The sequence below is a fragment of the Catelliglobosispora koreensis DSM 44566 genome (assembly GCF_000379685.1).
GTDB lineage: Bacteria > Actinomycetota > Actinomycetes > Mycobacteriales > Micromonosporaceae > Catelliglobosispora > Catelliglobosispora koreensis.
This window is the reverse complement of record NZ_KB903249.1, coordinates 1,198,875-1,255,182: the sequence shown is the minus strand read 5'-3', so window position 1 is coordinate 1,255,182 and position 56,308 is coordinate 1,198,875. Positions and strand designations below refer to the sequence as shown.

The 56,308-nt window shown below is 63.9% G+C and carries 57 protein-coding genes (2 of these 57 only partly in view); 29 read left to right on the top strand and 28 right to left on the bottom strand.

Annotation, left to right across the window (positions count from 1 at the left end):
* From A3E1_RS0105745 to A3E1_RS0105695, 11 genes are all read left to right on the top strand, one after another.
* Positions 1-1,185: the 3' portion of an amidohydrolase gene (locus A3E1_RS0105745; RefSeq protein ID WP_020519792.1), read on the top strand. 3 nt of this gene lie to the left of the window's left edge; 1,185 of the gene's 1,188 nt are visible here — the last part of the coding sequence; the start codon falls outside the window, past its left edge; its stop codon occupies positions 1,183-1,185.
* Positions 1,186-1,247: 62 nt separating this feature from the next.
* Positions 1,248-1,994, top strand: coding sequence for a hypothetical protein (locus tag A3E1_RS0105740; RefSeq protein ID WP_020519791.1), 747 nt, complete (start codon positions 1,248-1,250; stop codon positions 1,992-1,994).
* Complete coding sequence (locus tag A3E1_RS0105735; RefSeq protein ID WP_020519790.1) at positions 1,981-2,547, top strand: hypothetical protein; 567 nt, start codon at positions 1,981-1,983, stop codon at positions 2,545-2,547. The genes A3E1_RS0105740 and A3E1_RS0105735 overlap by 14 nt, the downstream gene beginning before the upstream one ends.
* Positions 2,544-3,233: an SGNH/GDSL hydrolase family protein gene (locus A3E1_RS0105730; RefSeq protein WP_020519789.1), complete on the top strand. Its 690-nt coding sequence runs from the start codon at positions 2,544-2,546 to the stop codon at positions 3,231-3,233. Before A3E1_RS0105735 ends, A3E1_RS0105730 begins: the two co-directional genes overlap by 4 nt.
* 94 nt (positions 3,234-3,327) lie before the next feature.
* On the top strand, positions 3,328-4,686 hold the full coding sequence (locus tag A3E1_RS0105725) for a class I adenylate-forming enzyme family protein (protein WP_040390341.1): 1,359 nt from the start codon (positions 3,328-3,330) through the stop codon (positions 4,684-4,686).
* Positions 4,683-4,904: a hypothetical protein gene (locus A3E1_RS0105720; protein WP_020519787.1), complete on the top strand. Its 222-nt coding sequence runs from the start codon at positions 4,683-4,685 to the stop codon at positions 4,902-4,904. The genes A3E1_RS0105725 and A3E1_RS0105720 overlap by 4 nt, the downstream gene beginning before the upstream one ends.
* 23 nt (positions 4,905-4,927) lie before the next feature.
* On the top strand, positions 4,928-5,995 hold the full coding sequence (locus A3E1_RS0105715) for a beta-ketoacyl synthase N-terminal-like domain-containing protein (protein ID WP_040390575.1): 1,068 nt from the start codon (positions 4,928-4,930) through the stop codon (positions 5,993-5,995).
* Entirely contained in the window at positions 5,992-6,474 is a 483-nt protein-coding gene (locus tag A3E1_RS0105710) for a beta-ketoacyl synthase chain length factor (protein ID WP_020519785.1), read from the top strand. The genes A3E1_RS0105715 and A3E1_RS0105710 overlap by 4 nt, the downstream gene beginning before the upstream one ends.
* A gap of 222 nt (positions 6,475-6,696) precedes the next feature.
* Positions 6,697-7,740 (top strand): 4-hydroxyphenylpyruvate dioxygenase, encoded by a 1,044-nt coding sequence (hppD, locus tag A3E1_RS0105705; protein ID WP_020519784.1) that lies wholly within the window; start codon positions 6,697-6,699, stop codon positions 7,738-7,740.
* Positions 7,733-8,635, top strand: a complete 903-nt coding sequence (locus tag A3E1_RS0105700; protein ID WP_020519783.1) for a phytanoyl-CoA dioxygenase family protein — start codon at positions 7,733-7,735, stop codon at positions 8,633-8,635. Before hppD ends, A3E1_RS0105700 begins: the two co-directional genes overlap by 8 nt.
* Before the next feature lie 11 nt (positions 8,636-8,646).
* Positions 8,647-9,435 (top strand): DUF3050 domain-containing protein, encoded by a 789-nt coding sequence (locus tag A3E1_RS0105695; RefSeq protein WP_020519782.1) that lies wholly within the window; start codon positions 8,647-8,649, stop codon positions 9,433-9,435.
* A gap of 51 nt (positions 9,436-9,486) precedes the next feature.
* Here A3E1_RS0105695 and A3E1_RS0105690 read toward each other — a convergent pair whose 3' ends face one another.
* On the bottom strand, positions 9,487-10,740 hold the full coding sequence (locus A3E1_RS0105690) for a condensation domain-containing protein (RefSeq protein ID WP_020519781.1): 1,254 nt from the start codon (positions 10,738-10,740) through the stop codon (positions 9,487-9,489).
* 365 nt (positions 10,741-11,105) lie between these two features.
* Positions 11,106-12,443, bottom strand: coding sequence for a condensation domain-containing protein (locus tag A3E1_RS0105685; protein WP_020519780.1), 1,338 nt, complete (start codon positions 12,441-12,443; stop codon positions 11,106-11,108).
* A gap of 383 nt (positions 12,444-12,826) precedes the next feature.
* On the opposite strand from A3E1_RS0105685, the gene A3E1_RS39105 reads away from it, so the two are divergent.
* A complete protein-coding gene (locus tag A3E1_RS39105; protein WP_020519779.1) occupies positions 12,827-13,510 on the top strand; it encodes a 4'-phosphopantetheinyl transferase family protein in 684 nt (227 codons plus the stop codon).
* Here the strand turns inward: A3E1_RS39105 and A3E1_RS39100 are convergent.
* From A3E1_RS39100 to A3E1_RS0105625, 10 genes are read right to left on the bottom strand one after another with little or no spacing between them, the layout of a single operon-like run.
* Complete coding sequence (locus A3E1_RS39100) at positions 13,477-14,274, bottom strand: hypothetical protein (RefSeq protein ID WP_020519778.1); 798 nt, start codon at positions 14,272-14,274, stop codon at positions 13,477-13,479. The two genes, A3E1_RS39105 and A3E1_RS39100, sit on opposite strands and share 34 nt — an antisense overlap.
* 2 nt (positions 14,275-14,276) lie before the next feature.
* Positions 14,277-14,564, bottom strand: a complete 288-nt coding sequence (locus tag A3E1_RS0105665; protein ID WP_020519777.1) for a phosphopantetheine-binding protein — start codon at positions 14,562-14,564, stop codon at positions 14,277-14,279.
* Positions 14,565-14,578: 14 nt separating this feature from the next.
* The gene (locus A3E1_RS0105660) at positions 14,579-15,508 is read right to left on the bottom strand and encodes a 3-oxoacyl-[acyl-carrier-protein] synthase III C-terminal domain-containing protein (RefSeq protein ID WP_026208122.1); all 930 of its coding nucleotides are present in this window, start codon (positions 15,506-15,508) and stop codon (positions 14,579-14,581) included.
* Entirely contained in the window at positions 15,468-16,835 is a 1,368-nt protein-coding gene (locus A3E1_RS0105655) for a condensation domain-containing protein (protein WP_020519775.1), read from the bottom strand. The genes A3E1_RS0105660 and A3E1_RS0105655 overlap by 41 nt, the downstream gene beginning before the upstream one ends.
* Before the next feature lie 7 nt (positions 16,836-16,842).
* Positions 16,843-18,474, bottom strand: coding sequence for a class I adenylate-forming enzyme family protein (locus A3E1_RS0105650; RefSeq protein ID WP_020519774.1), 1,632 nt, complete (start codon positions 18,472-18,474; stop codon positions 16,843-16,845).
* Between the two features lie 2 nt (positions 18,475-18,476).
* Entirely contained in the window at positions 18,477-19,253 is a 777-nt protein-coding gene (locus A3E1_RS39095; RefSeq protein ID WP_051104788.1) for an SDR family NAD(P)-dependent oxidoreductase, read from the bottom strand.
* On the bottom strand, positions 19,250-20,215 hold the full coding sequence (locus tag A3E1_RS0105640) for an alpha-ketoacid dehydrogenase subunit beta (protein ID WP_020519772.1): 966 nt from the start codon (positions 20,213-20,215) through the stop codon (positions 19,250-19,252). The genes A3E1_RS39095 and A3E1_RS0105640 overlap by 4 nt, the downstream gene beginning before the upstream one ends.
* Entirely contained in the window at positions 20,215-21,180 is a 966-nt protein-coding gene (locus A3E1_RS0105635) for a thiamine pyrophosphate-dependent dehydrogenase E1 component subunit alpha (protein ID WP_020519771.1), read from the bottom strand. The genes A3E1_RS0105640 and A3E1_RS0105635 overlap by 1 nt, the downstream gene beginning before the upstream one ends.
* Positions 21,173-22,426, bottom strand: coding sequence for a beta-ketoacyl-[acyl-carrier-protein] synthase family protein (locus tag A3E1_RS0105630; protein ID WP_157631325.1), 1,254 nt, complete (start codon positions 22,424-22,426; stop codon positions 21,173-21,175). Before A3E1_RS0105630 ends, A3E1_RS0105635 begins: the two co-directional genes overlap by 8 nt.
* Positions 22,427-22,428: 2 nt before the next feature.
* Positions 22,429-22,692 carry an acyl carrier protein gene (locus A3E1_RS0105625; protein ID WP_020519769.1) on the bottom strand — a complete coding sequence of 88 codons (264 nt, stop codon included), beginning with the start codon at positions 22,690-22,692 and terminating at the stop codon, positions 22,429-22,431.
* Between the two features lie 432 nt (positions 22,693-23,124).
* Between A3E1_RS0105625 and A3E1_RS0105620 the strand changes: the two genes are divergently transcribed.
* From A3E1_RS0105620 to A3E1_RS0105585, 8 genes are read left to right on the top strand one after another with little or no spacing between them, the layout of a single operon-like run.
* Entirely contained in the window at positions 23,125-24,003 is an 879-nt protein-coding gene (locus tag A3E1_RS0105620; protein ID WP_020519768.1) for a methyltransferase domain-containing protein, read from the top strand.
* On the top strand, positions 24,000-24,257 hold the full coding sequence (locus A3E1_RS39090; protein ID WP_020519767.1) for a hypothetical protein: 258 nt from the start codon (positions 24,000-24,002) through the stop codon (positions 24,255-24,257). The genes A3E1_RS0105620 and A3E1_RS39090 overlap by 4 nt, the downstream gene beginning before the upstream one ends.
* Entirely contained in the window at positions 24,254-25,408 is a 1,155-nt protein-coding gene (locus A3E1_RS0105610) for a glycosyltransferase (protein WP_020519766.1), read from the top strand. Before A3E1_RS39090 ends, A3E1_RS0105610 begins: the two co-directional genes overlap by 4 nt.
* A gap of 17 nt (positions 25,409-25,425) precedes the next feature.
* Positions 25,426-26,190 carry an ABC transporter permease gene (locus A3E1_RS0105605; protein ID WP_020519765.1) on the top strand — a complete coding sequence of 255 codons (765 nt, stop codon included), beginning with the start codon at positions 25,426-25,428 and terminating at the stop codon, positions 26,188-26,190.
* An 18-nt stretch (positions 26,191-26,208) separates the two neighbouring features.
* Positions 26,209-27,165, top strand: coding sequence for a daunorubicin resistance protein DrrA family ABC transporter ATP-binding protein (locus A3E1_RS0105600; RefSeq protein ID WP_020519764.1), 957 nt, complete (start codon positions 26,209-26,211; stop codon positions 27,163-27,165).
* 6 nt (positions 27,166-27,171) lie between these two features.
* A complete protein-coding gene (locus A3E1_RS0105595) occupies positions 27,172-28,095 on the top strand; it encodes an alpha/beta hydrolase (RefSeq protein WP_026208121.1) in 924 nt (307 codons plus the stop codon).
* Positions 28,085-29,122: an alpha-hydroxy acid oxidase gene (locus A3E1_RS0105590; RefSeq protein ID WP_020519762.1), complete on the top strand. Its 1,038-nt coding sequence runs from the start codon at positions 28,085-28,087 to the stop codon at positions 29,120-29,122. Before A3E1_RS0105595 ends, A3E1_RS0105590 begins: the two co-directional genes overlap by 11 nt.
* A complete protein-coding gene (locus A3E1_RS0105585; RefSeq protein ID WP_040390340.1) occupies positions 29,109-30,404 on the top strand; it encodes an aminotransferase-like domain-containing protein in 1,296 nt (431 codons plus the stop codon). The genes A3E1_RS0105590 and A3E1_RS0105585 overlap by 14 nt, the downstream gene beginning before the upstream one ends.
* Here the strand turns inward: A3E1_RS0105585 and A3E1_RS48790 are convergent.
* From A3E1_RS48790 to A3E1_RS0105555, 6 genes are all read right to left on the bottom strand, one after another.
* Positions 30,333-31,568 carry an FAD/NAD(P)-dependent oxidoreductase gene (locus tag A3E1_RS48790; protein ID WP_020519760.1) on the bottom strand — a complete coding sequence of 412 codons (1,236 nt, stop codon included), beginning with the start codon at positions 31,566-31,568 and terminating at the stop codon, positions 30,333-30,335. The two genes, A3E1_RS0105585 and A3E1_RS48790, sit on opposite strands and share 72 nt — an antisense overlap.
* Complete coding sequence (locus A3E1_RS0105575) at positions 31,558-31,764, bottom strand: 2Fe-2S iron-sulfur cluster-binding protein (protein WP_020519759.1); 207 nt, start codon at positions 31,762-31,764, stop codon at positions 31,558-31,560. The genes A3E1_RS48790 and A3E1_RS0105575 overlap by 11 nt, the downstream gene beginning before the upstream one ends.
* The gene (locus tag A3E1_RS0105570) at positions 31,765-32,835 is read right to left on the bottom strand and encodes an NAD(P)/FAD-dependent oxidoreductase (RefSeq protein ID WP_020519758.1); all 1,071 of its coding nucleotides are present in this window, start codon (positions 32,833-32,835) and stop codon (positions 31,765-31,767) included.
* Positions 32,817-34,067: an aminopeptidase P family protein gene (locus tag A3E1_RS0105565; protein WP_407637345.1), complete on the bottom strand. Its 1,251-nt coding sequence runs from the start codon at positions 34,065-34,067 to the stop codon at positions 32,817-32,819. Before A3E1_RS0105565 ends, A3E1_RS0105570 begins: the two co-directional genes overlap by 19 nt.
* A gap of 56 nt (positions 34,068-34,123) precedes the next feature.
* The gene (locus A3E1_RS0105560) at positions 34,124-35,107 is read right to left on the bottom strand and encodes a proline racemase family protein (RefSeq protein ID WP_026208120.1); all 984 of its coding nucleotides are present in this window, start codon (positions 35,105-35,107) and stop codon (positions 34,124-34,126) included.
* Positions 35,108-35,186: 79 nt separating this feature from the next.
* Entirely contained in the window at positions 35,187-36,041 is an 855-nt protein-coding gene (locus tag A3E1_RS0105555; RefSeq protein ID WP_020519755.1) for a dihydrodipicolinate synthase family protein, read from the bottom strand.
* A 26-nt stretch (positions 36,042-36,067) separates the two neighbouring features.
* On the opposite strand from A3E1_RS0105555, the gene A3E1_RS0105550 reads away from it, so the two are divergent.
* A complete protein-coding gene (locus A3E1_RS0105550) occupies positions 36,068-36,715 on the top strand; it encodes a GntR family transcriptional regulator (protein ID WP_245571082.1) in 648 nt (215 codons plus the stop codon).
* 48 nt (positions 36,716-36,763) lie between these two features.
* Here the strand turns inward: A3E1_RS0105550 and A3E1_RS0105545 are convergent, their stop codons facing one another.
* Positions 36,764-37,519: a S1 family peptidase gene (locus A3E1_RS0105545; protein WP_020519753.1), complete on the bottom strand. Its 756-nt coding sequence runs from the start codon at positions 37,517-37,519 to the stop codon at positions 36,764-36,766.
* A gap of 53 nt (positions 37,520-37,572) precedes the next feature.
* On the bottom strand, positions 37,573-37,812 hold the full coding sequence (locus A3E1_RS0105540; protein WP_020519752.1) for a hypothetical protein: 240 nt from the start codon (positions 37,810-37,812) through the stop codon (positions 37,573-37,575).
* A gap of 65 nt (positions 37,813-37,877) precedes the next feature.
* Here A3E1_RS0105540 and A3E1_RS0105535 point away from each other — a divergent pair, with 65 nt between their 5' ends.
* Both A3E1_RS0105535 and A3E1_RS39085 read left to right on the top strand, forming a co-directional pair.
* On the top strand, positions 37,878-38,345 hold the full coding sequence (locus A3E1_RS0105535; RefSeq protein ID WP_020519751.1) for a DUF6928 family protein: 468 nt from the start codon (positions 37,878-37,880) through the stop codon (positions 38,343-38,345).
* A complete protein-coding gene (locus tag A3E1_RS39085) occupies positions 38,342-39,052 on the top strand; it encodes a spermidine synthase (RefSeq protein WP_020519750.1) in 711 nt (236 codons plus the stop codon). The genes A3E1_RS0105535 and A3E1_RS39085 overlap by 4 nt, the downstream gene beginning before the upstream one ends.
* Here the strand turns inward: A3E1_RS39085 and A3E1_RS0105525 are convergent.
* Both A3E1_RS0105525 and A3E1_RS0105520 read right to left on the bottom strand, forming a co-directional pair.
* The gene (locus A3E1_RS0105525) at positions 39,049-39,537 is read right to left on the bottom strand and encodes a DUF1990 domain-containing protein (RefSeq protein WP_020519749.1); all 489 of its coding nucleotides are present in this window, start codon (positions 39,535-39,537) and stop codon (positions 39,049-39,051) included. The two genes, A3E1_RS39085 and A3E1_RS0105525, sit on opposite strands and share 4 nt — an antisense overlap.
* Positions 39,534-40,313, bottom strand: coding sequence for a YndJ family protein (locus tag A3E1_RS0105520; protein ID WP_020519748.1), 780 nt, complete (start codon positions 40,311-40,313; stop codon positions 39,534-39,536). Before A3E1_RS0105520 ends, A3E1_RS0105525 begins: the two co-directional genes overlap by 4 nt.
* Before the next feature lie 87 nt (positions 40,314-40,400).
* On the opposite strand from A3E1_RS0105520, the gene A3E1_RS0105515 reads away from it, so the two are divergent.
* Positions 40,401-41,054 carry a class I SAM-dependent methyltransferase gene (locus A3E1_RS0105515; protein ID WP_020519747.1) on the top strand — a complete coding sequence of 218 codons (654 nt, stop codon included), beginning with the start codon at positions 40,401-40,403 and terminating at the stop codon, positions 41,052-41,054.
* Here the strand turns inward: A3E1_RS0105515 and A3E1_RS0105510 are convergent.
* The 3 genes from A3E1_RS0105510 to A3E1_RS0105500 all read right to left on the bottom strand — a co-directional run bounded on the left by A3E1_RS0105510 (position 41,039) and on the right by A3E1_RS0105500 (position 44,924).
* Positions 41,039-41,896, bottom strand: a complete 858-nt coding sequence (locus A3E1_RS0105510; RefSeq protein WP_020519746.1) for a hypothetical protein — start codon at positions 41,894-41,896, stop codon at positions 41,039-41,041. The genes A3E1_RS0105515 and A3E1_RS0105510 overlap by 16 nt on opposite strands.
* A complete protein-coding gene (locus A3E1_RS0105505) occupies positions 41,893-42,633 on the bottom strand; it encodes a DinB family protein (RefSeq protein WP_157631324.1) in 741 nt (246 codons plus the stop codon). The genes A3E1_RS0105510 and A3E1_RS0105505 overlap by 4 nt, the downstream gene beginning before the upstream one ends.
* A 65-nt stretch (positions 42,634-42,698) precedes the next feature.
* A complete protein-coding gene (locus A3E1_RS0105500; RefSeq protein WP_020519744.1) occupies positions 42,699-44,924 on the bottom strand; it encodes a DUF6351 family protein in 2,226 nt (741 codons plus the stop codon).
* A gap of 129 nt (positions 44,925-45,053) precedes the next feature.
* Here A3E1_RS0105500 and A3E1_RS39080 point away from each other — a divergent pair, with 129 nt between their 5' ends.
* From A3E1_RS39080 to A3E1_RS39070, 5 genes are all read left to right on the top strand, one after another.
* On the top strand, positions 45,054-46,136 hold the full coding sequence (locus tag A3E1_RS39080; protein ID WP_157631323.1) for a sensor histidine kinase: 1,083 nt from the start codon (positions 45,054-45,056) through the stop codon (positions 46,134-46,136).
* Entirely contained in the window at positions 46,133-46,795 is a 663-nt protein-coding gene (locus A3E1_RS0105490; RefSeq protein WP_020519742.1) for a response regulator transcription factor, read from the top strand. Before A3E1_RS39080 ends, A3E1_RS0105490 begins: the two co-directional genes overlap by 4 nt.
* Positions 46,796-46,870: 75 nt before the next feature.
* Positions 46,871-47,128: an SHOCT domain-containing protein gene (locus tag A3E1_RS0105485; RefSeq protein WP_020519741.1), complete on the top strand. Its 258-nt coding sequence runs from the start codon at positions 46,871-46,873 to the stop codon at positions 47,126-47,128.
* Between the two features lie 88 nt (positions 47,129-47,216).
* Positions 47,217-47,855, top strand: coding sequence for an LPXTG cell wall anchor domain-containing protein (locus tag A3E1_RS44455; RefSeq protein ID WP_020519740.1), 639 nt, complete (start codon positions 47,217-47,219; stop codon positions 47,853-47,855).
* Complete coding sequence (locus A3E1_RS39070; RefSeq protein WP_020519739.1) at positions 47,848-48,498, top strand: class F sortase; 651 nt, start codon at positions 47,848-47,850, stop codon at positions 48,496-48,498. The genes A3E1_RS44455 and A3E1_RS39070 overlap by 8 nt, the downstream gene beginning before the upstream one ends.
* Before the next feature lie 6 nt (positions 48,499-48,504).
* Here A3E1_RS39070 and A3E1_RS0105470 read toward each other — a convergent pair whose 3' ends face one another.
* The 3 genes from A3E1_RS0105470 to A3E1_RS44450 form a co-directional block, all read right to left on the bottom strand.
* Positions 48,505-49,968, bottom strand: coding sequence for an amino acid permease (locus tag A3E1_RS0105470; protein WP_020519738.1), 1,464 nt, complete (start codon positions 49,966-49,968; stop codon positions 48,505-48,507).
* A 551-nt stretch (positions 49,969-50,519) separates the two neighbouring features.
* Positions 50,520-53,984: an RHS repeat domain-containing protein gene (locus A3E1_RS0105455; protein WP_020519736.1), complete on the bottom strand. Its 3,465-nt coding sequence runs from the start codon at positions 53,982-53,984 to the stop codon at positions 50,520-50,522.
* A protein-coding gene (locus A3E1_RS44450; protein ID WP_020519735.1) for a ricin-type beta-trefoil lectin domain protein crosses the window boundary here: on the bottom strand, positions 53,978-56,308 show its 3' portion. Its footprint extends 1,152 nt past the window's final position; the window shows 2,331 of its 3,483 coding nt (coding positions 1,153-3,483); its start codon lies off the right edge, out of view; the stop codon is at positions 53,978-53,980. Before A3E1_RS44450 ends, A3E1_RS0105455 begins: the two co-directional genes overlap by 7 nt.

Sequence of the window (56,308 nt, the reverse complement as noted above, 5' to 3'; positions counted from 1 at the left end):
CCCGACACCCTCGCGGATCTTTACCGTCATCTGCACGCCCACCCCGAGCTGGGATATGCCGAGCACGAGACCGCGGCGACCGCCGCGGAGCGCGCCCGTGCCGCCGGCTGCGAAGTCACCACTGGCATTGGCGGCACCGGTGTCGTCGCCATGCTGCGCAACGGGCCGGGGCCAACCGTCCTGTTGCGAGCCGACATGGACGCGCTGCCGCTCACCGAACGAACAGACCTGCCATATGCCAGCCTCAGCCCGGGGGTCATGCACGCCTGCGGCCACGACATGCACGTCACCTGGCTGCTCGGCACTCTGGAAGAGCTGAGCCGCACCGGTGCCGAGTGGTCTGGCACGGTCATGGCGGTATTTCAGCCCGCCGAAGAAGGCGGCAACGGAGCGCAAGCCATGGTCGACGACGGCCTCTTCGACCGCTTCGGCACCCCGAATGTCGCCTTAGGACAGCACCTGACCCCGATCGCCTCCGGCACGGCCGGCGTGCGCTCGGGCAACTTCATGGCCGCCACCGACGCCTACCACATCAAGCTGTTCGGGCGCGGTGGACATGGCTCGGCACCCGAATCCACGATCGACCCCGTGATCATGGCCGCGTCCACCGTCATGCGCTTGCAGACGATCGTGTCGCGTGAGATCGCCGCGATCGACCCGGCCGTGTTCACGGTGGGTTACCTGCACGCGGGCACGGCGTCCAACATCATCGCGGCGGAGGCCGAGCTTCGGGTGACCATGCGCAGCTACACCGCTGAGACGCGAGACAAACTGATCGCTGGCATGCACCGCATCGTGCGCGCCGAGGCGGCCGCGTCCGGCGCGACACGCGAACCCGAGATCGTGCACAAGGGCAGCTATCCCGTGCTCTTCAACGATCCAAAAGCGACGGAGCACACGAGCGCGGCGCTGCGGGCCGCACTCGGCGACGACGCCGTCCACGACCACCGGCCCATCATGGGTGCCGAAGACTTTGGCACCTTTGGGCGTGCCGCTGGCGTACCCTCCTTCTTCTGGTTTACCGGGGCGACGGATCCGCAGCTTTATGCCAAAGCTGAAGCGGAAGGCAGGCTGGAAGCCGACGTGGCCAACAACCATTCGCCCTACTTCGCACCCGTATTGGAGCCGACCCTCCAAACTGGAATCACGGCGATGACCGCTGCCGCCCGCTCGTGGCTCGGCTGAGCCGCGTCGGGTTTATGACCAAGCGTTAAGACGGCGGCAGACCTGGCCATATTCTCGCGGCCATGAGGGCTAGTGCTGTCGCCGTTGTACTTTTCGCGCTACTGGTGTCGGGCTGCGGCAAGAAGGCCGATCCGCAAGCGGTGCCGTCGGTCGCGACCAGCGCCGGCGGTTCGGCTACGCCTGCGGCGACCGAGACCGCTACGGCAAGCCCGTCAAAGACGCCCGGAGACGATACCGGGCCGACCTATCCCGGCAACGCCAAGGACTACACCAAAGCCTTGCTGCAAGCGTGGAGCGCTAAGAACACCAGCCGGATCAACCAGCTGGCCAACCAGGGCGCCGCTTTGCAGATCGGGGGCATGGGCACGCCCAACGGAGAGTGGAACACGTATGTGTCGTGCAATCCGGACGGTTCGGGATACACCAAGTGCATCTACCGCAACGTGCATGGCGATGAGGCCACGATTCGCTTGCAGAACAGCCAAATTGGACACCCAACGGCAGTAACCGAAGCATTGCTGGACAAAACTCAGTACCCCAACGACGCGGCCGGCTATGCCCAGGCGTTCTGGGGCGCCTGGAGTCACGGCAACACCGACCGGATGCGCCGCCTGTCCAACAGCGGCTCCGTTGTCTCCTTCTTCAACGGCAAGGAAAAACCAACCGGAGCGACCGCATATCCCACCGATGCCGGGCAATACGTCAACGTGCGGATGGAGGGCCTGCCCGCTGGGGCGTTCACGTACACCCTTAAAGTGCAGAAGTCATTGCTCGGCAAGCCTTCCGCCATAGTGGGTGCCTCCAATTAACGACGAAGATTTCCTTGCGTGGAACCGGTTTCAAGTTGGTCTAGCAGTAACGACAGGTGTTCTGGTCATTGTCATCACGACGACCGCCGTCATCCTGCTGGGGCGCCAGCAGGAACCGGGCACCACGCTGCCGACGCGAAGCCCACGGCCGGTTCCCGTAGTCAACACCGCTGCACCCTCCGTGGCCCCTTCGGCCGCGGAGTCCACTTCAGCTTCACCTTCGGTCAAGCCGTCCGCGTCGAAGAAGACACCCGGCGCGGTGGTCACGACGCAAGCAGTCAGCCTCAGCCTCAGCTTGAGCTGCCCGGACAGGGCCACGCTAGGAGCCAGTTTCGATTGCACCGTCACCGTTTCCGGCCCGGCGCCCACCGACCTCGGTGTCGCCGTTGGCAGTGACAACCCTTCGGTCATCTTGCCCGTGTCCGTCACCATCGGCACCGGCCAGGCCAGCACCAGCTTTGGCATCACCGTTCCCGCCTCGGCTGGTCCCGTTGTGATCAGCGCGACCATCAGTGGTGTCGGAACGGACTCGGAACCCATCATCGTCGAATGATCGAGGCTGAGGATCCCCATTGCCTGCGGGCCGGTGAGGCGGCGCGGCTCTTGCGTGGCCATCCGTGGAAACGGTTCGCCGTGCTGGGAGACAGTGTGGCGCAAGGGATCGGAGACCCGGTCCCCGGCTATAGCCCGCTGCCATGGTGCGACCGGATCGCCGCGGAACTGCGGGCGATACAGCCCCGCCTTAGCTATCTGAATCTCGGCGAACGCGAGCTGCGGGCGGCCGAAGTACTGGCAACGCAGCTCGACCGCGCGGTGGCATTCGCCCCCGATCTGGCTTTGGTCGTTTGTGGAGCGAATGACGCCATGGGTGTGGCTTACAAGCCAGCGGCCGTGGACACGGCGATAACCGAGATGGTGCTGGCTTTGCAAGCCGCGGGCGCCCTCGTTATGACCGTTGGAATCTTTGACATTTCGCAAGCACCCTGTTTCTCCGGGAAAATCAGAAAACTCATGGCGTCAAGGATGCAAATCCTTTCATCGCACACTTTGGACGTTTCGCGTCGGCTAGGGACCATTCACGTTGACTGCTTCCGCCATCCGGCCGAAGGCGATCCGGCGATGTATTCCGCCGACGGCTTGCATGGCAATATGCGCAGCCATCAGATCTTTGCCGCGGAAGCGATCCGCCTTCTCGGAATGCATTTGCAACTGTCGCCTTTTGGGCCGTCGGTACCATAGGTGCGAGATCAAGAGACTATTGCAAGTGTCTCTATGGCACAGTAAATTCCGGTACACCGCGGGGGATGCGTCCAATCGTAATGGCGGTAATTTTGTGAGCACTTGGGTAGACCGGACCCTTTTCGTGGGACCGGACGATGAAACCTGCCTGCATGTCGGAGCACCCATTTCGCGGGCTGAACTGCGGCGGGAAGTCGAGCAACGGCAAGCGGTCCTGGAAGGCCTGGGGGTGAGTTCCGGTGGCACCGTTGCGCTCCGGCTGCCTCCGTCACTGGCCTATGTGGCCAATTTGCTGGCCGCGTGGCGGCTCGGCGCCCAGGTGTCGCTTTTAGACCACCGCCTCACCCAATACGAAGTGGACCAGGCCCTCGCGCGCCTTGAGCCGCAAGTCGTCGTTTCCGCCGAGGGAACGCTCCCCGGCGGGCTGCGCGCGTTCTATGTGGTGACCGACGTCGCCGCGAGACGCGACAGTGGCCGCCCCTCCGAGACCGAGCACGCCGTGATCCAGCTCAGCTCGGGTTCGACCGGACCGTCCAAAGTGATCGGCCGCACCGCGTCCAACCTGATCGAAGAAATCGCGCGCTACACCAAGATTGATGGCGTGCCGCAGCCGGGCGAGCGCGTCGTGCTGATGGCTTCTGTCGTGCATGTGCTCGGGCTTGTCGGTGGCCTGCTCTACTGTCTGCACGCGGGCACGGAATTGGCTATCCCAGAGCGCCTGACGGTCGACTCGATCCTCAAACTCGTGGCCTCCAGCGACAAGCGCACCACCATGCTGGGCGTGCCGTTCCACATCGAACTGCTGGCGTCGGTGGAAAACCCGCCAGAACTGCCTCAGCTCGCCCGCATGACCACCGGTGGAGAACTCGTCCGCTCCGAGGTCTGGCAGCGCTTCACGAGCCGCTACGGCGTCCCGCTTGGCAACATGTATGGCATGACCGAGGTAGGTGTCATCGCGACCGATCTCTTCGGCGAGAACCGGCCGTCACTAATGCCCGCGCCCGGCCTCAACGTTGCCGAAGACGAAGGCGAAATTGTCATCGAGATGGCGCACTCGCCCTACCTTGGTTTGTCCGATCCCTCCCGCTGGGCTGACGGCTTCTTGCGTACCAAGGACGCCGGCACCGTGTCCGCGTCGACCGGTTTGCTCACCATTCACGGGCGGCTCGACTCACAGGTGTCGGTTGGCGGCCTGAAGGTGGACCTCACCGAGGTCGAGCACACGCTCGCGGCACTTCCGGGCGTGGAAAACGCTGTCGTGGTTTACGACAACGGAATCGAAGCCTATGCCGTCGTGCCGGACCCCACCGACGCGGCCGCCCTGGAGACGTTGCTCGCGCAGCGGCTGGCCGCCTACAAACGGCCACGGGCGATCCATGTGGTGGAGCAGTTGCCCCGTACCGCGACCGGCAAGCTGGTCCGCGCTCAGTCCGTGCTGAAGACGGCAAAATGAGCCCGGCGCGCGACGAAGTCATCACCATGCTCGCCAGCTATGGTGACCGCACACCCGAGCAGGTGCGCGAAAAGCTCGATTCCCTTGAGCTGGCTTGGCTGATCCATCAGGTGGAGCAGCGCTACAACGCGGTCCTCGACCTCGACGACGACCAGATCGTGGAAATGTCCACTGTGGACGGTGCTGTTTCTGTGCTCAGCAAGGTGCTGCCGCAGTGAGGTTACCTGTGGCGATCACCGGCATGGGGGTGGCCAGTGCTTATGGACTCGGCCCCGCGGCGCTCCTGTCCGGTGTCTTGTCTAGCAAGCCTTCGTTTGGCCCGGTCACCAGGTTTGACGTGTCAGGCCGTCGCGCGAATGCCGCGGCGGCCCTTCCCGGCTCGCCTGACCTTCGCTCCACCTTGCGCGACGTCATCGAGGCGGCCTGCGCTCAGGCGGGTCTCAGCAACCGGTCAGGAATCCCCCTGTTCCTAGCGCTGCACGGCGATCCCGAGGTCGCCCGCTCGCGCGACGCACAGCACCTGCCTGGTGCTTTCGCGGCTTCGGTCGCCAGCGCCTGCGGTTTCGCCCCAGGCCGGGTCTATACGAGTGCTTGTGTGGCGGCCTCGACCGCCGTCGCCGACGCGGCGGCCGCTATCTCCCTGGGCGATGTGTCCACTGTGGTCGTCGCGGCTGGCTACCTCGTGGAGCAGGATCAGTTCGCGCTCTTTGACGCTGGCCGGGCTCTTGCCGCTGACGGCGAGGTGCGGCCTTTCAGCCTAGGGCGCAAAGGAATCGTCATAGGAGACGGCGTGGCAGCCGTCGTGCTGTCCGCCGCGGCGGCCGAGCCACTCGCGTTCGTTCGCGGCTGGGGCCGCTCCGGGGACGCCTATCACGTTTGCCAGCCCATACCGGACGGATCCGGGATGGCACGGGCGATTTCGGCCGCACTCGGCCGGGCAGGCCTTGTGCCAGAACAGCTCGGCTATGTGAACGCGCACGGCTCTGGATCCGTGCTAAGTGATGTGGCGGAAGCACGCGGGCTCAACCTCGCCCTGGGGGCGGCTGCCGGGACAGTGCCAGTCAGCTCCACGAAGTCGTTGCACGGTCAGTCACTCGAAGCCTCCCCTCTCGTCGAGCTGGTCACGACCGTGCTCGCCCTGCGCGAGGGCATGCTTCCGGTCAACGCCGGATTCCTTGGCGCTGACCCGGATTGCGACCTGAACCTGATCGTTGACGAACCCTTAGCGGCCACCCCCGCCTACGCCTTGAGTCTCAATTCAGCTTTTGGTGGCGCCAACACCGCTCTGCTTGTCGGGACGCCGTCATGAGTCTTCTCACTCGGTCCGAGGCGACCTGGCCCCAGTCGCAAAGCGACAGCGTGCCGGCTCTCGCCGGATTCGTGGTGTCGGCCTTCAGTCCTTTGGCGGCCCACATCGCGGCCCGCTGTCTAGAACAAGTCACGGCCACCGAGCGAACCGCCGTGATAATTGTCAGTGCGACGGGCGACCTGGAAACCGCTGAAGCCACAGCGAAGGCGGTCGACGCCGGACAGCGGCCGGGGCCGCTGTTGTTCTATCAGGCCGTGCCCAACGCGGTGGCTGGATACATCGCCGCGAAGCACGGTCTGGCCGGGCCGGTGATTTGCCTTGGGCCGCAACGCCCCGGGCTTGACGAGGGACTTGCCGTCGCTGATCTGCTCATCCGCGATGGGGACGCGGATGAGGCACTGATCATTTCAGTTGAACAAGCCATGGTGCCGGGGGGAACCGGAAACGCCATAGCCGTATTGGTAAAGGGGGGTAATTGACGCAATTGCCGGCCAATTGCGTACCGATATAAATTGAAAGGGTTCAATTAGACCCGTTTCTTAACAATTGGGTGACCGGCTTGGCAAGAGTCTGAACGGGCGATTGAAGCTCAATTGATAGCTGGATAGATTTAGAATGATCGAAATTAATTTGGGGCATCACTCTCGACCGCTTTTGCCCAAAATCGGAACCGAGAAGAATCGACGGATAGGCAGGTTCAGATGAAAATACTCGGGGTTGATCACCTAGAGTTTTACGTCGGCGATGCCCGTCAGACGGCCTACTTCCTTTGCACCGCATTCGGGTTCCGGATCCGTGGCCAAGGCGGGCCACAGACCGGCTTACCCGGCCAGCGCTCGCTGCTGCTGCAGCACGGTGACGTTCACCTGCTGCTGACCTCGGGCCTGGTGCCGGATCATCCGGCGACGGAATATGTAGGCCGCCATGGTGACGGCGTCGCCGTAATCGCCCTGTCCACAGACGACGCACAGGGCGCGTACGCCGAGCTTGTCCGCAAAGGCGCGACAGGACTTGGCAACGGCTATGTCTCCGGCTTCGGTGACGTTATCCACCGGCTGGTGCAACGGGGAACTGAAACGGGGTTCACGCTTCCTGGCATCGAACTGCAGGAAAACCAGGAACGTGATGACGCACTCCTTGAAGTGATTGACCACCTGGCGATCTGCGTGCCTGCTGGCGATCTGACCGCGACATCCAAGTACTACCAGGATGTCTTTGGTTTCAACGAGATCTTCGAGGAGTACATCGAGGTTGGCGGTCAGGGTATGGACTCCAAAGTGGTCCAGAGCCCAGACCGGGAAGTTACCTTCACCCTTATCGAACCGGATCCGGCGCGCCGCCCCGGCCAAATCGATGACTTCCTGGACTGGCACGCGGGCGCTGGTGTGCAGCACATCGCCTTCCGGACCTCGGACATCATCGCTGCGGTCAGCACCTTCTCCCAGCGCGGAGTGGGGTTCCTCAGCACGCCATCCAGCTACTACGACGCGCTTTCCGAGCGCCTCACCCCGGTCGATGTGCCGATCGAGGCGCTGCGCAAGCACGCCGTCCTAGTGGACGAGGACCACTGGGGGCAGATGTACCAAATCTTTACCCAGTCCATGCACATCCGGCGCACGCTGTTCCTCGAACTCATCGAAAGGCATGGCGCACTTACGTTCGGGACGAAGAACATCAAGGCGCTGTACGAAGCGAAAGAGCGTGAACTGGCTGCGGCCGACACAGCAGGAGGCAACGATGCTTGAGAAGCTGACCGATGAGGAGCGTGAACTGCTCCCCTCCGATGAGGACGTCGCCTTCTACGCCGAACACGGCTGGTATTTATCCAAGAAACTATTCACCGATGCCGAAGTCGACGAGCTGGTAGCTTCCAGCGAGCGCTACTACGACGGCGAACGCGATCGCACGCTACCGGTACGCCCGCCCCGCCTGGCCTACTGGGAGCCCGCGAATGGGCCGGTCCAGCGGCACAACGATTACGTGCATTACGAAAGCGACGCGCTGGCCCGCCTGCTGCGTAAGCCACTGATCGGAGCGGTCGCGGCCAGGCTCGCCGAAGCGAGCGAGATTCGCATCTTCCAGTCCACGCTGATTCTCAAGCCACCAAAGCCCGATGAGCCGACCAACATCGTGCCGTGGCACTTTGACCGGCACTACTGGGCCTCGTGCACCTCTGAGCGGATGCTGACCGCCTTCATTCCTTTCCACGACTGTGGTGAGGAGATGGGCACCATCACGATGGTGGACGGCAGTCACCTGTGGAAGGAAATCGGCAACGATGACACCACGGTGCGGCACTTCGCCGACCGCGACAACGAGGACCTGGAAGTCAAGCTCACCGTCAACGCCGAATATAACAACGCGGTCGTCAAAAAGGTCCCGATGATCATTCCCAAGGGACACATGAGTTTCCACCACTGCCGCACCTATCACGGCAGCGCTGGAAACCGCAGCGACCGGCCGCGCCGCGCCGTTTCCCTGCACCTGCAGGACGGCGCGAACCAGTTCCGTCACTACGAACTCAGCGACGGAAGTTCCGTTTCCTACAACCACGACGTGCTGGTCCGGAAGACCTCGGACGGGCGTCCCGATTATGCCGACCCCACCTACTGCCCAGTGATCTGGTCTGAAGCTGTCTAAGGAGTTATTGGATGTCTACTCGTTATGACTGGGGCCAGACGCACCCCGGCATCGAGCGCCTCAAGGCCGCGATCGACGCCGAACGCACCGCAGTCGTCAGCCACCCGCTCTATGCGAACCTCGACACCCACGCGGCCATCACGACCTTCATGGAGCACCACGTCTTCGCGGTGTGGGACTTCATGTCCTTGCTGAAGTCGTTGCAGCGCAACCTCACCTGCGTCGAGCTGCCGTGGATTCCGACGGGCCCTACGGGCAGCCGCCGGCTCATCAACGACATCACGCTCGTTGAGGAGAGCGACCTGCTCGGCGGGGGCTTCATTAGCCACTTCGAGCTTTATGTCAACGGTATGGACGAGGCGGGCGCCGACTCCACCGTCATCAAGGAGTTCATTGACCTGCTCCGGGTGAAGACGCCCGTGCGCGACGCGCTGGTGCAGGCTGGCGTGCCGCAGGTATCGGCCGATTTCGTACGCACGACTTGGGGTTTCATTGAGACCCTGCCCGTGCACGCGCAGGCCGCAGCGTTCGCCTTCGGGCGCGAAGACCTCATCCCCGACATGTTCACGCAAGTGGTGAAGGTGAACAAAGAGGGCGGCAAGCTCGACACGTTCGTGGACTACCTCGAGCGGCACATCGAGGTTGACGGCGAAGAGCACACCCCGATGGCGATGCAGATGCTCGCTGATCTGTGTGGCGACGATGACGTCAAGTGGCAGGAAGCGGCCGACACGGTGAACGCGGCGCTCGCGGCCCGTCAGCGGCTGTGGAGTGGCATTCTCGCGGCTATCAAGGCCTAAGCGATAGATCCAGCGAAGAGCCCTCCCGCCTTCTGGTGGGAGGGCTTCTTGTTAAAGGCCGAGTGCCTCGGTGAGCGTCGCCTGGAGCGACGCGAGGAAGACTTCAATTTCCTCTTTGCCATAGCCGGGGCGGTTGGTGCGCACCACCAGGTCCACGGACGTTATCGCGCGGACAATGAGGTAGAAGCCCGGACCGGTCGCGCGCGCGGGCTCGAACCACTCCACATGCGACGGCACGAGGACGTCGGCAGAAGGGAAGCCGGGCTTCGCGATCATCGGGTTGAAGTAGTGCCCGGGATCGCCGCCGCCAGCCTCGAACTCGTCACGCATGCCGACGGTGACATTGGCGCGGCACAAGCCGTATTTGAGGGCGTTGAAGGCTTTCCAGTGCGTCCGCTGCACCACCTCGGTGAGCGGCTCGTCGTCGCCAAACTCCAGCAGCAGTGGCACCCACTGGTTCAAAGAGGACACGAGCGTCTTGGTTTCGGCGTCGAACCGGTTGTTGCTCATGGGATAGAGCAGGTGCTTCGGTTTGCCGGTGACCTCGCGCAGGCCGCGGTAATACGCCGCCAAGATGAGACTGGCTAGCGTCACGTCAAGCTTGTCGGCGCCCTCGTGGGCCAGTGGCGTGGGAATGCCCGTGTGCAGAATCCCGCCAACGCGCTCAGCACTCTTTTCAGCACCGGTGAGTCGCGGCGCCGCGTCAAGCGTCTTGCGCCACAAGCGCTCAGCCGAGCGGATCCGGCTCGCCCCTTCGCCCTCGTTCTGGCGGATAGCCAGTTCGATCGGGGTCGGCGCGGGCTCGAGTGACGCGCCATCGCCAGCGAGGAAGACCTTCAATTCATCTTGCATGATCCGGGCGCCAACGCCGTCGGCGGCCATGTGGTTGAGCGTCACGATCGCGTGAGCAGGCACGCCGCCGTCGGTGAGGATCCAGACACGCCACGGCATTGCGGCCGTAACATCAATGTTCGTACGGTATTCGCTGTCGACCAGCGCGTCGCGTTCAGACACGTCCGCTGTCCCCCGCCGGACCGACTCCATCGCGCTCGTGGCGTCGTGCGAGGTCACCTGCTGGCGGAATTCCCCGTCGCCGCTGTCGAGATAAGTTGTCCGAAGCGATTCGTGGCGCATCGCCAAAGCGGTGAAGGCATCCCACACCTCTTCTTCGGTGTGGCCGGGCGGAAGATCCCACACGAAGGGGACCAGATTCGCTTCCCAGCGCCGTTCCGGTGGCATCTTTTGAACGTCCACCCAAACCGAGAGCTGGCCGAGCGTCATCGGATATGACGTGTCATCCGTCATGGAAATCCTTTTTGAGGTCAACGTGAGCCGCAGGCGGCGATGCATCTTATCCGGAGGACCGCCTGCGGCTTGGTTCAGCCGCGCACGCCCGGATTAGCTGGACTTAATGGCGCGAGAGGAAACGGCGCGCGAAGAAACGGCGCGCGACTTGATACCGCGCGAGGAAACGGCGCGAGAGGAAACAGCCTTCATATTCACCTCCTTGGCGTGCGAACGGTTTGCCGGCATCCGGACTTGTCCAAAGACGACCGTCTGCGAACATCGCAAACCAGCGCATCTAAATCGATGGCTGAAATGAGCATCACGCTCACGTCGGCTTGTGTCAAGCTTGCCCGGACGTCGCTAATTAGTGCGCTAGTTGACAACTATTTGTCGCCGAAAGCGCCGTGTATCAAAGATGTTTCCAGACCTCGCATGCACGCCTCCATGTCGGCAGGTGAGAGCCGCTGCGTGTCGCCGATCAGGGTGTAGTCGAGGACGTCAGGCACTCCGTTGACAAGAAGAAACGCGACAGCGCTCGGATTGTCGCTTGGGGGCTCCCATTGCAGTTTGCTTTCTGCAAGTGCGGCGATGACTTCTTCTTTGGTAGCGACTTGTGTTATCTCGACCCCCGCCGCCATAGAGCGGCGCCGGTCGTTGTAGTAGCAGCGCATTTCGGGCTCGCTCCCACGCTCCTGCCCGACCTTCGCGATCAGCTTCCAGAGCTCACGCGGGTCATAGTAGGCATGTGTGCCGGCCGCCACCTGGCTGCGAAAGGCGCTGTCGACTACGAGATCGAAGTTTTCCTGCTCGGTTTCCACGACACAAAGGGCGCTTTGCGCGACCGAACTCACCGAATCCTTGAGGCCCGGCCGGAACCGGTTGCTCACCAGAATCCGGATGACGCTGGTGTTCACCCCGGTAACGTCGGCCAGGGCCTTGGCGTAGGCCGCCAGAATGACCGTTCCGGTGTGGACTTTAGTCCGCTGCGCGATGACTTCCATCGCGAGGAAGGCCGCGCGCGAAGTGAAGGTTGCGCGCCACCAGCGGGGCGACTGCGGTTGCGGCTGCTGGGGAAACTGGGTGAGCGGAATGGTTCGCAGCTGCTGCTCCCAGTGGCGCAACGAGGCCGCTCCTTGCCGCAACGCGTTGGGAGTGCGTTGTTTCGCGACCTGGTCCCGGGGCTGAAGGCCGGGCACCGGGGCGAGCTGACGGCCCGTTTCTTTGTCCATATTAGGCAAATCGGCGATCAGCGCTTCAAAGCCGTAGGCGTCAATGACGAAATGGTTATAGAGCGCCACGAAATGCGCTGGGACACCGTCTTTGCGCACGATCGCCCAGCGCACTGGCCAACCGTGTTCTAGTTCCCAGCCCTGCGCCTCATAGCGGTCGTTGATTTCCTTCGCGAGATCCGCCGGGTCTTCGCCTTCGCCCGCGTCGTAGACCTCGATATCGAGTTCACCGGACTCATGCACGACCTGGCGTGGCACACCGTCTTCGAAACGCAATGTCGTGCGCAGCGTTTCGTGCCTGCTCATGATGAAGCTCAGCAGATATGCCAGTTCTTGCTCGGTAGTTCCTGCCGCCAGCGGCATCATGCCACCGGCTGAAAGCACCCGGCCTTTGTCGGCTTGGATCGCACCCCACTGCGCCCACTGACCCCAGCTCAGCTCTTCTTCTCCGGAGCCTTCGCCTTTGAATTCCACCCGGATTCGCTGCACCATCGCCGAACGATCTCCTTTTACGCCAAGCCCTCCGGGCGGCTGGAAGCCTAGGACCCAGCCGCCCGGAGGTTCATTCAACCGTTGTCATCAGAGCTGGGCTTCTGCCCGCCTCGCGAGCCGGGCCAGCTTGAGCTGGCTGGCGCTACGCAACGAAACCGCGTCCTTCATAAGGGCACCTCCTCCCCACCATTGGGCTGGATGGAGGCCTGGCGTCACTGAGACAAAAAGGTGCCATCCGCTCAGCACCATCAGGCCTTCCCCCAGCGGCGGCACTTGAGCCGAGAGTAACGGTTTCGATCGCCAGACGAAAGAGCGTCGATATTGATCCACTCAAGTATCGGAAATCGTTGCTAGGCTTTGGGCTATGGCAGGCAGTAACGAAAATGAGCATTGATGCCGTAAAGGTATGGCTAATCAACACACTTGTTCCGCAGCCGGAACTAGCGGTGCTATCGGCATTTCTCGACGGCGCGGAAATCAAGCGCCGCAACGGTCTTCGCGACGCCAGTGACCAGCGAAGCTATGCGGTGACTCATGCCGCGGCACGGCTCATCGCCGCGGCCGAGCTTGGTGTTGCCCCACAGGACGTCCAGTGGACGTATAGCGCCAACGGGAAGCCGTCACTGGAGGGTGCGCAGATTAGCCTTTCACACTCCGGTGAACTGAGCCTGGTCGCGATCGCACAGAGCAGGTCTGTTGGTGTGGACCTGCAGGAAGTGCTGCCATCCTTGGACACTCTGGGCATGGCGGCGCGCTTCTTCCTGCCCGGGGAGGCCGAATCCATTGCCACGTCAGCGGATCACGCCGCCACTTTCGCGTCTCTGTGGGCACGCAAGGAAGCTGTCATCAAAGCGCACGGCGGGCGGCTCATGCAGGGGCTAAGGATTCCCGTGCAAGGCCGCCGTGAGATGGTGACCAGCTACCCGGGCGCGGCCGCACATCGAGTCACTGATGTCGAGGCACCTCAAGGCTTCCGGGCAGCCGTGGCACTGGCAGGGGCAGAGCCCTTTGAAGTCGTCTCCCAGCTTTGGGATCAGCGCACCGCGATCTCCGCCGTGGACAGATAGCGCAACTGCGGATCGAAGTCAGCCACCACGAAATCTCCAGGCTCGTGGCCGCTGATTACCCCGGCTAGCTCCCACCAAACACCCGTGTAGGGCTGGCCATCCGGGGCGAGACGGTCCACAACGGACGCTTCGACCGCCCGGCCGGCGATGGTTTTGCCCGTCGCTGTCAGCACAGGGGTGCTGTTGGGACGGTTGACGATCCGGCCCACCTCGGCGACGGGATCGGGTCCACACAGGAGGGCGACGGCGGCGTGAGCCGCCGGCAGCTCGGAGGCCGTGTCATAGGGAAGGTCTGCTTGCTCCACAACGAGGAGCAGGCCGCGTGGGCAGCCACCGGTTCTGGCGTATTCGCGGACGAGACGCAACCCGGTGAAGGCCGCCGCGCTCCCCTGGTCAGTCACGGCGAACGCCAGCGGATTTCCCGGGCACACATAACTGAGGTAGGTCGCGGTGGCCCGCCCGGGCGCGATGTCGGGCACGGCATAGGCCAGCACGAGCACGTCGACTTGCTCACCGGGCGCGACGACTTGCCGGATAAGGGCTTCGGCCATCTCCCCGTAGGACTGGCCCCGCCCTTCGAACGCACCGAGGCTCATGCCAAACGCGGCCAGCATGTCACCGGTGTATTCCCGGAACCGTCCATTGTGGGCGTCGTTATGCGACAGTTGCGTCGGCTCGGCGAACAGTTGCCGTGCGGCCCGCCGGATTCCCCACGTTCCCTGCTCGAGAACGGTTCCAGGAGCGGCTGGCCGCGTCGCGTACATGCTCACTCTTCCTCGATGAGGTTCCCGGCGACGTATGTGGCCAGAGTCCCCACCGTGTCAAAGTCCTCCCGGTTCATGTCTTCCACGCTGATCTCCCGCTCCAGCACCTCTTCTAGCTCAAGCACGAGCTCCAGCGCCGTTGTCGAGCTCATGCCCAGGTCGTGCATGAGGTTCATCTCTTCGGTCGGCGTGCTCACCTCCCGCTTCAGCACCCGGGGCAACAGCGTGAAGATGTGCTCCACCACCTGCGAGCGCAGGGCCGGGTCAACCGGTGCGGCAACTTCGGACATAGCTTGTACTCCCTCTAGTGCTCGAAAACCATCGCCGAGAAGGTGGCTCCCCGTCCGGCTCCCGCCGCCGCCACCACGTATCTGTCCCCCGGCGTTAGCATGCCGCCAGCGACGGCGGTTTGGTAGTTGATAAAGGCATCCGCGCAAAACACGTGCCCGTTGGTGGCCACGTGTTCGAGTATGACCCGGTCGAGCGGGAATTTTATGCGCCTGCTCACCCGCTGCCACGCCACGACATTGACGTTGTGTGGCAAGACGATCCTGATGTCCTCGACGCTTAGCCCGGCCTCGGCGATCGCGGCGAGCACAGCGTCGGCTAGCGAATCGGCGTAGGCGCTCTGGAATTCGCCTGCGACCTCCTCCAGCTCACCGTCGAACTCACCGCGCAGCATCGCGGCGTAGGACAGCATGCGGTCGCGTGGGCCGGTGTCGCGTACCAGGCAGGCGGACGCACCCTCACCGAAGAACGAGGTTTCCGGGATCATCTGTGACTCACCCGTGAACGCCTTCTCGCCCGCGAGCACCAGCGCCATAGCGTCTGGGTCGCCGTCGGCCGATAGCAGGCGGCCCGCCAGGTCCAGAGCCTGCAGTCCCGAGGAGCAGGCCTGGTGGCTAATGGCGAAGGCTTCCGCGTTGGTGAGCCCGAACTCTTGGCACACCTCATGAACCGGGTTCATGGGAAACGGGACCACAACCGGGAAGGTCCGTGGGTGAATCACGTAACGGACCAGATGTTCCTGTCCTTTGAGGGCGTCCAGTCGCGACAGTGCGCCGCGCAGCAGATCCATCAGTGTGCCTTGCGGATCGCGCCGCACGTTGCCCAGCTTGTGATAGCGCCGGAAGACTTTTATCTGCATATCGGTCAAGCCGAACTTCGGCGCGAAGGTCTCGATCGGCACCTGCTCACCGGGCAAGTAGCTGGCGACGGCCACTAAGGCGGTCATGCGGCACCCCTCCCGGCAACAGATCGAACGCCGCTTCTACGGCGACCTCTTCCATTCCACGCAACAGCGACTCAGCGACGCTGGGCGAGATGAAATGGGTATCCATGAATATCACAACATTCATCGCGCCCGGGGCATCGTCCACATGGAGGATGAGCGGCTCGAACGGATCGTCTTGTTTGATGGTCCAGTCGAGCTGTCCCTTGCCGAAGACATCAAGGATTTGCTGCCGCTCGGGCACCGGTCCAGGAAAGCCCTGACGCGTTTCGGCCCGGCGATCGTTGAAGTACGCGCCCGGTTCGAACTCCTGTCCCCGGATCGCTTTCACCTGTTCTATGAGGGCCGTCATGTCAGCGGGGTCGTAGTAGGCGTGCTTGTACGCTGTCATCGTCACCCGGCCGCTTTGCTCCAGGACCTCGCTGAAACTCAGCCCCGCCACACCGATCTCACAGATCCCGTACTGGGCGACCATCGCCACCACGCTGGACAGTCCCGGCCGGAACCGGTTGCTTACCATGGGCCGCAACGCCACCGGGCTGATCTGGCTGGCGCGGTGAATGGCCAGTGCGGCCACCGCCAGCAGCACCTGTGCCGAGTCCACCCGGGACAGTTCGCTGATCGTGTGCACCGCGAGCCGCAGCGCCGGGGTGCGAAAGTCGCCGCGCCAGTGCCGTGGTCGCGGCTTGTCCGCCGTTTCGCCGAAACGCAGGGGCGGCACGGCCATTAGGGTTCGTTCCCAGTGCCGCAGCGCCGCGGTGTTTTGCCGTTGCCCGGCCGGCGTTTCCTGCCAGTGCGCTTGTTCCAGCGGCTGCGCGGTCGTCAGCGGTTCGGCGTTGAACGTGGCGCAATCGGCCAGCATGAAGCCGGTGCCCAGCCCGTCGGACACCAGATGGCACATGATGGCAATCAGGTGCGTCGCCGTGCCCTCGTGCACGACGACTCCCATGCGCACCGGCCAGTCACGCTCAAAGTCAAAGGCAGCGTTCTGATAGCGAAGGCGAATCGACTCGGCGAAGGCGTCGCCTTCGTCAGATTCGAACACTTCCAGATCGATTACCCCTGAGGCGAAGACGACTTGGCTCGGCTCGCCGCTGTCGTCCAGGCGCAAGCGCGTCCGCATGGGCTGAAACCGGCCCATGAGGTAGCGTAATTGGTCAACCGCGGTGTCCACTGTGGATCCGGCGGGCAGCCGGGTCCATCCGCCCATGGGCAGCCAGCTCAGCTGACGGCACATGGCTAGCCAAATATCTTTCTGGCCCCAGGAAAGCGGTCCTTCCCCGGAGCCAGCGCCGTCAAAGGTGACGGGCACCTGTGTTGCCTGGGCCATAACGCTTTCAGCTCGCGACCATCTCGGCCAGGTGCCGCTGGCGCATCAGGAACTTGCGCACCTTGCCGGTCGGCCCGAGGATGAGCCGGTCGTCGGGCACCACGATGACCTGGCGCAGGGTGGCCGCCGCCGCTTCGGTAAGGCAGGCGCGCACGGCTTCGGTGTAGTCGGCTGACGGATCGGCACCGGTGTGCAGGTTGAGCAGAATGTCGGTCACCACTTGGCCATCGGCGTCAGCGGAAACGACCGTGCAGTCGTGCACTTCCGGGATCGTGCGCAGAATCCGCTCTTCGGTCATGGCTGTGTAGAGGAAGTTTCCGTTGCCGAGGTCGATCGCGTCGACGGCCCGGTCCACATGGTAGAAGTAGCCTTCCTCATCGCGGTAAAGCAAGTCGCCCGTGAGGTAGTAGCCACCGAGCCGGTTGCGGTAGGTCTGCACCGAGTCGTTCCAGTAGCCCGGGGCGAGGGTCGGCGCTTTGAGCCCGAAGTGGCCTACTTCCCCGACCGGAACTTCCTTACCCGTCTTGACATCCAGCAAGGCGACCTCGGCGAACACGTGCGGAACGCCAACGCAGCGGCCGTAGCGGTTCGTGTCGGGGCGGTGGGTGATGTGGAAGGCGGAATGCCCCATCTCCGTCGAGCCGAGCCCGTCGACGAAATGCGATCCCGGCTGGCGTTTGATTCCTTCGCGGGTCACCACATCACGGGAGCCCGCGGCCACCAGGTGCCTGATGTGCGGCTCGTGCGCGCAGTCACCGGTGTTGAACCACAACGCCACCGAGTCCATCTCGTGCTTGCTGAGGTCGAAACGCGCCAGCTCGGCCCACGTCACCGCGAACCCGAAGACTCCCGTCGGCTTCCACCGCTCGATCGCCGCGATCACCGCCGCGCCATCGTTTTGCTGCGACAGGAACAACAGCTGCGAACGGTTGGACAACGCGTGGTTGAGCGTCATGATGCCGGCCGCGTGTGGGGCGGGCAGGGCGCTCATAATCCGGTCGGTGCCTTGCGCCTTGGGGCCGTTGAGGCGAATGCGGCGGGTCGCGGCGAACAGGCTGCTGTGGGAGTGCACGACACCGGTGGGCATTCTCGTCGTACCAGATGAATGGGTAATGGCAATGGGGTCATCACCGTGGTGCTTGTAGGGCGTGGGCGCCTTGGCCGGGTCGCCCGTGCCGGTGTCACTGATGTCGACGGCCAGGAATGGCACGCCAAAGTCATGCCCGGCAAGGCGTTCGCGGTGCGCGGCATCGGCGAGCACGCCAACTCCCTTGAGCCGGCGGATGTACTCGGCCGCGATGTCACCGGGAATGTTGGGGTTCATGAACGCCGGAATGGCACCGAGCCACGTCAGGCCAAGGAAGTTCAGGAAGAGATCGGCGGCCGACGAGACGTAGATGGCGACCGGGTCACGGGAACGGATGCCCCGTTCGTAAAGCCACGCTGCCCGTGCCGCGGCGCGTTCCCGCAACTGTCCCAGCGTCAGCTCTTGGAAAGCGGGGATCCCGTCGACGTCGGTGTCGAAGGCCACGCCCGGACCGTCCAATGGCGCACCATGCTCGATGAGCTTGTGCATCACATTTCCCGCCCCGACTTCGGGATCGGCAGCCAGCGCTGCCCTGATGCTCATCGCACCCATTGTCATCTCTCCTTTGGTGCCAGAAAAGGCCGAAGCTCCACCGCGGAGCCATCGGGCAACAGGGTCGTGGGAACAGCGGGGAACGTGAAGGGAGCCGCGGGGCGCCCGGGCACGAGCGTCCACACCTCCCCGGTTCCCGCTTTGGTCAGGACGGTCTGGAAGGCGTCGGCGACGTCGTCCGGGGTGAGCAGGGGGAATCCCTGCTTGCGCATGAGTTTCTTGCTGATGCCCAGGATCGCCGTGTCGGTGAAGCCGGGGCATAGCGCGTTGATGCTGATGCCCCGCTGCGCCAGGGCTCCCGCCATCGCCCGCACGTAGGCCAGGACAGCGCTCTTGCCCATCGCGTAGACCGGGTTGGCTTGTTCCGGGCCGAGGCCGGCCAGCGAAGCGGTGACCACAATGGACCCGCCGTCGCTCATCGCGGGCAGCGCGGCGTCGATGCCGAAGACGACACCGTCCACATTGATCCCGTTGATCTGGCGGTAGAGCGCGACGTCCAGTGGCATATCCGGGGACTGCTCCGAGCGGACGCCAGCGTTCAGCACGAGGAGATCGAGGTGGCCGAACGCTTCTAGCGCCTGGGCCACCATCGCCCGGTTGTCCTCCAGACGGCTGACGTCGGCGGTCACCGCGATGCCTCCCGTGCTGGAAGCCACCTCCTGGGCCGCCTCACCGTTCACATCGGCGACGACCATCTGGTATCCCAGGGACGCTAACCGCGTGCATACAGCGGCCCCTATACCGCCGCCTGCCCCCGTCACGAGCGCTACCTGACTCATTTGGCCACTTCCTCCACCGCTGCCCGCAGTTGAGCTCTGGTCGGCTGCACAGCGAGGTCTAGCGACCGGGCGAACGGGAGCACCGCGCCGTCGGGCCGGGTCACCCGCTTCGGCGGGGCAGCCAAGGTCATCTGCTCCACCATGGTCGCGATGATCTCGGCACCGATGCCACAGGTGCGGTTGGAGTCATCGATGACAACCAGGCGCCGTGTGCGTTCCAGCGATGCTGTCAAACCGGCCCAGTCAAAGGGATACAGCGAGCGCGGGTCGAACACTTCTACCGAGATGTTCCCCGCGAGTTCGTCAGCCACGGCGATGGCTTCGTGCACCAGATGCCCAACGGCGACAACGGTGACGTCATCTCCGCTGCGGTGCACGCGGCCCGATCCGAGCGGCACCGGGGCGAGCTGTCCAAAGTCGACATCCTCCCGGCGGCTCACCGCCCCGGCCGGAGCGAACATGATGACGGGGTCGTCATCGCGGATCGCCGTGACGAGAAGGCCGTAGGCGTCCGTGGGCGTCGCGGGCACGACTGTCTTGATGCCGACGTGGGCGAACAAGCTGTAGGGGTGATCGGAGTGCTGTCCGGCCCAGCCCACCCGGGACCCGGAACTTGGCAGCAAGTAGGTCACTGGGACCTTCGCCTGCCCACCGGTCATCAGCGAGAACTTGTGCGCCTGGTTGGCGATTTGCTCAAACACGAGGAAGAGCAGTGACGGGATCTGAAACTCGATCACCGGCCGTTGCCCGGCAAGCGCCGCCCCGGTCGCGAAACTGGTGAACGCTTGCTCCGAGATCGGCATGTCCACCACGCGTTCGGGGCCGAACTTCTTGACCAGCCCCGTCGTCACATTGCTGACCGCGACCCGGATGTCCTCGCCGAACACGCAGACGGCCGGATCGCGTTCCATTTCGCTTGCCAGCGCCCGGTTCAGAGCCTTGAGGTAGGACAGGATCGGCATCAGGCCACCCCCGCCCGCGCGCGCATGCCGTCGGCGTAGAGATAGTCGAGAGCTTCGTGCTCGTCTGGTTCAGGACTCTCCAAAGCGAACCGCACCGCCTCTTCGAGCAGGATCTCGATCTCGTCGTCGATGCCTGCCCGCAAGTCGGCCGGCAACCGGGAACCCTGAATCTCCATGGGGTCTCGCGTGCTGCCCGCGACCACTTCCTCGTCGGTGCGGTAACGCGGCCGCGCGGCGTGCTCCCAGGTGTGGTGCGCGTCGAAACGGTAGGTCAGGCACTCGACAAAGGACGGTCCGCCACCGGAACGGGCCAGGTCAACCGCGGCACGGGCCGCGTCTAGGACCGTTACGGGGTCCATGCCGTCCACGGTGCGCGCCGGGATGCCAAAAGCTTCAGCGCGGCCGGTGATGCTTCCGGCCACGGCTTCCTCGGTGCGCATCGTGGTGGCGAAGCCGTTGTTCTCACACACGAAAATGACGGGAATCTTCCACAGGGACGCCAAATTGAACGTCTCCAGCAGCACACCCTGGCTGACCGCTCCATCGCCGAAGAACGTCACCACGACCTTGTCCTGACCGGCACGCTGCGCGGCCCAGGCCGCCCCGGTGGCGATCGCCCCAGCCGCGCCAACGATGGCGTTGGCACCGAGGATGCCGATGCTGAAGTCAGCCGCGTGCATGGAACCGCCACGGCCCCGGTTGAGACCGGTGCTGCGTCCCGCTAGTTCAGCGAGCATGCGGGAAGGGTCGGCGCCCTTGGCGAGCACGTGCCCGTGCCCACGGTGCGTACTGGTAATGAGGTCCCCCGGCCGCAACGCGGCACAGAACCCCACCGCTATGGCTTCCTGCCCGATATACGGATGGATGCCACCGACGATGACCCCTGAACGCACGAGCTCGATGGCCCGCTCCTCGAACCGGCGGATGAGCCTGACCGCACGGTAAAGCGCTGCCGCGTCAGACATGGCGCTGGTATTCCGATCCCGGCTGGCCGAAGACCAGGGTCACGTTGTGCCCGCCGAAACCGAACGAGTTCGACAGCACGAATCCGGTGCTCGTGGGCTGCCCGCCTTTGCCGACGTGCTCCACCGCGCACTCTGGGTCTGGATCGTCGAGGTTGTGCGTTGGCGGCAGCAGACCACGCCGCAACGCGTAGATACTCACGGCTGCTTCGATGACGCCTGAGGCGCCAAGCATGTGCCCGGTGACGCCCTTGGTGGAGCTCACCGGTGGCGTGCTCTCGCCGAAGACGCGCCGGATCGCTTGCGACTCAGCGATATCGCCCAGTTTGGTGCTGGTCGCGTGAGCGTTGACGTAACCGATGTCGTCCGTGGTGATCCCCGCGTCAGCGAGGGCGAGCTGCATGCACTTGCCCGTGGCGGAACCGTCGGGCCGTGGCGTCGTCGGGTGGTGTGCGTCGTTTGTCGCGCCCCAGCCCACGAGATCGGCGTACCGCTTGGCCCGCCGGGCCTGCGCGAACTCGGCCCGCTCAAGCACGAACACGCCAGCGCCCTCACCGAGCACCAAACCGTTGCGGCGCTTGTCAAAGGGACGGCTGGCTTCTGACGGTTCAGCCCACCCGCGGGCGAGCGTGCGGGCATTGCCGAACGTCTCGGCCAGCGTCGGGAAGAGCGGGGCCTCGCTGCACCCAGCCACCACCACATCGGCTTCGTTGGCACGCAACAGGCGTACCGCCTCGCCGATCGACTGGGCTCCCGCGGCACAGGCCGTGCCGATGGAAGAGCTGTAGCCCTGAATGCCGTATTTGATAGCCACTCGGGCGGCGCCCATGTTGGGCAGCATGCCCGGCAGCAGATACGGGCTCACGCCAAGGCGGCCCTTTTGCGTCCGGATAACGACTTGATTCTCAAGTGTCGCCAACCCGCCAGTGCCGGAAACGATGACGGCGATCCGATAGGGATCGACGTCGCGCCCCACTTCGATGCCCGCTTCGGCCAGCGCGTCGCCGGCCGCGTGCAGCGCCATCACGATGTAGCGGTCGATAACCCGCGTTTCGGGTGCTGGCAGCAGCGAAACCGGGTCGATTGGGGGCGAAAACGCCGCCACCTCAATCGATCCCGCCACCGGGTGGTCTTCTGCCGGGCGGCTGATTCCGGACCGGCCTTCGATCATCGCGTCGAAAACCCCGGCCGCACTGTTCCCGACCGAGGTCACCACCCCGATGCCGGTTACGGCCACACTTGCTGGCACGGTTAAAGGCCTGCCGACGCCGGCTCGATACGTGCCGCGACCGCTGCGCAGAACTCCCCGACCGTCATCGCGGCAAGCTGCTCCGCCTCGTCGTCGTTGAACTTCACGCCGTATTTGTCTTCGACGCGGACCGCGAGCTCGGCCAGCGCCAGTGACTCCAGATCGGCACCGGCCGGGCCGAGAGCTGTGTCATCGTCGATGTCATCGATGCTGTAGTTCATCTCGACAAGTGAATCGAGCACGAACTGGCGGATCTCATCGGTCATCGGTGTGGCTTCCCTTCGCAAGACATGGTGCGCGGCCGGGTCGCCAAGAGACCAGGACGCGGGGGTGCATGGAATACGTGAGATGAAGTCAGCGTCTGTCATCGTCCTATTCGGACGGCTACCCCCGCGATTTATAGCGCAACAGATCGGAGCCTCGGCCTCGAAATTGAGCCTACTCAATCAGCACGTTTTTGCAACCATGCATATTCAGCCTTGTAGCTACTCTTTCCTATCGATTCACCGGAGGCCGTGGAAATCCGGAAATTCTATGGCTTACCACTGTTCGCCCGTCCAACCTGGACCCACCTGGGGATTGACAAGCGTTAGCGACGCGGCCATACAATGACCGCGATCCACCAACCCTCACCACGCTATTTCAGCGTATTCTTGTTTATCAATACCCCTCTCAATCCTATTCGGAGATTGAAAACCGTGACAGCCGATGCCAGCTCCGTGCTCAATGCTGCCGTGGAGCGCTACTACGACACGACCCTGGATCTCTATGAAGAGCTATGGGGAGAGCACGTCCACCACGGATTCTGGGATCCGGGCGAGCGGCCACAGGGCGGCGCCGAACGCAAGGAGGCGACCGACCGTCTGGTCCGGGAACTCGTCGCGTTCGCTGGAATCCCTGCTGGATCAAGGGTTCTCGACGTTGGCTGCGGCATTGGCGGTCCGGCCCTCTATTTGGCCGGCGAGCTGGGCTGCACGGTAGAAGGGGTAACCCTGAGCGCCGATCAGGCCAAGCGCGCCAACGAGAAGGCCCGAGAAGCAGGCGTCGCCGAACGTGCAACTTTCATTCAGCAAGACGCCATGACCAACACCTTTCCGGACGAATCGTTCGATGTGGTGTGGGCCCTGGAGAGTCTCATGCACATACCCGATCGGCTAGCTTTCTTTACCGAAATGAAGAGGCTGCTCCGGCCGGGCGGCACCATCGCGATCGCCACGTGGTCACAAAAGGACGGCGAGCTAACCGCCGAGGAAACCAAACTGGTGGATTTGGTACTCAAGCACCAAGTCATGCCAAGCTTTTCCTCGCTCGAAGAGCATGAGCGCCTTGCCGTCGCCGCGGGTTTCGACGCGGTGTCGTTTGTCGACTGGACCGAAAACGTCGCCAACTCCTGGGACCCCGAGTTCGCGATGATCAAGCGGTTCGAGAAGGGCCGGTCCCTGATGATGGACCTCGCCCGGGAACGCGGCGTGGACGTGCTCGGCTTCTTCTACGCAGGCCCCTTGATGCTCAAGGGTTTTGAGACGGGTGTCCTCACCTACGGGGCGGTGCGGGCGACCAAACCGGTGCGGGCGTGACCGAGCTACCCGGCGAGATCGCCATCCTCGTGCAGCAGGTCACCGGTGAATCCGGGATTGGCCCGCAGACACGGCTGGATGGCGATCTGCTGCTGGACAGCATCGAACTGGCGGCGCTGAGCAGGCTGCTACAGGAACGTTATGGCGAGGAAGCCGATCTGCTGCGGCACGTCGCCAGCCTCGACATCGACGAGATTATCAATCTTAGCGTCGCCGGTGTCGCCCGGTTCGTCGAAGAGCGAGAGCAACGGTGAGCCGGTTCCTGTTCGTCTCGCTTCCGCTGACCGGTCACGTCAACCCGATGGCCGCGGTGGCTCACGCCCTGACTGATCGCGGCCATGAGGTCGCCTGGGCGGGTTCTGAGGCGTTTCTGCGTCCGCTGATCGGTGCCGGGCATCCCATCTACCAGATCCCGCTGCGGGCCCACCGGGGTCAGCGTGAGCGCGGGCTGGAGGCCACCAAGTCGCGGTGGGAGGGCTACATCGTCCCGCACGCGAAGGTCACGCAAAAGGGCATTGAAGCTGGCGTTTCCGGCTTCTCCCCCGACGTGCTCGTCGTCGACCAGCACGCGGTGGCTGGAGCCGTGGTCGCGCATAAGAATGGCCTAACGTGGGCGAGCATCGCGCCGACCACGATGGAGCTGACGCGCCCCTTCGCGGCACTGCCCAAAGTAGAGGCCTGGATTCAGGAAAAGCTGGCCGCGATCTGGACGACGGGCGGCATGCCCGGGTCGCCGCCGCATGACTTGCGGTTCTCGCCGCATTTGCTGATCGCGTTCACTAGCACCACGTTGACGGGAAGCGCGCCGCTTCCGGAGAACACCAAACTGGTCGGCCCGGCGATTACCGAACGGCCCAAGGATCCCGCTTTCCCCTGGGACTGGATCGATCCACGCCGCCAGCTCGTCCTCGTGACCGTTGGCACGCTGTCGATGGATCTCGCGGAAAGCTTCTACGGCAAGGTCGTCGAGGCGTTGAAGCCAATGAACGTGCAAGCGATTGTCGTCGCACCCGACGGGGTTATCCCTGACCCGCCTGAGCATGTGCTTGTCCGCTCCCGGGTTCCGGTGCTGGAGCTGATGCCGCGGCTGTCCGTTGTGGTCAGTCATGGCGGGCTGAACACGGTCTGCGAGGCACTGTGGCATGGCGTGCCACTCATCATCGCGCCTATCAAAGGCGATCAGCCCATCAACGCCGAACAGGTCGCGGCGGCGGGCGCCGGAGTGCGCGTCTCCTTTGACCGCGTCTCTTCTGGGCAATTGCACGACACCTTGCTCAAGGTGCTCACCGACCCGGCCTACCGGGCGGCGGCACAACGGGTGAGTGATTCCTTCGCTGACGCTGGCGGGGCAGCGGCTGCGGCGGTCCATTTGGAACAGCTGGCCAGCCAGCAAAACGAAGACTGAGAAAGGAGCAGACCGAAGTGAAGTTATTCCGCGATATCTGGCTGGTCTTCCAGCGTCACATGCTGCTGATGATCCGGACACCGATGCTCGTGATCCTCGGTGTCGCCCAGCCTGTCGTCTACCTCATCCTGTTCGCGCCCTTGCTTAAGGAAGCACTGGCGACGCTGGGAGCGCAGACGACCACCGACGCGTACCGCATGTATGTGCCGGGCATGCTCATCGCCCTGGCGATGGCCACCGGTCTCTACTCCGGATTCAGCCTCCTAGCCGAGCTGTCCTCCGGCGTCATCGAACGATCCCGCGTCACCGCGATCAGCCGGACGGCAATGCTGCTCGGCCGCACGCTGCGCGACGTCGTGGTCATCATCATCCAGTCCATCATCCTGACGATCCTGTCGATCCCACTCGGGCTCATCGTGCAGGTGCTCAATGTGCTTCTGGCCTATCTGATCCTGGCGATGGTCACGCTGTTCACCTCAGCGATTTCCTACGGCATCGCACTCAAGGTCAGCGGCCCGGCGGTGCTCGGCCAGGTCATCAACAACGTGGCGCAACCGCTCATGCTGCTTTCCGGAACGCTGCTGCCGATCGCGCTGGCACCACTGTGGTTGCGCCGGGTCGCGGACTGGAACCCGTTCGCCTGGGCCGTGGATGGTATGCGGTCGCTATTCAAAGGCGACTCTTCCAACCCACACGTGTGGCAGAGCCTCGTCATCGTCACCGTTCTCACGGTGATCGCGATGGCCTGGTCCACCCGCTTGTTCGCGAAGCACGTTAAGTAGCAGGGGCAGGAGCTAGCGATGATCGAGACGAACGGACTAAGCAAGTCCTTCGAAACTAAACGTAAACGCCAGACGGTCAAAGTGGACGCTGTCGTGGATGTCAACCTGAAGGTCGCGGAAGGGGAAATCTTCGGATTCCTCGGTCCCAACGGCGCCGGGAAGACCACCACCTTGCGGATGCTGGCCACCCTGCTGCCACCCGATGGCGGAGAAGCCACCATCGCCGGGTTCAACCTGCGCACCGAGCCGGCCAAAGTCCGCAAGAGCATTGGCTATGTGCAACAGGGGCGCGCGACGTGGGATGACGCCACGGCCCGCGAGGAACTGATCCTCCAGGCCCGGATGTACACGATTGACAAGGCCGAGGCGATGGTCCGGGCCGAGGCGGCTCTGAAAGCCTTTGACCTGACCGAAATCGCCGATCGCCGGTGCAAGACCTATTCCGGTGGGCAGCGGCGCCGGGTGGATGTCGCCATGGGTGTCATTCACCAGCCGAAGGTGCTGTTCCTCGACGAGCCGACAGCGAGCCTCGACCCGCAAAGCCGTGCGCACATGTGGGATGAGGTCCGCCGCCTTCGTGACGAAGGCATGACCATCTTCATCACCACGCACTACCTGGATGAGGCCGACGCCCTGTGCGACCGGATCGCCATCATCGACCACGGATCCATTGTGGCCGAAGGAACCCCGGCCGATCTCAAGCGCGAGATCTCCGGCGACGTCGTCACGATCGGGGTGCCGGAGTCGGCCGCCAAGGCGGAGGAAGTGCTTAAGGGACAGAAGGTCGTCAAGTCGGTCGAAGCGCGCGGCGACAGCGAGCTTCGCCTCTCGGTCGACACCGGCGAAACGGCGATCCCGCTGATTATGAAGACGCTGTCCGATGGTGGAATCTCTTTGACGACAATCGAGTTGCACCGTCCGACGCTCGATGACGTCTTCCTGACCAAGACCGGCCGGTCTCTTCGCGAAAGCTGAGCGAAAATGCCATTACACCCGCAGGTTCAGGCGATGCGTGAGCGGCGCGAACGCGAAGGCGTCGCGCAGCTCTACACGCTGTCGCTCGATCAGGCCCGCGCGAACGACCTCGCCGAGATTCAGGCCGCGGCCGGAACAGGCGAGCCGGTCGCGTCCGTCGAGGACCGGCTCATCCCCGGGCCTGCGGGTGATCTTCCCATTAGGATCTATGCGCCGGGGGTACCAGGTGAGCCCTCCCCTGTGCTGGTCTACTTCTTCGGCGGTGGCTGGACTCTGGGCACCATAGACACCGCTGACGCGGTGTGCCGGCGGCTGGCGAACCAGGCTGGCTGCACCGTGGTCGCGGCGGGCTACCGGCTGGCGCCGGAGAACAAGTTCCCCGCGGCGGTGCACGATTGCTTCGCCGCGGTGAACTGGGTCGTGTCGCATATGGACGCTCCCGCGGTCGCCGTGGGTGGCGATAGCGCGGGCGGAAACCTCGCCGCCGCGGTCACTTTGCTCGCCCGTGACGAAGGCATCCCGCTGTCGGCTCAACTGCTGGTCTACCCCAACACGGATTACCAGTCCGACACCGTGTCCCTGCGTGAAGGTGACGATCCGTTCCTGTTCAACAAGACTTCGGTCGCGTGGTACTGGTCGCACTATCTGGCGGCACCGGAAGATGGGCTCAATCCGCTGGCTTCGCCGTTGCGGGCGGTGACGCTGGAAGGGCTTCCGCCGGCTCTCGTGATCACGGCTGAATACGATCCGTTGCGTGACCAAGCCGAACAATATGCTGACCGTCTCGCCGACTCCGGCGTTGAGGTCAAGCTGTCACGCTATGAAGGCATGATTCACGGTTTCTTTTGCATGGCCGGTGACCTAGCTGCGGGCGCGCAAGCGCAAGCCGAGGCGGCCACTTTCCTAAGGAGACACCTGTTTGCTGCTTGAGGAATTTGCCAGGATCGCGCGGGAACGCCTGAGCGCTGGAGTCTGGGATTTCGTTGAAGGCGGCAGCGGGGCCGAGTTAACGGTCAACGCCAACCGGGAAATCCTTGACGCGGTTCAGCTCAGACCCCGGGTGCTGGTGGACGTGTCCAACTGCGACACCAGCCAGACGTTATTTGGGTCGGTGCTGTCCACTCCCGTGGGCGTGGCACCGACGGCCTATCACCGCATGGTTTTCGACGAGGGCGAGTCAGCGACGGCGCGGGGCGCGGGGGCGTCGGGCGCCTTGTTCACGGTCAGCATCTTCGCCAGCCGCAGCATCGAAGAGATCGCGGCGCAGGCAGCCGGGCCCTTGTGGCTACAGGTCTATTGGCTTAAGCGGCGCGACGTTTTGGCCGAGCTGGCTAAGCGGGCCGAAGCGGCGGGCTACCAGGCGCTGGTGCTCACGGTTGATACACCGCGCATTGGACGGCGCACCCGCGACCTTCGCAACGGGTTCGTCATTCCGCCGCACGTGAATGCGGTCAACCTGGCCACCGAGCTCATGGCCTCGTCGCACACGGATGGCATTTCACGGCATGCCGACCTGACCTTCGATCAGTCCATCACGTGGTCAGACTTGGCTTGGCTCAAGGGCGTCACCGAGCTTCCGTTGCTACTCAAGGGAATCCTGACGGCTGAGGACGCCGTGCTGGCCGTCGAGCACGGGGCAGACGGCATCATCGTGTCCAATCACGGTGGGCGCCAGCTCGATGGCGCAGTACCTTCGTTACAAGCGCTGCCAGAAATCGCGGGCGCCGTGAACTGCCCCGTGCTCCTCGACGGTGGCATTCGGTCGGGGCGCGACATCTACATCGCTTTGGCACGGGGGGCTAAGGCTGTCCTGATTGGCCGGCCCGTTCTGTGGGCACTGGCGGCCGGCGGGGCGGACGGGGTCGCGGATCTGTTCACGGGGCTGACAAGTGAACTGGAGCTGACAATGGCGCTCATGGGCACCCCGACGCTGGGAAAGATCAATGCTGTTACGTAGGGAAGACATGCATCCCTCGGTCAGCGATCCCGAGGCAAGCTCGATGAACTTCCTCAACGAGATCGCCAACCGCTATCCCAACGCCATCTCACTGGCAGCCGGGCGCCCCTATGAGGGATTCTTTGCGGCGCAGGACATTCCGCACTACTTCAGCCGATATTTGGAATATCTCGAAGCGCGCAAGTTCAGCCCGACGCGGATGCTGATGCAGTATGGGCGCACGAACGGGATCATCAACGACCTCATCGCGCAGATGCTCGCCAAGGATGAGGACATCCGCGTACCCAACGAAGCCGTGGCGGTGACGGCAGGCTGCCAGGAGGCGATGGTCATCGTCTTGCGCGGCATCTGTTCCGGTCCCGATGACGTGCTGCTGGCGGCGGAGCCGTGCTATGTCGGCATCACCGGCGCGGCCCGGGTGCTCGGCATCCCGGTCATTCCGGTGCCCGAAGCCGAAGGCCCGCAAGGGGTCGCGCGGGCGGCGAAGGCGGCCCGCGCTGACGGGAAGAACCCGCGGGCGCTCTATCTCGTTCCCGATTTCGCCAACCCTTCCGGTGCTTGCCTTTCGCTCGGGGAACGTCATCAGCTGCTCGCGGTGGCCGAGGCGGAGAATCTGCTGATCCTGGAAGACGATCCCTATGGACTGTTCGGGTTGGACGATCGTCCCCGTCCGCGTTTGAAGTCCCTGGACACGAACAAACAGGTCATCTATCTGGGCTCGTTCGCCAAGTCGGCGTTCCCTGGCGCCCGGGTGGGCTTCTTCGTCGCCGATCAGGAAGTCATTGACACGCAAGGGAACCGGACGCTGCTGGCCGAGGAGCTGTCGGCCATCAAGAGCATGCTGACCGTGAACACCTCGCCGGTCAGTCAGGCCGTTATCGGCGGATTCCTCTTGCAACACGGCTGCAGCCTGCGCGCGGCTAACGCCGACCGGGTCAGTTTCTACCGGGAAAACCTGAACACGTTGCTCAAGGCGCTCGGGGAGCACATGCCCGAGGGCACGACGTGGAACACTCCGGCGGGCGGTTTCTTCGCGACCGTGGACGTGCCAGTGATCGCCGATGTCGCGTTGCTGGAGCGTTCCGCCGCCGACTACGGTGTGCTGTGGACGCCGATGAGTTTCTTCTACACCAAGGGCGCCGGGCAGCACTCGATCCGGCTCTCGTGCAGCTACCTCGAACGCAACGAGGTAACCGAGGGCGTCCGGCGGCTAGCGGCTCTCATCGCCGATCAGCTCGCCGAGCGTGATGGGCTGGGCAATAGGGCGGGTGCCGAAGGCTAGCAAGTCGGGGACGCTCACGCGACGCTGGTGTCGCTGGGACAAGACACACGCCACCGCATAGCCACACGTGCGTCCCTGGCACCAGCCCATGCCCGCGCGCGTCATCAGTTTCACGCCACGGCCGTCGATCGCGGGTGCCGCCTTGACTTCGCCAACGGTAACGCCTTCGCACCGGCACAGGACTGTCTCCTCTGGACAGTCGACCGGTGGCGCCGGGTGCACGCGCTCCAGCACCCCCGCGAAACGCTGCAGCCGATGGCGCCTGCGCCGCAACGCTTTCGGGATGTCTTGCCCGGCACACGCCAGCCCGGCGATCTGGCCTTCCACCCACGCGAGGTCGGAGCCGCCGATCCCGGTCACCTCGCCAGCGGCGAACACGTTGCCGACCGAGGTTTCCTGCCGGTCGTTGACGGACACGACGAGGCTGCCGTCCACGGTGTGCACCGCACAGCCGATCGCCAGCGGCAGCTCGATTTGCGGGGTGAACCCGTAGCTCACCGCGAGCGCGTCGCACTCGATGGTCTCGTGCCGCGTCTGCACTGCCGTCACGTGATCGGTGCCGTGCGCGGCGACGATCGTCCGGCCGCGTTTGTAGGGGATGCGGTGCTTGGCGAGCGTTATGGCGTACCCGCTGGCTTGAAGGGTTTTGGAAAGCGGCGGAACGGCGGTGAGGTAGCCGCGTAGCTTGCTTGACTCCAAGACCGCCTGCACCTTGACTCCGGCGGTGGCGAGCCCGGCCGCGACCGGAAGGAGGAACGGCCCGCTGCCGGCCACGACGACCCGGCTGCCAATGGCGACGCCGTGTTCTTTGAGTAACGCTTGCGCGGCACCGGCCGTCACGACGCCGGGCAACTGCCAGCCCGGGAACGGGACCGACCGGTCGTAGGCCCCTGTGGCCACGATGAGCCGCTCTCCTTGGATCACCGCGGTTTCGGTGTGCACGCGGAATCCGGGTTCCAGGAACCAGATGCGGCTGCCCGGCAGGTAGTCCACACCGGACAGTTCGAAGCGGACCGGTGGCTTGCCTTCGGCGTGGCGCCAGAACTGGCCGCCCGGGCGAGCACCGGCGTCCAGCAGCGCGACCGACATGCCAGCCTCGGCACAGGTTTTGGCGGCTGCTAGCCCGGCTGGCCCGGCGCCGATGACGACGACGTCATACCGCACGGCTAATCACCTGTCCTGGCTCAGCCTGCGTCACACAACCGCGCACCGGCTTGTCACCGATGACGACGAGACAGCCGAAGCACACACCGATGCCGCAGAACACACCGCTGTCACGCTCGCCCGCGCGCACTAGTGCCGCGGTGACGCTCTGCCCGGCTTCAAACGCGATGTCGCGGCCGTTGAAGAGGAATTCCACTCATGCTCCAAACCGCAGGGGTGAAAAGGGGGCTGGATCGACGATCGGCGCCGAACCGGTGATGAGCGATGCCAGCAGCGAGCCGGTCACAGGAGCCAGGCCGACGCCGGCTCCTTCGTGTCCACAGGCGTGATACAGCCACGGTTCGGTCGCGCCAATCGCCGGCAAGTGGTCGGGCATGTAGGGGCGGAAACCCTTGTAGGCCCGGATAACCTGCACGTTCGCGAGCGCTGGGAACAGTTCGACCGCAGAAGCGGCGAGCTGGCGTAACACGGGCAGGGACATGGTGCTGTCGAAACCGACGCGTTCGCGCGACGATCCGATCAGGACGCTGCCAGCCTGGGTGCTCTCCACGACCGGAGACATCTGCAAGTCCGCCTCGGAGCTGCCCACCGCGGCGACGTAGGAAGCGGCGTAAACCTTGTGCCGCACCAGCCCTGGCACCTTCGAGGTCACGAGGATGAAGCCACGCCGGGGCATGACGGGTAGCCCGGTCAGCTCCCCTGCCCAGACACCCATGGCGTTGATGACGACGCCGGTACTAATAACGCCGTCCGTCGTCTCCACCCGCCCGCGAGCTAACCCGGTGACGGTCGTGCCCAGGCGCACCGAAGCCTTGCTGGCACGCAGGAACGCCGCCGCCGCCAGCATCGGCTGCACCTGCATGTCCTGCGGGTAGAACCGCCCACCGGTCACACCCGGCCCCAGATGCGGCTCAACATCATGCGGGGCAACGGCTTGTGACTCCACGCCCGTCTGTGTCGCGGCGAGAGCGTCGAGGGCTTCCTGCTCGGCTGGCGAGGTCGTGACGACCAAGCCGCCCTTGGCTTCCAGCTCCACGTCCGGGAAGTCAAGCTCACGCCACAGCCGGTTCGACCGCACCGCAAGGGAAAGCTCGGGCCCAGGTTCCTTGTCGGACACGAGGATGTTGCCTTCGCCCGCGCCCGTCGTCCCGCCAGCGATCCCGCCCCGGTCGACGACCGTCACCGAGAGTCCTTCGCGGGCAAGATAATAGGCGCAGGCGGCACCAACGATGCCCGCCCCCAGGACGGTTACATCTGGTGCATCCACGACTCAACCTCCGCCGCTGTGCGCGGTAGCTGATCGGACAGGATGCGGTATCCCTCCGCCGTGATGAGAATGTCTTCCTCGATACGGAAACCCATGCCGCGCAACTCGGCCGGGATGAGGCCATCGTCGGGCTGGAAGTAGATTCCCGGCTCGACGGTCAGCACATGGTTCTCAGCGAGGTATCCGTCGAGGTACTCCGATGCGCGCGCCTGACCGCAGTCGTGCACGTCCAGCCCGAGCATGTGTCCCGATCCGCAGAGCGTCCACCGGCGGTACACCCCGGTCTCCAGCGCCTCTTCGGCCGAACACGGCAGGATGCCGAGATCGGCGAGGCCGTGCGCGAAGACCTGCATCGCGGCCCGGTGGAAGTCGCGGTAGGACCGTCCGGGTTTGAGCGTCTCCAGCGCCGCGTCGTTGCCCGCACGGCACAGCTCGTAGAGATCACGCTGCAACGGGGTGAAGTGCCCCGAGATCGGCAGGATCCTTGTCACGTCAGCGGTGTAGAGGTTGCGGTTCTCCGCTCCAGCGTCAAGCAGCAGCAGGTCTCCGTCAGTCAGCGGGCCGTCGTTGTCGATCCAGTGCAGCGTCGCGGCATGCGCTCCGGCCGCTGCGATCGTGTGGTAGCCAACGTCATTGCCTTCCAGGCGGGCCCGTTGCCAGAACACGCCTTCGAGGTGACGCTCGCCTAGCCGCTGCGGCAGGGCACGCACGACGTCTTCGAAGCCGCGGGTCGTGATGGCGACCGCGTCTTCGAGCTGTGCTATCTCCCACGGGTCCTTCACCAGGCGCAGCTCCGCCAGAACCGTTGCCAGATCCGGGTTTTCTGGCTCAGCGCCATCGAAGTCGTCGATGTGGCGGGTTCTGATTCCTAGCCGTTTCGAGGTCTCCCCGAGCGTCGCCCGACGGCCCGCCCACAGCTCGCCGTATTTGCGGTCACGGAAGAACTCACCGTTGTCCCGCGACGACCGCGGCCTGACGTAGAGCGTGGATTCACTGTCGGGCTCGATGACAACGACGCCATCGCTCGACTGATCGCCGGTGAGCCACACGTAGTTGGAGTGCGGCCGGAACCGGTAATTCTGATCGTTGGACCGTTGCTTGAGTTCCCCGGCCCGGATGACGAGCCGTTGTCCGGGAAACGCGTCGGCTAGCTTCTGACGGCGCTGGGCGGCATAGCTCGCGACGTCTTCGATCGCCGGATCGAGCTCGGAATCGAGCCAGCCGTGCCGCATGAATTCCTCTAACTCCGGGGTCACCGGCAGGTCATGCGATCCAGTGTGGAACTTCTTCACAACAGGAATCCTTTGGGGAAAGGGTCTTCTGGGTCTAGGAAATGCTGGGCCGTGCCGGTGACCCATGCCCGGCCGGTGATTTCCGGCAACACCGCTTCAAACCCACCCACCTCTTGGGTACCAGTTAAGCGCCCCGTGAAAGAGGTGCCGATGATGGATTCGTTGGTGAAGCCGGTGTGCAGGGGCAGCTGCCCCCGCGCGTGTAATTGCGCCATGCGGGCCGACGTCCCGGTGCCGCAGGGCGACCGGTCGAACCAGCCGGGGTGGATGGCCATCGCGTGTCTGGAGTAGACAGCGTCAGAACCAGGCGCGGCGAGGTAAACGTGGTGGCACGAATGGATGCCCGGATCAAGGGGATGAACCGGCCGGTCCTTTTCGTTGATCGCCTCCATGATTTCCAGCCCGGCATTGAGCAGTGTCTGCTTCGGACTGGCCAGGTCGAGCCCTAAATCGGCCAGCTCGACGAACGCGAAGAAGTTCCCGCCGAAAGCCATGTCATAACGGATCCCGTTGACTTCCTGATCCAGCGCGTAGGAGAAGGCGGGCACGTTCTGGATCGTCACCGCTTTGGCGGCCCCGTCACGCACTTGCACGCGTGCCGTCACGAGCCCGGCAGGAGTGTCGAGCCGGACCGTCGTGACCGGTTCGGTCACCGCCACCATGCCGGTTTCCACCAAGACGGTGGCGACGCCGATCGTCCCGTGCCCACACATCGGCAGGCACCCGGACACCTCAATGAACAGCACGCCGTAGTCAGCCGAGGGATGGCACGGCGGCTGGAGGATCGCCCCAGACATCGCCGCGTGCCCATGCGGCTCGAACATCAGCCACGTGCGCAGATCGTCAAGGTGTTCCATGAAGTAGAGACGGCGCTCCGCCATGGTCGCGCCCGGGATGACGCCGACGCCCCCGGTCACGACCCGGGTCGGCATGCCTTCGGTGTGGGAGTCCACAACGTGAACAACCCTCTTGCTTCTCACGCCGAACACTCCCTTCGGTCGCGTTCCGCGCGAGGCACTATCTCCCCTGCGATTCTGATTCGCTCGGGCAAGCCCTCGCTCATGCGCAGCCTTCCGCGATGGCGCGTTTGGTCGCTTCGGTCACCGCCGCGGCGGTGAGCTCGTCGAGCGGAAGCCGCGGCGGCCTGCAAGGTCCACCGTATCGGCCGGCGAGGTCCATCGAGAGCTTGATCGCCTGAACGAACTCGGTCTTGGAGTCCCAGCGCAGCAGCGGGTGCAGCAAGCGGTAAAGCTCCTGATCGCGGTTGTGGTAAAGCTCAACGCACGAGCGCGGGAAAGCGTTGGGATATCCCGCGATCCAGCCGACCGCTCCGGCGTGCAGCAGTTCCATAAGCACATCGTCGGCACCAGCGAGCAGATCGAGGCCGGGCGCGAGTTCGCGGATCTGGTAGGCCCGGCGCACGTCGCCGCTGAACTCCTTGACGGCCACGATGAGGCCCTCGTCGAACAGCTTCTGCAGCAACACCGGAGTGAGGTCGACTTTGGTGTCGAACGGGTTGTTGTAAGCGATGATGGGCAGCCCAGCCTTGCTGACCTCCCGGTAGTGGGCCATGATCGCGGCTTCGTCGGCCCGGTAGCCCGTCGGCGGCAGGAGCATGACGGCTTGGCAACCGGCCTGCGCGGCTTGTTCGGCCCACTGCCGCGCCTCATAAGCGCCGTAGGCGGCCACTCCGGGAACGACGGCCTTGGCTCCGGCTTCGATCGCCGCGAGCACGACCGACGTGCGTTCCGCCGGGCTGAGCACCTGATACTCCCCCAGCGACCCGTTGGGCACGACACCGTCGCAGCCCTGCTCGGTCAGCCAGCGGACGTGCTCTTTATACGTGTCAAGATCAGGTTTGTTGTCGCGCCACGGAAGTGCCGTCGCGGTCAGTACGCCATGCCAGGGTCTCATGCTGTAATATGTTACACATTACTGCTATGAAGATAACCCCCCGGATGACACTGCGTGAAGAAGTAGCGCGGTCACTGCGGGCTGGCATCATTTCGGGCAGCCTGCGGCCAGGCGCCGTTTACTCCGCCCCGGTGCTGGCCACGCAATATGGCGTGTCGCTGACCCCGGTCCGTGAGGCGATCCTCGACCTGGCCAAAGAGGGCCTGATCAGCATCGTCAAGAACAAGGGCTTCCGCGTCAGTGGACTGTCCGAAGCGGAGCTAGACCAGGTGACACAGATCCGCACGCTGCTGGAGGTTCCGGTGGTCAGTGCCCTGGCCGGAAACCTCACCCAGGCACAGCTCACCGGCCTGCGGTCTAAAGCTGAAGCGATCGTGAGCGCGGCACAAGCCGCCGACATCCCCACTTATCTGGAAGCGGACGCGGTCTTTCACCGCGAGCTGCTATCCCTTGGGGGCAACCCGATGCTGGTGGATCTCGTGGGCGATCTGCGCAACCGCACCCGGCTCTACGGCCTGGGCACCCTTGTCCACAGTGGACAGCTCGTCGCGTCAGCGGCCGAGCACACCGAGCTGGTTTCCCTTATCGCACAAGGGGACGCCGATGCCGTCGCCGCCTTGATGCGTGAGCATCTCGGTCACGTGCGCACGATCTGGGCCGCGCCCACAAGCTAGAGCTTCGGTCCCGGGCGTCGCACCTGCCCGGGACCGAAGCCTATGGAGTTATACGGGCAGACCGCCAACGGTGGTGTTGATCCAGGGACGGATCGAGGAGAGGTCACCGTAGATGGACGGGCCGGTCGCGCACACGGAGCTGCCGTTGCCTGACCTGCTCGTCGCACCGATCAGGTGCCACCGGTTGTTGATCCGCCGCACCTGCGGGCCACCGGAGTCGCCGTAGCAGGCGCCCGAGTTGCCGTTGGTGTTGTTGGTGCAGATCTCATACGGCCCGTTGATGCCGTAGCAGGCACTGTCGGCCCGGATCGAGGTGTCGAGCTCTTGCGCGATCGTCGGTGCCGAACCGCAGCCACGGGTCGGGCACGTCTGGCCCCACCCGATGATGCGTGTCGCTGTGCCGACCGCACCCGAACTCGTCGGGATCGGAGCCGGAGCGTAGGTCACGTTCGTTCCGAGGCGGAACAACTTCACGTCGATGGACGGGTGGTTGACCACCTGCACGACGCTGACGACGACGCCGCCTGAGGTCCGGTTGACACTGCCGACGCGCACTGTGCTTGGCGAGGGACAATGCTTGGCAGTCACGGCCCAGTTCGCCTTGATCAGTGAGCCGGTGCACCCGGACACATAGACCATGAATGAGTAGTTCTCGGTCGCGGGACGCCCGCCGACAACCATCGTTCCGATGTCGTCAGTGGCTTCTCCCGCATAACCGAACGCTGGCGCGGCCGCGGGCACGCTTAACCCGGCAGCCAAGAAGCCCGCCGTTGCGGCGAGCTTCAGAAAACGGGGGATGTTCATATACGTGAATATAGATAGTCATGAGTCGATTGACTATCTCAAGATTGTGCCAGTTACTCCTCTGCCTCGTCCTCACCCAGTTTCGCCTGGTGAAACATCACCACAGCAAACCCGTGAACAGCCAGGTAGACGACGGCTCCACCGATCAGCATGATTCCCAGCGCGAGCATCCCCAGCGTCATGAAGTTCTCGCCCGGCCCGGCCGACAGCGCAACAGAAATGACGCCAAAGATGCCCATGATCAGAGCACCGTTGAAGAACACGCCACTGATAGCTGGATGCTTTTCCGTCATGATCGGGCAGCGTAGGCCATCAGCGATCGGTTTGCTGTCCCGGCCGTTTAGGGAACAATGCCAGCATGGGATGGAACACGTCGGCGCTATTCGTCAAAGGCGAAGATGGGCTCGCCCTGCTGGAGCCGCACGCCACCGCGACCGGGCAGGCCGTGAGCGGCGACGTCGCCACCTCACGGTTTAGCAACAACGTCTTTTACGTTGCCCAATCAGGACAGTGGCAGCAAATCTGGGATCCGTCCGCGGCGCACGTGTTCAACGCCAAGCCGGGCAAGGACACCCTGACAGCGGTGTTTTCCAGTGTTACCAGCACCTATGGCTTCATCCTGATCGAGGGCGGGAAGCTCACCCGGCAGGTGGTGTTCACCGACGGTGAGCTCACCATCGATGAAGGGCTGCCGCTCGTTTTCGAGGCGACGATTCCGTTGCCCAGCTGGGGGCCAGACGAGGACTGGCTCTGGGCGATCATCGAGCACGTCACCGGCGTGACCTTCGATGTGGACCAAAGTTACGCGGTGTACGCGTATCCGTGAACCGCAGCAGGCGCGGGCCGCCTAGCCAGGCCGAGCAGACCGACTTCGGGATGGCGGAACTGACACCCGATGCGGACCGTCCTGGGTGCTGGACATTGTTCATTGACGGTCAGCCACACTCCCATGTGGACACCTTGCGGCCGCACGTTCTGCATTTCGAATACATGCGGCTGCTGGCGCTTTTCGCTGACCACGTGGCGGCTCCGGGAGTACCGTTGCGTGTCTTGCATCTTGGCGGCGGGGCGATGGCACTGGCCCGCTATGTCGCGGTGACACGGCCTGGTTCGGCACAGCTCGTCATCGAGCACGATGGCGCCCTGACTTCCTTTGTCCGGCGGGTCATTCCGCTGCCACGGCGTGCCAGCATCCGGGTACGCCAGACGACGGTCAGCGAAGCGGTCAAAGTCTTGCCACGCGGGCGATTCGACCTGGTGCTCGCCGACATCCCCGATCTGCGCCCGGAGACGGCCGCTCAGGCTGAGCGCATCCTCGACCCACGCGGCATCTACGCGGCCAATGTGTTGCGGTCAGCGCCCTATCACGAACACGCGATGCAGCGGGCCTTTGGGGCCGTCTGCTCACTGCACTGTGGACACTATGGCAACGTCGTGCTCGCCTCCCGCAAAGAGATCCCGTTGCCGGAACAAGCGATCCGGCAAGCCATCGCCAACCTCGGCCAGCCCGTCAAGCTGACTTTCCGTCCTTAGACCCGCGCCCTGTCCACGATCCGCCGCAGTGCCCTTCCCGCCCGGCGCGCGAATTCCCGTTGCAGCAGTGGCGTTACCGGCGCCAGCGCGTAGGCATACCAACGGGCGGGCCGGCTAAACGACTTGACCTGCAACCACACCCGGTCGTCCGGTTCGTGGGTGAGCAGAAAAGTCTCCTCCCCGTGCAGGTGATGTCCCGGCATCGTCCCGTAGGTGAAGCCCGCTTTCGCTGGAGTGGCTTCACTCCACAGCACGCGGCAGCGCGTGGTGATCCCGAGCAGCTTCACGTAAACGACATCGTCTTCCAGCCGGGCGCCCAGTCCCATCTCCCGGTACATCTCAAACGAAAGCAGCGCCTCCGTGGCCGCGGCCATCGTCTGGCCCCCATAGCCGATGAACGTTTCGTAGCGCAGGTACTGATAGCCTGGTGGCATGGGCTCTACCCGGCTCGCCCCACGCTCGGCATACGTCACGTCTGCTGTCATTGCCCCTCCTTCGCCAAACCTTGCCAGGCCAACATCGCGCACAGGGCGAAGCCCAGCGCGTTAGCGACACCGTGTGTCATCACCATGGCATCCCACGACAAATGCGGCGTGCCAATCGCTTCGCCGAGCGCCCAGATCAGCGCCAGCACCATAGTCAGAACCAGAACGCCGGCCGAAACGTTAAGCAGCCCTTGCCTTTTCGCCTTGGGCCGGACATAGCGCCACGTGAGCCAGCCTGTCAGCCACATTCCGGCCGTCAGCACCGCCGCACCCGCGAGCTCCACAAAGTCATTGCTGAAATAGCCGGCGAACACGATCCCCGTTCCCAGCGGCACCGTCCACGCCGCGACTGTCGCGAGTGGACGGTCAGTCATGCGGCTGACCAGGCCAGCGATCAGCGCCGCCGCGAATCCGGCATAGTGAAAGTGCGCGACGGTCAACACCAGGACATCAAGTTCAAACCCCATCAGCTGGTACTCAGCCCGCTCGGCCACCAGCGAAACGCTTGCCACGACAGGGCTCACGAGCGCCGTGATGATGGCGATCCGCCGCTCGTGAACGGCCCGTGTGGCGACAAGCAGCGTGACCACGAAGTAAACCAGCGCTAGGGCCGCCGCTGCCTGCCCCCGTGGCAGGAAGAGGCTGATCGCTCCCGGCACGGCTCCGGCGAACCACCACCACGGCACCTGCCCGATGAGCCGCAGGCCAAGCGGGATGATCGCCAGCATTCCCAGCGCGACCAGCAGGTTCACCACCGCGTGTGCCCAGATTCCCATCGCCTCTCCCCTGTTCTTGAACGCGTTCAAATACTAAGCCCAAACTTGAACACGTTCAACCCGGGGTGAGACGGCTAACGTAAGTGAGTGACCGAACCCTCGTTTCTGGACGCGATACGGGAGTCGTATGACACTGTCGCCGTCGCTTACGCCGAGCAGATCTCGCTGTCTGGCCTGAGCGCGCTGGGCCACGCGATGCTCGGCGAGTTCGCTGAAGCCATCAAGAAGGCAGATCTCGGGCTGCCCGTGGCCGATGTCGGCTGCGGCCCAGGCAAGATGACGGCCTACCTGGCCGAGCGAGGCGTGACCATCTTTGGCATCGATCTGTCACCCAAGATGATTGAGCTGGCGCGGGAAGCCTTCCCCCACTTGAGTTTCACCGTCGGCTCGAATACGGCTCTCGATCTGGAGGACGGTTCGCTGGGCGGCATCCTGGCCCACTACTCGACCCACCACACGCCGCCGGAGCATCTGCCACTGGTCTACGCCGAGTTCTACCGCACGCTTACCACCGGCGGCTGCCTCATGCTGGCCGGCCACGCTGGGCCGGACGAGCACCTCCGCCCCACGCAGGCGTATGGCGGGCATCCCGTCAGCTACGAGTCCCACCTGATCCCGCCGGACCGCATCGCTGAACTGCTCACCCAAGCCGGGTTAACGGTGACAACCCGGCTGGTGCAAGCACGCGACGACGACACGGGCCGTCAGCACATCAGCTATCTCGCTTACAAGCGGCCGTAGGCACGCAACGTCCGCAACGCGTGCAGGGTCACCATTCCGCGCCATTCCAAGGTGGACGCTTGGCCCGGTGCTTCCCACGTGATCGGCCAGCCGCCGTCGGGCTGCTGGTCGCGCGCGAGACGATCGAGGTGGCCTTCGATGATGGCGCCGTCGAAGAGCTGACACCATGGGCTTTCCGGAGTGGGCGCGAGGTGTAGTGGGGTCACGCCATAGCCGGGGTCGGCCGGGTCGGCCTGGAACCACTTGGCCCCGGCCATCCACGCCGGAACATTGACCGCCACGGCTTCGGCCCGCGCCCGGTCGGGCACGTGAGCGAGAAAGTGCAGCACCTCGTTGAGGGCATGGGCGTCGTCGTCGAAGCCCGACTCGAGTTGTGCCCACGTCCACTGCGTCGCCTGGTCGAGCCACGCGTGCCGGACGCCCATCTCGTGCAGGCGCCCAGCCAGTCCAGCGGTCGGGTTCAGCCCTGGTTCGTAGGTCCACTCTGTCCAGTGCGCCGCGTGGGGATACGCCTCGATGACCGGGAACGCCAGCGGGACAGCGCCGTCGGAGCGGGCAACGGACCCGAGCCAGTCGCATGCTCCCGTAACCAGGCCATCCTTGTCACCGGCGCCTGCGGCGAGCAGCGCGTCCAGCGCCAGTTCAACGTAGACCGGAAGGCTTGCCGGGCAACGGGTGTCAGGCTCAAGCCCGTGCCCGAACCCACCGTCACCGTTGCGGTAGGCACGCACGGCGTCGACGACGCCCGACGCGTCGCCGTCTCCAAACACGACAGCGGCCAGCCGCCGCTCGATGAGCCTTGCCTCGCGCTCGATGAATTCGAGCCCTCGACGCAACGTCACCGGGACGCCAGAACGGCCAGGTCACGCTCGGCGTAGAGCCGGTGCAGCCATTCTTCGTTGATGATGGCGAACACACATCGCTTCACGGGATAGCTCTTCGACGGCGGATAGCCTGGCGGCGCAACGGCTTCGGTCATGCCAGCCAATTGCTCATCAGTCAGGTCAGCGATCACTTTGCGCACGGTGGCCATCCGGTCCGCGCGCACCTCAAGCACCTCATCGAGACTGGGCCTGGCGTCAGGATCGTTCGGGACGATCGGATCGGCTTCCATCTCAGAGTGCGGCAGACCGAGCGGCGAGTATGGCGCCGGGTCGCCCAGCAGCGCCCGCTTCACCCAGGCATCGGTGGCGAAAACCAGGTGCCGCAACGTTTCGATGAACGACCAGTCGCCGTTCACGCGCTCGTGCAACATTTCCGGTGGCAAACGCCGTGCCCTGTCAACGGTCTCGGGCCACAGACGCTCAAGAACCGCCCATGCCTCCCGGAACTCTTCAGCGGTGGAAGGCTGCATCTTGTGGCGGTCAGGATAACGGCGATTGAGCTCGGCTTCGATCAGCGGCCCGATGTCCACCCCGTTGATCGTCACGTTCTCGATCGCGCCGTCGATGTCGACGTCTTTCATCCACGCCCCGCGAATCACGACGCCGCTGAGGTTCACGTTGTGAAAGCGCGAGTCCGCGAGGTCGACGATGTCAAAGTCGGAGCCGCGCAAGTCTTTGTTCTTGTAATCAACCACGAACCCCACCCTGCCAGAAACGGGCCGCCCAGGAAACCGGACGGCCCGTTTCTCGTGTGTTGTGCCTAGTGTTTGGGTTTAGCGGCGTCGCCCTTGCGGTAGTCACAGACGCCCGTGGAGAAGATTTGCTCTAGGCGCTGCTTTTCTTCCGCTGACGGGACCCACGATCCGTAAAGGCCACGCTCGATCGCTTGTGACACGGTCTGCAGGTGGCATGCGTAGATGCCGCCTTCGATCGGGCCACCGGCGACCGTACGCGACGTTCCGTAGAGCGGGAACGCCTGCGTGCATGCACCGGCTGGCTTGCTGTCCAGCACGCCGTTCCACACGTCTGGCCCAGAGGCGATGGGCGATCCGTTGGACGCGAAGCACGAATCCACGGCCGCGGCTGGCTTCGTACCCCCGGTGATCCATTGTTCTATGACGGCGAGTGCTTGCGGCGTCTGGTCAAACGCGATGGCTGGACGGGCGTCGGTGAACCAGATGACCTGGTTGCCCGCTTTGCCATCGTGATTGAGCATCCGTTGCCGGGAGGCGAACGACTGGTGCGTGTTGTGCATGTCCAGTTGCTCTTCCAGGTAGTGCCGCCAGTCGATGATGGGGATATCGATGTCGCCCTGGAACACGTGGCCCGTCTTGTAGGCCGCCGCGATCGCGATGCGGTCACCTGCCCGGCGTGGGGCCGGGGTGGTGCCGTCGGGTGACAGGTTCATGTTGCGCGCACTCCACGGATCGAACTGCGCCGGGTTGGCACAGGCCGATGGGACGAACGGGCAGCCCTCCTGCACCATGTCCTTCGCCTCTTTCCAGGACCCGACCTTGGTGTTGAGGTCCAGGAATTCCGCCGGGGTAAGGAAACCCGACGTCAAGGCGGACAGTCCATATTGGACGCCCACGTTGTCCCACGAGTTGCGGGCGTACCCGTCCGGGCCGATGCCGTAAATCGTCTTGAGGTCATCGGCGTGCGTCCAGTGGACCGTCGCCGCCACGTTTGGCGGGTCCATGTTGGCCCACAACGGGTCGAGCTGTGTCCACAGTGGATTGAGGGTCAGTGGGGTTAGGCCCCGCCAGCCCTTGACGCACTCCGTCGACCCGGGACGGTTGCCCAGGTACGGGTTAGGCACCGTCGCGCTCGCGTTCATGCCGATCAGGGCCGTGCGGTTTTCCCAGTTGGCCCACTTCGGATTCGTGCGATCCGTGACATCCATGTAGTACTCGAGAAGTTCGCAGTCGCCGACGTGAATCGTCTGCGTGACCATGTCGGGGTAGGAATACTGCGGGATGGCGGCATCGATGATGCGGCTGCCGAAGTTTTGCCCGTAGACATACTGCTGCAGGCCACCGCCCGAACCGCCCACGCCGACCGTGTAACGCGGAATACCATGCGCCTCAACGAAATGCTCCTTGAGCATCAGCGCGGTTTCGGCTCCGAGCGTCAGGTTATAGTGGGTGTTGGTGCGGTTGCCCGTCGAGTACAAAATGGCGTAACCGAGGGACAGGCCCTCGTGATAGAGCGCCCCGCCGGGCAGGCGCCCTTGGTCGTGCCCGATCGCCACGCCACCATCGAAGCGGTAGATGACCCGCTTGTTCCACGCTGACTCGTCGTCAAGCATGGCGATGGAGTAGACGAACCGGTTGATGACGCCACGCTCCCGCTTGATGACGTAATCGAGAGTGCGGCCGTCCATGGTGGTTGTGGTGGTCATGTCGGCCGGGCGGGTGCCGTCGGCTGGCATGGCCTTGAACTGTCCGTCAGCGGCACGGTAGAGACGATCGCTGACAGGACCCGCGTTGCAGTCCCGGCTCCAGCCGATGACGGCGCCGGCCGCGTCTTTGACCTTGTAGCCCTGGCCGTCCTGGTTGTCGACGGTGGGCTGGCCCAGACCGGCGCTCTCGGTGCGGCAGAGGAACGGGTACTGCCGGGGGCCCGAGAAAACAGGACCTGAGCCGTGGTTCTTCAGCAACCGCAGCCCAGGAAAGCTGCGCGACGCTGTCGCGGTGACGAAGTTCCAGCCGTTGACCAGATCCGTGACCACACCGGTCAGGGTGCGGTTGGCCGGGTCGGGCGTCAGCGTGCTGGTGATGTCGGCACCATTGCGGAAGACGCGAAGACTGTCGAGTTTGGACTTTGAGCTGATCTGCACCTGGATGAGCGCATCACCACCGGTGACCTGATCCGCGCGGCTGGACAACACCTCCACACTGATCGTGTGTGGGGGCGGAGCAGCGGAAGCGGGGGCGGCGGAAACACCCACAAGCAGGAGGATCGCTGCTATGACGCGGGTTTTCATGCCCGCCGATGTTACCCCCGGGTTATCCGAATCTCTATGTGACGGGAGTGAAACTTACGCCCGCTGTAGTAGGGCCGGATACTCAGCGCGTCTGATGCACTGATCATGCCGATCGGCGATCATTCGTAGGTGAGACATCGCCGGCCCTGGCCCATCATGCTCGCGGTTATCCAGGTGATCGCCGGTGCTCTCGCGCATGTCGAGCCCTGGGGCTTCCCGCTCTTGCTGGCCGGGCCCGCGATTTTGCTCCTGGCACCCAAGCGCGTCGGGTTCGTGGCCGCCGTGACCTTCGCCGGGATCGCCTTGGGGCTCCCCCTCGGCCCGTTCGTTCCCAGCACCCTGGTCGCCGTCATCTACGCCGTGACGCACGATAGGCGCATCGCCGCGTGGTCCTCGTTAGCTGGGCTGTCGGTCGGCTGGCTGGGGCTGGGCCTGCTTCACTTTCGTGCCTTCGGGACGTTTTGGGAGGAGGCGCGCTGGATCGCTTATGCCGTGCTCGCGGGAGCGATAGCGGAGTTCGCTGACAACCGCCGTCGCCGGATCGGGGCGTTCCGCCAGCTCAGGATCGAAGAACGGCGCCGCCGTGAAGAAGAACAAGCCCGGCGTGAGGAGCAGGAACGGTTGCGGATCGCCCGGGAACTGCACGATGTCTTGGCGCACAGCCTTTCCCTGATCACGGTGCGGGCCTCGGTCGCGTTAGAACTGATTGACACCCATCCCGCGGAAGTGCGCAGCGCTCTGGTCGCCATCAAGCAGGCCAGCAAGTCCGGATTAGACGAAGTGCGCACGGTGCTGCATGGGCTGCGTTCCGACGAAGCGCCCTTGGCTCCCGCGCCCGACCTGAGCCAGCTCGGCGATTTGGTGCGCAGCATGCCGGGCCTGGAGGTGACGCTCACGCTTTCCGGGTCAGCCTCTGACGTTGCAGCGGGTACGCAGCTAGCCGCTTATCGCATCGTGCAGGAGGCCCTGACCAACGTCATCCGGCACAGTGCCGCCCGCACGGCCGAAGTCCATGTGCACCAGTCAAGCTGGGCCCTTCTGATCGGCGTTCACGACGCTGGGCCCGCCTTGGTGCACACTGACGGCGACGGCAGCGGGCTGACCGGGATTCGCGAACGAGCGGCCGCGCTTGGCGGGACCACAGAAATCGGGCCAGACCCGGCCGGCGGGTTCACCGTCTTTGTCGCCCTTCCTTTAAGGGGTACGCCGTGATCAGTGTTCTGCTCGCCGATGACCAGGCCTTAGTGCGGGCTGGGTTTAAGGCTCTGCTGGATGCCCAGCCGGATATCACTGTCGTCGGTGAGGCGGGCAACGGCGCGGAGGCGGTGGAGCTGGCTCAGCAAACGCGGCCTGACGTGGTGCTGATGGACATCCGCATGCCCAAGATGGACGGTCTGGAAGCGACCCGCCAAATCACCTCAGTGCTGCCAGACGTGAAAGTCATTGTGCTGACGACGTTTGAGCTCGACGAATACGTGTTCACAGCGTTACGCGATGGCGCGGCCGGGTTCCTGGTCAAGGACACCGAGCCAGCCGACCTGATCAAAGCGGTGCGTGTCGTAGCCGCGGGCGAGGCCTTGCTGTCGCCCGGCGTGACCCGCCGCCTGATCGCCGAATACGCCAGCCGCTCCCGCCCCCTGAACCGTCCCGTGACACAGCTCGAAAGCCTCACCGAACGTGAACGTGAAATCGTTGGCCTGGTGGCGCTCGGGCTGTCCAATGAGGAGATCGCCGCCCGTCTCGTGGTCAGCCCCCTCACAGCGAAAACGCACGTGAGCCGCGCCATGATCAAGCTTGGTGCCCGCGATCGCGCTCAGCTGGTCGTGCTGGCCTACGAATCGGGGCTCGTGCGGCCCGGCTGGACCGAGTGATACTCCCGCCGGAGTAGGCCCGAATGCCTTCTCCCAGACGACGTTTCCGAAGGTTCCGCGCGCGACTGTTGGGTCATGGATACCTTGCTTGCAGCAGCGACAGATCACTACGGTCACCACGGTGGCGGCTGGTGGATTTTCGCGCCACTCCTGTGGATCGGCTTCTTCATCCTCTTCTTTGGCGTGCTGCGCGGCTTCTTCTGGCGCCGTCGCCGGCACTACTTCCACTCACACTCGGCCCGCACGGTTCTCGCTGAGCGATACGCCCGCGGCGAGATCGACGAGACCGAGTACCGCCAGCGTCTATCGGTACTGGACGGTTCAACCAAGTAGACACGCCGGGTCAATCCACGAAGATCGACTGATGTAATGGTTGGGTGTATTTGTCCAAAATGCCCAACCATTACATCGGGGGGTTCCGGTGCGCATCAGTCGGCTCATCATCGCGACCGCAATAGCTACAGCAACATCCGTCATGCTGGCCTCGCCAGCCATGGCCTTCAGCCTCGCCAACCTCAACCCGGCGCATCAGAATTCAACGGCAGCCGGGTTCCCATCGAAGGACTGCAACTCGCCGTTCCCGACTCTGGCGAACAGCGATGGCTGGCATTTCGTGCTGCCGGCGTCGCAGGGCGACAGCTTCGCCACCATGACATTGAACTTCTCCGGTGGTCTCGTCGTTGGCCCGATCACGAGCTTTGACGAAAACAACCCCACGACCGGCCCCGGCTGGTCGGGTTACTTCGACAACGCTGGCATGGTCGAGAAGCACGCCTACGTCTCCACGTCGCCAGCCGGGCTCACGCTCCTCAACGGAACGGCCCAGATCACGCCGGACGGCAAGGTCGGCTCGACGTTCAACCTGAGCCACACCTGCCCGGGCACGCCGACTACGGCGACACCTTCCCCAAGCGGCGCGACGCCCACCCCGAGCGGCGGGGCTGAGACCGGTGGCGGCGGCAGCTTTGGCTTCAGCCTCATGGGTGTCGGCGCGCTAACGATGGCTGGTGGAATGGGGGTCGTTCTCTTCCTGAGAAGGCGGCGCGACGAAAGTGCGTAGAGGCACCTGGTGGGCTTTCTTTTTCGCGGCGATCCTGCTGGCCGTCTGGGGTGTGCTGCACCTTCGGCCAGCGGGAGTGCCCGCTTCAGGAGGCCCACCTCCCTTACCTGACCCGGTGATGACGCTGGCGAGCCCGATCACCAAACCCGTTTCCCTTCCCGTCATGCGGCGCTCGGAGCCGTACAAAATCATCATCAAGAAGATCTCGATGTGGGTGATGATTGACAAGATCGGGTTGCGTAGAGATGGCCGGGTGGAAACTCCCCCCTACGAAACAGCCGATCGCGCCTCGTGGTACCGGCACAGTGTGACCCCGGGTGAGAACGGCCCGAGCGTCATCTTCGGGCACGTGGATTCCAAGGATAGGATAGCGGCCTTCTTCTATCTGTCGAAGATTCGCCCAGGCAACGAGATCGAAGTCGTGCGCGCGGACCGCAGTTCAGCGTTGTTCACCGTCGACTCGGTGGAACAGTTCCCGAAGAACAACTTCCCCACGGCACGCGTCTACGGCCCGACCGATGGCGCGACGTTGCGGCTCGTCACGTGCGGCGGCAAGTACAACACGGCCACCCAGTCCTATGCCGACAACATCATCGTGTTCGCCCACCTGTCCGGGGTGCGGCCGTCTCCCGCACCCCGGTGACGCGCGTCAGTCCTGTTTGAACGACGGGCCAGTGAACCACTTGCGGGCGCCGAGAATCCACCACAGCCAGGCTCCACCGAGCACCACGATCACCGCGACGATGGTGTAGTTGAAGTTGGCGAACGTGATCGGCCACGCCGTCGGCAGCACGAACAGCACACAGATGATCCCGACCCACACGATCGCCAGCCAGCCCACGATCGGGCTCCACTTGCCGAGGTGCCACTGCCCGGGCTGGAAGTCCGGGCGCAGCCGCCGCAACAAAACCGGTGCCACATAAGAGATGTAGAGCCCGATGACGGCGACGGAAGTGGCCGCCAAGTAGGCGGTTGTGTTCACTAGCGACGGCAAGACAAGCAGCGTCGAGCACACGACGCAGAGCCAGATCGAGTTCGTCGGCGTACCAGTGCGAGGGTTGACTTTGCGCCAGATCCGCGAACCCGGCAGCGCACCATCGCGGCTGAAGGCGAACGTCATCCGGGAATTGGCTGTTACCGAAGCCATCCCGCAGAAGAACTGGGCCACCACACAAACGAACAGCAGTGCGGAACCCCAGGTTTGCCCGGTCGCGTCGATGAAGATTTGCGCGGGCGGCAAACCTAGGGCGGTGGTGCGTGCGCCTTCATAGTCCTGAATCGACCACGTGATCGCGGTCAGCAGGAAGAAACCAGCGATCACCGACACGACAACGGACATCACGATTCCGCGCGGCGCGGCCCGTCCCGCGTCGAGTGTTTCCTCGGCCACGTGCGCGCTCGCGTCGTACCCGGTGTAGGTGTATTGGGCCATCAGCAAACCGATCAGCACGGCATAGACGCCCGCGCCAGCGAACGTGAACCCGGTCGCGTTGTGCACCTCGAAGAACACTTCGGACAGTGGCTTGTGCTGGTCCGGAATGATCGCCAGCACGCCGACGATGAAGGCCACGCCGGCCAGGTGCCACCAGGCGCTAACGTCGGACAGGATACGCACGAGATTGACGCCGAAAGTGTTCAGCAGTCCGTGCGCGGTGATGATGATCAGGAAGACGCCGAGCACCAGCCACTTAGTGACTTCGATGTCGAGGGTGAGGCTGAGGAACGCCGACGTCGTGATCGCGGCACCGAAGTCGATGGCGGCAGTGACAGCGACTTCGCCGAGGAAGTTGAACCAGCCGACGAACCAGGCCCAGGCGGCCTTGTTGCGTTTGGCTAGCGCGTGCGACCACCAGTAAAGGGCGCCCGCGGTGGGATAAACCGAGCAGACCTCGGCCATGGCCAGTGCCACCAGGATGACCATTCCCCCGACGAACAGCCACCCGAGCGTGATCGCGAGCGGCCCACCCGCGGTCATGGCGATGCCATAGGACGTAATGGCACCGGCCAGGATCGAGATGATGGAAAACGAGATGGCGAAATTGCTGAAGCCGGAAAGCTTCCGGCGCAGTTCCTGCTTGTAACCCAGCTGCGCTAACCGTTGCTCATCGCTCATCTAGTCATGATGATAGATACAATCATCTTTGTGTACGCCTAAGCCGCCACCCGCGCGTTGTAACGTTGACCAGCCTCGGTGAAGAACGCGTTGACCCGGTCGTCCTGCTCGGCATACACGAGAACCTTGGCGTTCGGCGAGCAGGGGAAGCCCGCTTTACTAATACGCCTCTAACGCGCCTGCAGGAGTAACTTTTCGATGTGGCAACGTACTCAGTGTCTCACCACCAGACAGCTGTAGCGCTACCCAAACCGTCCCGTGATGCCTTCCATGCACCCCTCGCCCCGTGAGGATTGCTTCAGCAGCCTGAAGGGCAAGGTCCGCATCCTCGTCTGGCGGTCCCAGCTCGATACGGTCCGCGCCAGCAAATCCAATCACGATCTCGTGGGAACTCCAGGCGACGCTGAACGAAAGCGCCCGTGGGTTCGCAGGCATCACTTCGACGTACGAAACACCCTGAGGGCTGAGCCGCCAGTCGATGGCGGCTCGTCCCGCCACCGACTGAAGCAAGCGCCGAAGCCTCGTCGCGAACTCACTCTCCATGGAAGTCATTAAACCCGCGGACCGTACTTAATATCCCACTTCTTGAGGTTAGGGAACCTGGCACGAAACACCCAGCCGTATCCACCGGGACGCGGGCCGATGCTCCAGCCCAAGCGCGGGCCGACCTTGCCGGGCTGATTCAAGATCCCCGGCGAGACGCCTTTGCCAGCACCCTTGTTGCCGAACAAACGGCTAGCCCCGCCGATCCACTTACTTTCGAATGCCTTCTTGCCAATCCACTCGTTGACGCGGGAGCTCGCCGTCTTCAGCTTGCCCGCGCCCCACTTGACACCTTGGCTGAACTTCGCCATCGCCTTCGTGGCTGAGCCAAAATAGCTGGCACCGAACTTGGTCAGTTTCGAAACGTTAGCCACGCCACGGATCGAATTGGCGGCGACGACGCCCACGGCTCCGGCACCCACAAACGATAGAGCAGCGGTGCCGGCCATGATGGCGGCTTGTTTGTAGTTGCCGGTCGCGGCATACGCACCGGCGGAAACGAGGGCTGCGGCGGTACCGATGGGACCGGGGATAATAGCCGCGACGGATGCGACAACAGCCACCTTGGAAACGACCGACTTCCAGGACCACTTGCCGTCAAGGTCGGTGCAATTGATCGGGTCGGCGTAGCAGTAGTCGTACGCGTTGGCGGATCCGCCGTCGACAGGGTCGACGGACAGGAAGCGGCCCAGGGAGGGCGCGTAGAGCCGGACGCCCATGAGGACAACACCGCCCAGGGCTTCCGCCGAACGCTGCTTGCCGCCGAGCCAGCCGTAGCGGCCAGCATTCCCTGTGGTTGGAATACCGAACTCGTCGTAGTCGAAGGCCGCAGTCGGGCCGGCTTGCGGGTTGGCGAGGTCGAGCGTGAAGACGACGTCTCCATGCAGGTTGGTGGCATTTAGCGTCTTGGCGCCGAGATGCGTGGTGCTGACAGCGAAGTCGCCTTCGGGAGATTCCACGAAGCGGGTCCAGGCACTACCTTCGGCTATCCACTTTGGGCTGTCGGTTGATCCGTCATAATGGTTGACCTTTGTCACCGAGCCGGCCGTGGTCGCACGAAGGCGCATCGCCGGGTCAAGTGTCCACGACTGAGTCGTGCCTCCCAGCGTCTGCGAGGCGACCATGTCATTGGCGTAGAAGGTGTTCGTCAGTCCACCCGGCATGACCTTCGTGCGCCCAAACGCGTCGTACTCGTAGCCGCCGGTAATGCGGTCGGCTGCGTCATACGTATAGGACAGGGTTTCCGAAGGCGTTCCTGCGGTATCCGTGCACGCGCCGCCCGCACTCGCCAGCCAGATCTTCTTCGCGGTCCGGTTGGTTCGCTTGCCTTCCGTTCCCGTGAACTCGTACGCCCGGGTCGTGCACTGTCCGTCGTAGGTGTGGACTGTCTTGGTTAGACGGCCCAGCCGGTCATACGCGAACTGCTTTGTACCGCCGGTGTAGACATGCTCAGCCCATTGACCATGCGCGTTCTCAACGATCGACTCCGCGTAGATCGGGTCGGCCAACCCGTCGAGCCGGTACTCACGTGCCTTGGGCTCGAGGTTGGTGTCCAGCTTGTCGGTACGGGTGATGCCACCAGGGAAGCCAACTGTAGTCAGCTGCCCGTCCGGTGAGTAGCGCGCGGTAAACGTGCCCGCTGTGCTGTCCGTAATCGAAGTAACCATCCCGCGCGGCTCGATCGCCCGGTCGTAGGCGTAGGTGACGACACCCGTGGGGTCAGTTGTTTCGGCTGGGCGACCGTAGCGGTCGAACTTGGATATCGTCACACCACCGTCAGCGTTGGTGTATTTCACCACGCGGCCGAGCTTGTCGTACTCGGTAAGGGTCGAGACACCCGCCGCCGTAACGGAAACCGGCTGGCTGTTGGTCGCGTCATACAGGGTAGTCGTCATCGGTACGTCCACATCGGACGAATCGTTGGAGTCGATAGAGACGGTGTTAACGCGCCCGGCCGTATCGAACGTCGTCGTCGTTTCCCGCCACGTGGTGCCGCTGGTCTCACGGACGATCGCAGCGTCGCCGTATCGACTGTATGACTTGACCCAGCGAACGGGGAGGCTAAGGCCCAGCGTCCGCGTCACGCACGGCTGGCCCGCCCACTGTGGCTTGTTCTGACACTCGCTCAAGGCTGCTTGCGCACCTGCGGTGTAATAGATGGTTTCCTTAGCGCCATTGGTCGCGGTCTGTTCGATGCCCCAAGATTCGAGCACCTTGCCTGCCGAGTCGTACACGGTATACGCGGTGAGATTCTCCCCACCCGCGTCTGCGACAATTTTGGTCGCCTTGCGCAGCGCCCAGCCGGAGTGGCTGCCATTGACGGCGTCGTAACCGGTTATCGTAGTCCGCTTGTCCTGCAACCCTTCCAGGCCAGCGACGACTATCCCGGCCTCCTCTTTGGTTTCCAGGTGGTATTCCTGGCCATCCGGCTTGCCCTCGTCGTACGTCTGAATGGTCCGCGGGCGGCCTTGCACCTTGGCACCGGATTCCAGCACAGCGTCCGCGATTGGACCGGTCTGTTGGACCAGATCTTTGCCGTCATAGGAAAACACCGACTGCGTCGAAAGCTGGTCCGCGCGAGCGGACGTCGAAAGCGACGTCAGGTTGAGGCCCGCCAAAATCGTTGCGGCGGACGGGTGGTGCCCCAGGACGATGGAGCGGTTTGTCGCCTCGAGTGACCAGACCACGTTGCCATAGCGGTCGTACTGCTTGGAGTCGATGTTGCCACCATTGACCCCCGCCGCCGAAGGTGTTGCGGTGTTTACCTCTTGGGCGTTGGCGTTCAGGTAGTGGACGGTCGCGAAAGGATAGCCATTCGCACCCGGCGTTGAAGACGTCGCATGCTGTGCCAACGGGTCGTCTTCGGGGCCGAACACGGCTGTGGCATCGGTCGGCAGATCCTTTTGGCCCCAGGAACTGATGGCGTTGTAATCGAGGTCGTACGGGCCACCTTCGTTACGGGTCACCGGAACCCGGTACACCATGCGCGTGATGTTGTCCGGGCCAAGCTGATCATTAGTCCCCGGGACTAGTGAAGAGCGCAGAACGCGGTGCAGCTCGCCCTTATAAGGATCTACATCGCCGTACTCGAACCGCCACGGCAGTTGCCCAGCCGGGGTCGCTGAAGTGACCCGGCCGTCGTTGTCGTATCCATAGATCGTCTTTAGACCCGTCCGCGGATCGGTCGCCTCGATGAGACGGCCATTCGTGTCGTAGGTGTAGGTCATCACGGTGACGCTCGCCATCGCGTTAGCCGCCGGATCCCATGACCAGAGCTTGAGCGAGTCGACACGGTCGTTGGCGTAGAAGTATTCCAAGACTTCACAGCCCGCGGCTGGCGTAGCTGCGGTGCAATCGCCGACGCCGGGTTGTGCCGGGGAAATGACCTTTTTGATGAGCGTACGGTTGTCCGTCGTGTCGTAAACGTAGCGGCTGACCGAATCGGACTGAGTGGTCCATGTCGCGGTCACCATAAAGCGTTGGCACCGCTAGGTTTGGCGAACTCCATGACGGTACCGTCGAGTTCGGACAGCCGGTACTTGCTGTCGTCGATCTTCGTGAGCGTCAGCGCCTCAGCGCCCGGTTGCGGGAAGAACGAGCCCGAAGCGCTTCGGGCGAATGTCAGTTTCGTCCCACCAACGATGTTCACCTTCGCCAAGTCAGCTGAGGGGAACTCCAGCGACTGATACTCGTTCGCCGTCACCGCATCCGAAGCACCGCCACGCCACGAGGGACCAAAAGGCGCGACAAGCTCACGCAACGACAAGTTGTCGTAGAAAACCTGTTTGCCCGAGCCGAAATTGAACCCGTTATACAAGCGGACGAACGCGTAGTTGGCGTTAGAGGGAACGGTGAAGTCCACCGACAGTTCCTGCCAGCCATCCACCCACCCGGCTTTCACCGATTGAGCGCCCGTAACGCCGTATGGACCCTCGGTATGCGCGGTAAGTCGCAGACCGCGCGCGTCCGTCGGGTTCAAGCCGGTCGCTGCCGGAACGTAGATCCAGCCCGTGAAGCGGTAGCGTTTGCCAGCCGTCACGCCGAGCGTGGTCAGGTTCAGAGCCCCGATCTGGCTGAACGTGTCGCCTTCGTTGATCCAGCCCGGTTTCGTGGCGACCGGCGTCACGCGCAGCGAGTCGGTCGACGATCCCTGGCCACGATCGGTCACCCGGACGAGGTCCACGATGTTGCTGTAATTCGAGAAACCGGTGGTGTCCGTGGACACCTGCTGCTGGTTGGGCGTCAGACGCTCACCTTGTGGCGTCCACCCGTGGTCGGGCACACGGGACGACGCCGACCGCGAGACGGACAGGCCGAACTCGTCGATGTCCGTCGCGGCGAGGCTGTGGTCGCCGGTAAGCAGGTTCACTGAGCCAGGACCGACCGAAGTGGACGCTGCCCCATCGGCGTTGGGATCAACGTTGACGGTGATCCACTGAGTGTTATACGCCGCCTCGACCGGGGTGAACTGCTGGCTGATCATGCCATGACAGGTGTAGAGGACGATCAAGGTTCCGTTGGTCGTCGTGCCGCCGTTAGGGTCAAAACACTTGCCGCTGTAGGGGTGGTAGATCGAGCCGTCGGTTCGCTGTTCGAACTTCTGGCTGATCATCCCGTGGCAGTCATACAGTCCAATTCGCGTGCCATCGGTCGTGGTGCCGCCCAGCGGGTCAAGGCAACGGCCACTCTGCGGGTTGACGATGGAGCCGTCCGTCTTGTACTCCAACTTTTGGTTTCCGCCACCGTGGCAATCCCAGATTTGCATCGGTGTGCCATTGGCGGTGCCGCCGCCTGCGAGATCAAGGCAGCGACCGCTGTAAGGCTGCGTCACGCTCAGATTCGCCGAAAAGCTGTTGTCCTTGTACATCTTGGCGCGGACCTGGGCGACACCACCGATCGTGCCGAGAGTATCGACGGCCGTCCAGTTCGCGTATCCGCTCAGGCCCGCCAATGTGACCGGCTGCCCAGTCGTTCCCGTGACGGCCTGGCCGGTCGCCGTCGTCAGGTTGCCCAGCGGGATGTCGGCCTCCACACCACCAGGACCTCGCCGGAACTGGAACCGGACCTTCGTATACGTGGAATCGCCATCGACCGCGAGTTTGGACCGCTTGACGATGTTGGCTCCCGGCAGTGGCTGAGACAGCCCGGCTCGGCCCACGTTGAACACGTACTTGGCGGGCTCAGATTGGTTGCCAGCCTTGTCCTTCGCCCAGACGGTCAGCGTGCGGACGCCGTCCTCGGAAGGGGTGATCGTGACATCTGTTGCGGCGGTAGCGTTCGCCGTCGTCGGAGAGGTTTGGTTGTCCAGCTGATACACGATCGATGCCAGATCATTGGTGCCAGCCGCCGGCGTTATCGTGAACACTCCGGCCTGGCCGTAACCGCCGTGGCCCCACGTGTTGTCGACCGGAACCGCCGGATACTTACCGTCCTTTGACGACACCAGCGGTGCGCCAGGCTTGTCGATGTTGGTCGTCACTTCACACCACGAGGACCAGCTGCCTGCAGGCGAGCCAGAGGGGTCAACGGCACGCACACGCCACGAATAGTTCTGCCCGTTGACGAAGGCTCCAGGAGGCACGTCCACCGAACCCGAAGATCCCGATGGCACACCGTTGGATGACGCCGACCCGATCGCTGCGGTCCCGCCGGCCGGCCACCACTCGAACTGCAGATTGGACGCTGAGTTGTCGCTATCCCACACGGCTGCCGAAAAACGTGGCGTCAGCGAGGAGATGTGCGGACGTTCCGTGCCGAGTTTGCACTCGGTCGACGGGTTGGTCGAAAGGTTCGACAC

What these genes read in the sequence shown, in the direction of transcription:
- A3E1_RS0105740 (WP_020519791.1), top strand. Translation starts at nt 1,248, where the DNA reads ATGAGGGCTAGTGCTGTCGCCGTTGTACTTTTCGCGCTACTGGTGTCG.
- A3E1_RS0105730 (WP_020519789.1), top strand. Translation starts at nt 2,544, where the DNA reads ATGATCGAGGCTGAGGATCCCCATTGCCTGCGGGCCGGTGAGGCGGCG.
- A3E1_RS0105720 (WP_020519787.1), top strand. Translation starts at nt 4,683, where the DNA reads ATGAGCCCGGCGCGCGACGAAGTCATCACCATGCTCGCCAGCTATGGT.
- A3E1_RS0105715 (WP_040390575.1), top strand. Translation starts at nt 4,928, where the DNA reads ATGGGGGTGGCCAGTGCTTATGGACTCGGCCCCGCGGCGCTCCTGTCC.
- A3E1_RS0105710 (WP_020519785.1), top strand. Translation starts at nt 5,992, where the DNA reads ATGAGTCTTCTCACTCGGTCCGAGGCGACCTGGCCCCAGTCGCAAAGC.
- hppD (WP_020519784.1), top strand. Translation starts at nt 6,697, where the DNA reads ATGAAAATACTCGGGGTTGATCACCTAGAGTTTTACGTCGGCGATGCC.
- A3E1_RS0105700 (WP_020519783.1), top strand. Translation starts at nt 7,733, where the DNA reads ATGCTTGAGAAGCTGACCGATGAGGAGCGTGAACTGCTCCCCTCCGAT.
- A3E1_RS0105695 (WP_020519782.1), top strand. Translation starts at nt 8,647, where the DNA reads ATGTCTACTCGTTATGACTGGGGCCAGACGCACCCCGGCATCGAGCGC.
- A3E1_RS0105690 (WP_020519781.1), bottom strand. Translation starts at nt 10,740, where the DNA reads ATGACGGATGACACGTCATATCCGATGACGCTCGGCCAGCTCTCGGTT.
- A3E1_RS0105685 (WP_020519780.1), bottom strand. Translation starts at nt 12,443, where the DNA reads ATGGTGCAGCGAATCCGGGTGGAATTCAAAGGCGAAGGCTCCGGAGAA.
- A3E1_RS39105 (WP_020519779.1), top strand. Translation starts at nt 12,827, where the DNA reads ATGAGCATTGATGCCGTAAAGGTATGGCTAATCAACACACTTGTTCCG.
- A3E1_RS39100 (WP_020519778.1), bottom strand. Translation starts at nt 14,274, where the DNA reads ATGTACGCGACGCGGCCAGCCGCTCCTGGAACCGTTCTCGAGCAGGGA.
- A3E1_RS0105665 (WP_020519777.1), bottom strand. Translation starts at nt 14,564, where the DNA reads ATGTCCGAAGTTGCCGCACCGGTTGACCCGGCCCTGCGCTCGCAGGTG.
- A3E1_RS0105660 (WP_026208122.1), bottom strand. Translation starts at nt 15,508, where the DNA reads ATGACCGCCTTAGTGGCCGTCGCCAGCTACTTGCCCGGTGAGCAGGTG.
- A3E1_RS0105655 (WP_020519775.1), bottom strand. Translation starts at nt 16,835, where the DNA reads ATGGCCCAGGCAACACAGGTGCCCGTCACCTTTGACGGCGCTGGCTCC.
- A3E1_RS0105650 (WP_020519774.1), bottom strand. Translation starts at nt 18,474, where the DNA reads ATGGGTGCGATGAGCATCAGGGCAGCGCTGGCTGCCGATCCCGAAGTC.
- A3E1_RS39095 (WP_051104788.1), bottom strand. Translation starts at nt 19,253, where the DNA reads ATGAGTCAGGTAGCGCTCGTGACGGGGGCAGGCGGCGGTATAGGGGCC.
- A3E1_RS0105640 (WP_020519772.1), bottom strand. Translation starts at nt 20,215, where the DNA reads ATGCCGATCCTGTCCTACCTCAAGGCTCTGAACCGGGCGCTGGCAAGC.
- A3E1_RS0105635 (WP_020519771.1), bottom strand. Translation starts at nt 21,180, where the DNA reads ATGTCTGACGCGGCAGCGCTTTACCGTGCGGTCAGGCTCATCCGCCGG.
- A3E1_RS0105625 (WP_020519769.1), bottom strand. Translation starts at nt 22,692, where the DNA reads ATGACCGATGAGATCCGCCAGTTCGTGCTCGATTCACTTGTCGAGATG.
- A3E1_RS0105600 (WP_020519764.1), top strand. Translation starts at nt 26,209, where the DNA reads ATGATCGAGACGAACGGACTAAGCAAGTCCTTCGAAACTAAACGTAAA.
- A3E1_RS0105595 (WP_026208121.1), top strand. Translation starts at nt 27,172, where the DNA reads ATGCCATTACACCCGCAGGTTCAGGCGATGCGTGAGCGGCGCGAACGC.
- A3E1_RS0105585 (WP_040390340.1), top strand. Translation starts at nt 29,109, where the DNA reads ATGCTGTTACGTAGGGAAGACATGCATCCCTCGGTCAGCGATCCCGAG.
- A3E1_RS0105565 (WP_407637345.1), bottom strand. Translation starts at nt 34,067, where the DNA reads ATGCGGCACGGCTGGCTCGATTCCGAGCTCGATCCGGCGATCGAAGAC.
- A3E1_RS0105555 (WP_020519755.1), bottom strand. Translation starts at nt 36,041, where the DNA reads ATGAGACCCTGGCATGGCGTACTGACCGCGACGGCACTTCCGTGGCGC.
- A3E1_RS0105550 (WP_245571082.1), top strand. Translation starts at nt 36,068, where the DNA reads ATGAAGATAACCCCCCGGATGACACTGCGTGAAGAAGTAGCGCGGTCA.
- A3E1_RS0105545 (WP_020519753.1), bottom strand. Translation starts at nt 37,519, where the DNA reads ATGAACATCCCCCGTTTTCTGAAGCTCGCCGCAACGGCGGGCTTCTTG.
- A3E1_RS0105540 (WP_020519752.1), bottom strand. Translation starts at nt 37,812, where the DNA reads ATGACGGAAAAGCATCCAGCTATCAGTGGCGTGTTCTTCAACGGTGCT.
- A3E1_RS0105535 (WP_020519751.1), top strand. Translation starts at nt 37,878, where the DNA reads ATGGGATGGAACACGTCGGCGCTATTCGTCAAAGGCGAAGATGGGCTC.
- A3E1_RS0105525 (WP_020519749.1), bottom strand. Translation starts at nt 39,537, where the DNA reads ATGACAGCAGACGTGACGTATGCCGAGCGTGGGGCGAGCCGGGTAGAG.
- A3E1_RS0105520 (WP_020519748.1), bottom strand. Translation starts at nt 40,313, where the DNA reads ATGGGAATCTGGGCACACGCGGTGGTGAACCTGCTGGTCGCGCTGGGA.
- A3E1_RS0105500 (WP_020519744.1), bottom strand. Translation starts at nt 44,924, where the DNA reads ATGAAAACCCGCGTCATAGCAGCGATCCTCCTGCTTGTGGGTGTTTCC.
- A3E1_RS0105485 (WP_020519741.1), top strand. Translation starts at nt 46,871, where the DNA reads ATGGATACCTTGCTTGCAGCAGCGACAGATCACTACGGTCACCACGGT.
- A3E1_RS0105470 (WP_020519738.1), bottom strand. Translation starts at nt 49,968, where the DNA reads ATGAGCGATGAGCAACGGTTAGCGCAGCTGGGTTACAAGCAGGAACTG.
- A3E1_RS0105455 (WP_020519736.1), bottom strand. Translation starts at nt 53,984, where the DNA reads ATGGTGACCGCGACATGGACCACTCAGTCCGATTCGGTCAGCCGCTAC.